The sequence below is a fragment of the Trichocoleus desertorum AS-A10 genome (assembly GCF_039962155.1).
GTDB lineage: Bacteria > Cyanobacteriota > Cyanobacteriia > FACHB-46 > FACHB-46 > Trichocoleus.
In genome coordinates, this window is sequence record NZ_JAMPKN010000016.1 from 1 (window position 1) to 57,671 (window position 57,671).

Sequence of the window (57,671 nt, forward strand, 5' to 3'; positions counted from 1 at the left end):
ACGAACGATCAATCGCTTCAAGCAGTTTCGACGGATTGCCACCCGCTATGAAAAACGGGCAGAGAATTATCTTGCCATGCTCTCCATTGCTGCAATTCTCCTTTGGCTCTAGGTTTTAAAACACGCCCTAGTAAAATTCAGAGTTAAATCTTAGAAATATGTTTCAAAGTAGCTGTGTGACTTAAGGCATGCGCTTTGGTACTAGCTGATGAGCCAACTGAGGCATTAGACCATCAAACCTCAGAAGAAGTAATGACCTTGCCCACAAATCTCAATGAGCAAGGCATCAGGATTGTTATTGTCATTCACGAACCGGATGTGGCTGCCCAAACCCATCGCATCATCCAAGTTAGAGATGGTTTAGTGGTGGATTAAACGTCGTAGATCCGACACTCAGCCGCATCTGGGTTCTGGTCACAGTAGACTTCTAAAGAAGTTTTGCTGGATTTCACTTGACGGTGAGCACGCTCAGCTTGGAGTTCTTCCACAATGTCCCAAGCAACTGCACAATTGGCGGAAGTATTACCAGTTGACTCGCAAGCAGTCCGGGCTTGAGCGATCGCGTCTTGAATGGCTTGCTCTAGAGAAGAGACTTCTAATGTATTAATCATGGTCAACGACAGCCCTTCAAGAGCCCTTGTGTAGAGTAAAAGAGTTAGTTGCGAAGCGTTATGACTGCAACTAACTCTTTTACTCTAGACATCCACAATTAGATCGGCAGGTGAGAAAACCGTAATTCCTGTAGGGATGTTTTCCCCCTGCTTAGGAACTAAGCAAAAGTTATAAGCAAATACTTAATCATTACTCCATTGAGCATGACCAATCAAATCACCCACTGGGTCTCGCAGAAGAAAGTCATTGGCTTCTAGCTCCTGCTCAACTTCTACCCATTCGCGAACTGGAAAATAACGAAATAAGACATAAATAGGTTGATGACGGCTAATCACTCTTCGCTCGACCAAGCAGCGAGCTTCATCTTGAATGACTTCAATAGAGGCGTGAATGGAGCGATTCATCGTAGCCTTATAAAAACCAGCAATTGATGTTTTTGGATGTTTTTTAGGGCAGAACCGCACTCAGTCTGCCCTTCAGATTTAGTGAAGTACAGCTAACGGTTTACGCCGCTTTGGGAGAATTTGTTTCGACGAGGGGCGATCGCGATTTTATGTCAAAGCTATATCCATCCGGGAGGATATGCAGTTTTACACCACAAAGCGCTAGACCCTCATCTTTGAGCAGATTATGTAAGTTTGAGTACACCATGTCTTGTAAATCGACAATAGTAACAGCGCCCGCACCAATCACTGAGAGTTGTCCCCCACTAACGATGATTGCGGTATTTTCATCAATTCCAATACCTAACAGGTGGGGTTGCTCGGCCACGGCTGACAGCAAGCGTCCAAGGCGGCCTCGCTGGGCAAAATGTTGGTCGATTACAGCCTCTGGCATAAAACTGAGGCCATCATCTGTTTCTACAATCTCAATTCGGGGGTGAGTTTCGGCTTCTCCTTCTACAATCATGGCGTCAGACATCATGCTTGCCCCTGCACTGGTGCCCCCAAGAATCAACCCTTGAGCATAGCGTTGATGTAGCAACCGATCTAGTTTTGTACCCTTGATATATTTAGTGATCCGATCCTGTTGCCCGCCCGTAAAAAAGACTCCAGTGGCTTCGCGAATTGCAGACAAGGCTTCAGGAGCTTCAGCCTCCTCGCGGCTGTCTGTATCTACTACACGAACCTGCTCAACACCTAGACGCTCAAATACTTGAATGTAGTTGTCTCCGACTTCTTTGGGTAATTCTGTTGCAACGGTCATTACAACAATCTTGGCTTGACGGCTGCCAGCGCGGCGAACAAATTCGCGCAGAATACTGCAATCTCCCTGCTTATCCTCAGCTCCCCCGATAATTACAAGTTGTCCTTGTTTAACAGCTTGAGCATGAGTTCCCATCTGTACTTGATTGATGTCAATGACCATTTGAGTTAATTCCGTCTAATACTAAAGATTGAATTGAATGAGGTCTACGGCTGGTAAAACTCAGTTGCAAGAAAATATCAAAAGTTCCCCCGCCTGTTTTTGCCGTTTAGAACAAAGACAGATCGAAGAGAGACATTGTTGATTGATATGACAGTGACGAAGGCTAAACCACGATCATTAGGTTTTATCAGCCCACCTGAATAAAAACTTGGCAATCTTTGCCTAGCTTCTAAGGCTGTAATAAGTAGAGTACAGACTAACTAACAGGCTCACGTCTGCCCTATGTCATGATTTCAAATTAAACTGATCTGTATTAGGGTATACAGAAAAATACTGATTAACCATTCTCTATCTTTCTAGAGAATAGGTCAGTGTCTACTGTGTTTGCTAAGGTGGCGCTACTGTCTATAAAAGCCAGTTATCCAGCTCAACAAGTAGGTTTAGTGCAGAAGATAGGCTTATTGCACTTGATAGCTAAGCGATCGCCAAAATTGATGATCTACGCGATCGCTTGCCAAGAATAATTCTTAACTGAAGTTCTTACCTCAGGCAGAGGTTGGCTAGAGAAAAAATCTCGGATCTGCTTAGAATAGAAACATTTGATTATGAACTTTGATTAAATAAAACTAGGTTGCTAAAAATAGGCAGAGCCAAGAAGTTATGAAGATTGAGTAAAAAACCATCTAAGTAGGACTAGGGATCGACAACATTCAAAAAGTATTACTACAATGAAATCAGCATCCATTCAATATGAGGCGTTATTCTTAAGAATTGGAGAAAGCTTTACTGATAGCTTTTCTAAGTCTAGAGCGCATCACTCAATCAAGTCTTAGTCAAGTTATTTGAGAGGGGCTAAGCTTATCAAGCTTACCTGACGCTACAGCGCAAGAATATCCAACATCTGGCCTCTCTTTTTGCTCCCTACTCTCTCTTTGATTCCCTGCAAATTGTAGGACTCAACACCACATTACTCATATTTTTAGTGACCCCTGTAGCTTGATTCAAGCTAGCAGAAGTGGACGCTGCTGAAAAATATAAGCGAGGAAGTTAAGTGACATGCTGAACTTATCCAAGCCGAAGGAGTTTGATTGCCTAGCCAGCTACATCCTAGAAATGGTGACAGCTGTAAAGGTAGACCAACTCAAGCCCTTCTTTGACACCCTGCCACCCGATCCTTATTTAACGGGGAATTACCGCTTTAGGCGTCTCTCTCATTTTCAAATTGCAGGCGATCGCTTGGTTAAATTACCCCATCGACGTTTATTCCAATCGAAAGCTTACAATCCCTTATTGGGCGATGTAGCGAGAGAATATGCCGAGCTGGATGATGCATTAATTGAGCTGGAAGACTTTCAAAAAATCATTTGGGAATTTTTCCAGTTTTGCCAACTTTGCACTCCTCATAAAGAAGTTGCGGTTCATCAAATTAGAACCACAGCTACTTCTCAACAGGTGGGAAATCCGGCTCCAGAAGGGATTCACCGAGACGGGGTTGATTTAGTGGGTATCTTTTCTGTCAATCGCATGCAAATTGAGGGCGGTGAAACACATCTTTACAAAGATAAGCAGGGCAGCCCAGCTTTTACTAAAGTACTCAATCCGGGCGAGCTTCTAGTATTTAGAGACGATCAATATTTTCATTTCACCTCCTCTGTGAGTGCGATCGCCCCTGAAGCTGGCGAGAGAGATGTCTTTGTCTTCACTTGCCCTGGACTCTTTCCACCAGAATAAACCTTCTACCCAAATTAACATTAATGGGGAGACGTTTATGATCGCCCTTGACCTCAACTGGATTCGCTCTCAGTTTCCAGCCTTGACGCAAGAAATCAACGGTCAACCTACTATCTTTTGCGATGGTCCCGGTGGTACTCAAGTCCCAAAGGCGGTGGTGGATGCCATCAGCGACTACTTGCTCACCTCCAACGCCAATGCTCATGGTGCTTTTGCTACGAGCCAGCGGACAGATGCGCTGATTGCCGCCGCTCGTGATGCGGTTGCTGACTTTCTCAACTGTGACAGTGATGAAGTTGTGTTTGGTGCCAACATGACCACTCTCACCTACACCATCAGTCGCGCCATTGGTCGGGCCCTGCAACCCGGAGATGAAATCATTGTCACCGCCCTCGACCACTACGCCAATGTCTGTTCCTGGCAAGCTCTAGCGGAGCAGGGAATTGTGGTTCGCACAGTAGATATTCATCCCGAAGATTGCACCCTGAATTGGGAGGAGTTGACGCGATCGCTAAATGAGCGCACCAAGTTAGTAGCGATCGGCTATGCCTCCAATGCTGTCGGCACCATTAATGATGTTGCTAAAATTGCTCAACTCGCTCACCAAGTCGGCGCTTGGGTGTTTATAGATGCCGTTCACTATGCCCCCCACGGCGCGATCGATGTGCAAGCCTTAGACTGTGATTTTCTCGTCTGCTCAGCTTACAAATTCTTCGGACCTCACCTAGGGATTCTATATGGCAAGCGAGAACATTTAGCACGCCTCCAGCCTTACAAAGTCCTGCCTGCTCCCGATGAGGTGCCGTCTCGTTGGGAAACAGGCACACAAAACTATGAAGGTATGGCAGGTCTGCTTGCTACCCTGGGCTACTTAACTGAACTGGGACATCGAGTTGACCCGTCTGGGCAAAACCGCCGGGCGGCTCTAACTGCCGTTACAGCTGCGATTCACACCCATGAAGCTGAACTGAGCCAAGCATTACTGCGGGGATTACTGGAGGTTCCTGGTTTAACCATCTATGGCATCATCGAGCTAAGCCGCTTGTCGGAACGAACGCCAACTTTCGGTCTCCGTATCAAGGGCTACACCCCCGCCGAACTCGCGACTCAACTGGGCGATCGCGGTATCTTCACCTGGCATGGTCACTTCTATGCCTTAGGCGTAATAGAGCGGCTAGGGCTGGCAGCAAGCGGTGGTTTATTGAGGATTGGTTTGGTGCACTACAACACGATAGATGAGGTCAATCGATTACTACAGGCATTACATGAAATGACCGAACCTGTAGGGGTGGGTTTTGCAAATAGATTATCCTCTCAACATATATCTTAGCTAAACCTATCCCCACCACTATGGAATATTGGCTACGAGGGGTAATGAGGAATGAACAGAATTTTAGTAACTGGGTCGCAAGGGCAACTGGGAAGTGACTTGGTGACAACTCTGCGTCAGATCTATGGAGTAGAACAGGTTGTAGAAAGTGGGCGATCGCAACCTCATTCTGAAACCAATTCCTACTTGTATAAAACCCTAGATGTTACTAACCATCAGCAGCTACAGGCGATCATCGAACAAGAACAAATTCAAACGATCTATCATCTTGCCGGAGTACTCTCAGCCAAAGGCGAACAATACCCAGATCGCTGCTGGGACGTTAATGTCAATGGTTTGAGAAACATTTTAGAAGCTGCAAAAACATATCAGTTAAAAGTCTTTTTTCCTAGCTCGATCGCGGTCTTTGGGCCTCACACCCCTAAACTAGATACCCCTCAAATTACGGTTGAAGATCCCGCTACGATCTACGGGATTACTAAGGTTACAGGGGAATTGCTCTGCCATTACTACGCACACCGCTTTGGCGTTGATGTCCGGAGTTTACGTTTACCAGGCATCATTAGCTACAGCACTCCTCCAGGGGGCGGCACCACAGATTTTGCGGTAGAAATTTTTGCGGCAGCGCTCCAGCATGATACTTACACCTGCTTTGTGCGCCCAGAAACTCGGCTACCCATGATGTATGTGCCAGATGCTATCCGTGCCATTTTAGATTTAATGGCTGCTGATCCAAACTCGATTAAAATTCGCTCCAGCTACAACATTACTGCCGTGAGTTTCTCTGCTGCCGAATTAGTCACTGAAATCCAAAAACATCTTCCTCATTTTAACTGCCACTACGCACCGGATTTTCGTCAAGCGATCGCAGACTCTTGGCCTGCTGTGATTGATGACTCACGCGCAAGAGCCGATTGGGGTTGGAAGCATCAATATGGCTTATCGGCAATCGTGGTGGATATGTTAGAGAAGCTCTCGCAAAGAATAAAAATCACAAGCCAAAAGCCAGCCGTGAGAAGTTGACTTTTTGACTTTTATTAACACTTTTTAATTCGTTTTAATTTGGTCATGTTTACCTCCAAAGCTATTTTTCAAACCCTCCTAGATGAGATCCACCAATCGGGTCTGAGTAAAGAAGAGCGGGTGCTGACAACGCCACAGGGAGCTGAAATTGCAGTTCGAGCTGGCAGGGAAGTACTGAACTTTTGCGCCAATAATTACTTGGGATTGGCTAATCATCCTGATGTCGTCGCAGCGGCGCAGGTGGGAATTGCCAAGTACGGATTTGGCCTCTCCTCTGGGCGCTTTATCTGTGGTACTCAGGTGATTCATAAAGAGCTAGAGAATAGGATTGCAGAATTCTTGGGCACAGAGGATGCGATCCTCTACACCTCCTGTTTTGATGCGAATGGAGGATTATTTGAGACCATTCTTGATGCCGATTCTGCGGTAATCAGCGATGCCCTAAACCATGCCAGCGTTATTGATGGCATTCGACTGTGCAGGGCTAAGCGGTATCGCTATGCGCATAGTGATATGCAGGAATTAGAACAAGTTCTGCAAGAGACTCAGACCGCTAAAATTCGGCTGATTGCCACAGATGGCGTTTTTAGCATGGATGGAGAGATTGCCAAGCTAGAGCAAATTTGCGACTTAGCGGAGAAATATGATGCTTTGGTCATGGTAGATGATAGCCACGGCACCGGAGTTTTGGGAGCCCGGGGACGGGGTTCGATCGAGCATTGTGGTGTAATGGGGCGAGTAGATATTATCACCAGCACCCTTGGGAAAGCCTTAGGAGGTGCTTCTGGTGGTTTTACCGCTGCTCATAAACAGATAGTGGATCTATTGCGGCAACGATCGCGGCCTTATCTATTCTCTAATACCTTGGCTCCTGCCATTACCTACACCAGCATTCGGGTCTTAGATTTGCTCAACGAAACCAGTGAGCTACGCGATCGCCTGATGGAGAATACACGCTACTTTCGGCAGCAGATGAGCGATCGCGGCTTCAACATTAAATCGGGTATCCATCCCATTGTGCCAATCATGCTCTACGAAGCCAAGTTAGCCGAGGATATGGCACACGATCTGCTAGAGGAAGGCATTTATGTAGTTGGGTTTAGCTATCCTGTGGTGCCTCAAGGTCAGGCCCGCATTCGGGTTCAGCTCTCTGCTGCTCATACCCAAGCCCATCTTGAGCACTGTATTGATGCGTTTGCCCGAGTCGGCAAAAAACATGGCGTGATTTAGGTAAATTGGTTATGTCATACTCTACTCGCGATCGCACTGCAAACCAGCCTCAAAGCATTCATGAACCACCCTATGTAGAAGTTGATGGACTGCTTTTCTACAAGGAGGCAGGCAAACAACCTGAGTTTCTAGATGCTGCATTTGCAACCATCTTATTTGGTGAAAGGGTGGTTATAGATCACTTGGTGATGTTGTTCTCCAGCTCCGTAGATCTCACCCAATACGCCAACAACTTAATTCAGTATGGAGCGAAAACCATTGAAGGGCCAGGAATATGGCCACAAGACTTCTGCCCAGGTTTCACCGCTTTCCCGGCTGATCTAACGATGTATTTGCTCTCAGTGCTAATGCCATCCGGCGGCATTCTGGTCCTAGCCGCTCCCCATGCATCTAGTGATCAGCTCGATCGCCTTTTGCAAGAGCGGGGCTTAAATACCGTTCATCATGTTGCCCTGCGTACCAATGATATAAATGCAACAGCCGAAGTGTGGCAGAGCAAAGGCTTTGTACCCTTATCAGTAGCGCCTCAAGATGATGGTTGCCTGTGTCAGTGGTCTCTCAAAAATTCAGCCGGACAGATCATAGAATTAATTCACCGTCGATGTGTAAAGGGAGCCACTTTCTCTTGTCAAAACATCGCTGCCTTACGTCTTACAGAAAAAACCTAACCCCCCACCCCTTCCGTTGCGCCTACTTAAGCTTACCTACCGCTATTTGAATCCGTTCTAACGCCTCATGGATATTCTCTAGAGAATTAGCATAGGAAAGTCTTAAATAGCCATCACCATACTCACCGAAAGCAGTTCCTGAAAGGACAGCAACGCCTGCTTCCTGTAACAGATAATCAGCCAGCACATCAGAAGAGAGGGGCAGTTGCTTGACATTGGGGAATACATAGAACGCACCTGTGGGTCTGCGGCATTGGATTCCGGCGATCGCATTAAGTCCTTCAACAATCACATCTCGCCGTTGTTGGAATTCAGCCATCATTTGCTCCACCGCATCCTGTGGCCCAGTCAAGGCTTCTATTCCAGCGATTTGCGTAAATGAACAGGTGCAAGAATTAGAATTAATCATCAGTTGCACCATCTTTTCCGTGATGGCCTGAGGAGCCACACCATACCCCAAGCGCCAGCCTGTCATCGCATAGGTTTTGGAGTGACCATCCAGCAAAATAGTCCGCGCTTTCATTCCTGGCAAACTTAAAATACTTTGATGCTTCTCGCCATAGACCATGCGGGAATAAACCTCATCAGAGAGCACATAGAAATCATGTTTATTGGCTAGCTCTGCGATCGCGGCCAAATCTTCTACGGCCAACAGCCCGCCTGTAGGATTTTGAGGAGAATTAATAATTAAGAGTTTGGTGCGCTCGGAAATAGCACTAACTAAGTCTTCAATCCGAAAGCGAAAATCTACTTCTTCCCGTAACGGCAAAGGTACAGCTTTAGCGCCAACAAAACTGATTACCGATTCATAAACCGGAAAACCTGGATTGGGATAAATGACCTCATCTCCCGGATTCACCAGGGTCAAAATGGTGAAAAAGATAATCGGTTTGGCTCCAGGTGTGACGACGACTTCATCGGGATGAACTTCCACATCTCTGGTCGCTGCAATATACTCAGCAATTACTTTGCGAAACTCTAATAGACCAGCCGCAGGACCATAGCCCGTATATCCTTCGCGCATGGCTCGGCAGGCGGCTTCACAGATATTGGCAGGAGTCGGGAAATCGGGCTGACCAATCTCCAGATGAATCACATTTTTGCCCTGAGCTTCCAACTTTTTAGCTCTAGCAAGCACCTCAAAAGCGGATTCAGTGCCTAGGTGACTCATACGTTCTGCAAATATTGTCATAATTACCTCACTGTATGAAAAATCAGCTAGCTCCCTAAATCTCCCTCATAAAGGCGTTAGACGGTATTGGTCACGCAGCACCCGTCGCATCACCTTGTTAGAAGCTGTCCGTGGCAAAGCATCTAACATGACCACATCACGAATTTTGAAGAGAGGATTAAGATTCTGGGCGATCGCAGTTTGTAGAGAGGTTTTTAGTTCCTCTCTAGTTTTCGAGCTATTCGGGACAACTACTACATAAATAATCAACTGACTAGGACCACCGCCCGGAGGGTTAATGGCGATCGCCGCTGTCTCACAAATATTCTCAACTCTATTCAGCACTTGCTCAATCTCTGTGGAACTCACCTTAATTCCACCCAAATTCATTGCATCATCTACTCGGCCCTCGGCTCGATAGTAGCCGTTGGGTAAACGTTCTAAGCGATCGCCGTGGCGACGAAGAGGGGTGAAGGGGGAGGGATGAGAAGAACCTCTTTTACTCTTAGCTTCTATAGCCTGGCACAGGACAGGTAAACAAGGTGTATCGGCAAAGTACACTTGATGATGATCCCGATTCAGCAGTTCAGTCGAGAGCCCCATAGACGGAGGAATGATGAATGCTTCGCCTCTCTCTGCTGGCTGTCCTTCTGCGTCCGTAATGACAACATCAAGACCGAGAGCAGGAGTGGTAAAAGTAGCAGGAGCGCAAGGTTGTACTACAGTTCCAGTAATGTATGCTCCACCGATCTCGGTCCCACCGCAGTATTCTATGATGGGTTTGTAGCCTGCCAAAGACATGAGGAACAACATATCTTGTGAATTGGAACACTCACCTGTAGAGCTAAAAGCTTTAATCGTGCTCCAGTCCAGCCCTCTCATACAATTAGTATTTTTCCATGCTGTTACTAAACTAGGCACTACACCCAGCATAGTGACGTGGGCATCTTGAATGAATTTTCCGAACTCTCTGGTCGTTGGGGTGCCGTAGTACAAGGCGATCGCGGCCTGATTAATCAAACTGGCATAGATCAGCCATGGCCCCATCATCCAACCTAGATTGGTCGGCCAAGCCACCACATCTCCAGCATGAATGTCTTGGTGTAGATGTCCATCTACGGCACATTTAATCGGCGTGGTCTGCGTCCAAGGAATGGCCTTGGGTTCACCAGTGGTCCCAGAAGAGAACAAGATATTAGTGTGAGCTGATGCAACCGCAGGTATAGGCTGAAATTGCTGTCGATCACTGAGGAAATTTTGCCAGGACAGATCACCCGATCGCAATTGAGTGTTAGAAGAAGTAGCAAGAACGATCGCTTTTGAAGACTGTGCCTCTATGATTTTGGTATAGAGAGGTAATTGCTTTCCAGCCCGCAGAATCAAGTCTTGCGTGAATACTGCTTTTGCTTGCGCGATCTGTAAGCGGATAGCGATTTCAGGTGCAGCAAAGCTATCCGCGACCGACACCACCACACAACCCGCCTGAACAATCCCCAAATAAATCGCAACTGCTTCTACTGTCATCGGTAAGACAACAGCGATCGCATCTCCTGGCTGGAAACCCAGTTCTACCAAACCATTTGAAATCTGATTCACCAAACTACGCAGTTCGCCATAGGTGAGGGTAGCCAGCGAACCTCCCTCCGGTTGGAAGACAATGGCTGTAGCGCTATTGGGGGCTTGGAAACAACTTTCCACAATATTGAGCCGAGCATTGACCAACCACTGAGGCGATTCAACTCCTTGGGATAAATCTAGAATCTGTGTATAGTTTTGCTGAAAGCGAATTCCCAACCGTCGCATCATGACTTGCCAAAACTCATCTCGATGCTGACAGGACCAAGTATGGAGGCCGACATAGGTGGCGATCGCCTGCTCTCGCATTAAAACCGCAATATTTGTAGATTGAATTTGCTCCAGAGAAGGAGACCAGGCAGGAGGAGGCCCCTGATTTTCATCCCAGTCAGCAAAAGTTTTGGTGTAGAGGAGTTGATGTAACGCCCAAGGGTGCTCAGGTTTCAAAAGATGTTGAGTGAAATATTGCCAACACTCAATCGTTGGTAAAGCAGCAAGCAACTGATTGATCTGAGGCAAAAGTTGAGTAGCAATGTGGTTTTCAAGGCCACAGATCAGGAGTTGCGCCAAGGACAATTGTTTGGCGATCGCAATTCACCCCTTGCAAAAATAGATTTGAATCTAGCTGCCTAATGGGGAGTGATGAAAAGCCTCAAGTCATTTGAGAGGAAATGGAATAAAAATTTAGAGCGTGTATGATGAAGCTTGAAACACTCCTCTGCATCTATGTTAATACACTTATCTGCCTGACCTCTAAAGCTTTACTAAGCTTGATTTCCAAGAGTTAGAGATTGATTACAAACATTTAATATGTTTACAGAAAAGCAGTTGGCACTCAATCTTGATCCCACAGCGATTGCTCAATCACCAAAATTTGGCAATTTAGTTGAGCGAGCAATAGAAATATTGGAGGCAATGTTGTCCAGTGAGCAGCTCTCTGTACAAGAGCGGATGAATCTTGCTGCCAAAATTTTGGAACTAGAACAACAAAAGGTAATCCAACAGACATCTGTAGCAAGTCAGGCAGATTCATGGGCCTTAAATCTCTCTGAGCCTTGGAAACAATGGATCATTGAGAACAAGCTTCGCCAAGTTCCAGACTCTGTTTTAGTTGAGACAATGGTCCGCGAAGGAATTGATGCAGCCCTAGCAACTCAGGCAGTCAGCTATATTGCAACCGAAAAAACCTTTCAAACAGAAAGTGAAACACTGCAACGTCTACGTAAACTAGAGTCTATTCTGACGATTCAACGCCAACTCACACAGCTATCTCCTAACTTTAGTACGATTGAACGGCGCGATCGCATCTCTAGAGAAGAATTTTTAGAAAAATATTACGCAACCAACACACCTGTTATTTTGACAGGCATGATGGCGGACTGGCCTGCCCTTTCCTCGTGGACTCCTGACTTTTTAAAGACGAATTACGGTCAAGCAGAAGTACAAATCCAATTTGGTCGCAGCTCAGACCCCAGCTACGAAATCAATACTAATCAACATAAGCGGGCAATCAAGCTTAGCGAATATGTAGATATGGTGGTTCAGGGTGGAGAAAGTAATAACTACTACATGGTTGCCAACAATGGCAACCTTGAGCGCGAAGACCTCAAAGGTCTGTTCAAGGACTTTATCATGTTTCCGGAACTACTGAACCCTGAAAGCACAAAAGGCACAGTCTTCTTTTGGTTTGGGCCAGCAGGCACCGTTACTCCGTTGCACCACGACCCAATGAACTTGATGATGGCTCAAGTGTATGGACGCAAGCGCTGGCGGCTAATTTCACCCGCTGCCACTCCCTTGGTTTACAACGATATTGGTGTCTTCAGTCGTGTAGATTTGGAGAATATAGATTACGAAAAGTATCCACTCTTTAAAGATGTTCAGATTATTGAAACAGTATTAGAACCTGGAGAGGTAATTTTCGTACCAGTGGGATGGTGGCATCAAGTCAAAGGGCTGGACGTTAGCATCTCGCTGTCATTTACCAATTTCATCTTCCCCAACACATACTCACATCAAAACCCTCATATTACTTCATCGACAGACACATCATCGACAGGCAAAGCGGCTCAAAGTAGTCAGGTAGCGTCAGGGCAAGCAACTTTGCTGGCTCAGCAGTCTAATTTGGTCCTGAATCATGGCCCTCTCACGAATGAGATAGTTGAGAGCCTCAATGCTTCATACCTGGTAGATGAGATCTTTGCCGAGGAACCGTTAATTATTTCGTTTGGTTTTGTCTCTTGGGATGGTCTTCCTCAGTTTGATTTTTACGGCAGAACCAAAAAATTGGCTCAGTTAGCTGTAAACCTATCAACCGAATTTTGGTGCGAGACTTATCCAACAGTTGGTATCAGCGCGGCATCCCAGGACTAGGACACACAGTTAACGAAGTTGTAGATAGCCTGAAACAACTAATTGTTCAAATTGCCCCTAGCAAAGTCATTATGATTGGGCAGTCTATGGGTGGGTATGCCGCCATTATGTTTGGACAACTGTTAGGAGCCGATCAGATCATTACTTTTGGTCCTCTGTCCTGCCTAGACTCCGCTCAAGCGATCGCAATGGGCGATACTCGCTGGCTCTCCATCATGGAAGCCCTAGAGACAAATCCTCCTAGTGTTCGTTATTTTGACTTGCCTACACTCTGCCAGACTTCTCCTCATACTCCAGATATACGTATCTTCTATGGTAAAAAGCCAGATCCAGAAACACCTGGAACTGTGAATTTAGACGATCTGCATGCTAGCCGCTTTAATGCCTTACCAAACTGCACAATTCAAGCATTTGAGGAATCAGGGCATGCAATTGTCAAATATTTGGTAGATCACAAGTTGATGGATAACTTGCTACTCAAGACAATTTTTTAAGCAGGTGGTTATTGCATGTAAAGATCGCTTTCCAAGCCATCCCAAAAGACCGCGATCGCTTCCAGAATCTCTCGACCTCCTTGGAAAAACTTGACTGGATCAAAATCAGAGCTGAAGTAAACAGCTTCAATCTCTTCTAACGTATGTCCTGCATGTTGCGCTTCTACGCGGTTGTGCCAAGTGAAGAAGGCTAACGGTAGTTGAGGATGTCGAGTTTGTTTAATCTTTAGCAAACCATCTTCTAGCTCTTGCCAGAACCCTGCTGCGGCCCAATGCTCCACGGCAAAGCTCGCACCTTCCGCAATTTGGGGGTCGTCGCTGCCGTAGAGCCGAATCAACTCATCACAGAAATGCAGCGTTGCTGGTGTGCCATGCTTACGTTTACCAATATCCGCGAAATTCAGCTCTAAACTGGCTGCAACTGCCACTAACCATTCAAAGTGAGCGGCGCGGAAACGACAAATTCCTCCATCTACTGTGCCTTCTGTTCCGACCAGTTCTGGATCACCTTCTTGCTCTTTTTCTGCCTCAGTTAAAGATGGCTGATTGGCGATCGCTTGCCCAGGCTTACGGTAGATTACGCCTAATTCATTTAAGAGAATTTCACGGCTCGCACGAGACTGTTGGAGTGTCGGAGCATTAATCTCCTTTTGTAGTGCTGCAATTAAAAACTGATTAGAGAAAACCGAGAATTGCTGGATAAAGTGCCGTAACTCAGCATCTGTCGCTTCACCCTGCTGAAACCAACGGGTGTAAGCATTGTTTGTAATAATTCGGTGTTGGAGAAAGTGGCAATCGATTTCAGCCAGAAAAGCTTGAAACTCGGTCACTTGGTCTTGAGTTAGCTGGCCTTGCTGCAAACGTTCTTGTATTCGAGAAGAGATTGCAGGAGTAGGCGAGTTGAGAACTGTAGTCATCATCGAAGTTCTCCTGAGAAGAGAGAGAAAAACTAAAAATCCAGATTAAGCGCTCCAACTGTAGAGATAATTGAGATCCTCTAAGTGCGTAGCCTGAGCAGTCAGCCTGAGGGGGCGGAAGGTGTCAATCATGACAGCTAATTCATCAGTGCGCTCTTTACCAATCGACCCTTCATACATACCGGGATGGGGACCGTGGGGGATGCCGCTAGGATGCACAGTGACAGAAGCTTCTTCGATGCCTCTGCGTGACATAAAGTTACCCGCAGCGTAGTAAAGCACCTCATCCGAATCGACATTGGAGTGATTGTAGGGCGCAGGAATGGCGAGTGGGTGGTAGTCGAACAGACGCGGCACAAAAGAACAAATCACAAACCCAGCCGCCGCAAAGGTTTGATGCACAGGAGGCGGCTGGTGCACCCGTCCGGTAATTGGTTCAAAATCCTCAATATTTAAAGCATAAGGATACAGATGACCATCCCAACCCACCACATCTAGCGGATGATAGTGATAGAGATAATGCGTAATACAACCCTGCGCCTTAATTTGAACTTCAAACTCCCCTGCTTCATCGTGAGCCACTAAGTCTTGGGGTGGGCGAATGTCCCGCTCACAATAAGGCGCATGTTCCAGAAACTGGCCGTACCGATTCAGATACCGCTGAGGTGGTTCGATATGTCCCTGAGCTTCGATCGCCAACATCCGCTGCTCACTCTCTGCATCTGGCAGAATCCGCCACAGTACCCCAGTCGGAATCACCAAATAATCTCCCGGTCGATAAGGCAGCACACCATACTGGCTCTCCAATATCCCTGTACCCTGATGGATAAAGATCACCTCATCTCCGTGAGCAAAGCGGTACCAGTAAGCCATCGGCTCTGTTGGTTGAGCGACAGAAATACAGACATCGGAATTTACTAGTAAAGGAATTCGAGCCGCGATCGCATCTCCACCTGCTGTGACATCTGCGGTGCGTAAATGACGATGCCGCAAGGCACTCGATTCTTCATAAGCAATTTTGGTGTCTTGATGAGATAACACCTTATAAACCTGAGTTGGTGGCCGCAAGTGGTACAACAAAGATTGCACCCCCGAAAACCCTTGGACACTAATCAATTCTTCGTGATAAAGCGAGCCATCCGGTTGACGGAATTGCGTATGCCGTTTATGGGGAATTGCTCCTAGTTTGTAGTAGTAGCTCATAACTTCTCAAAGATTTCCTCTCAGCGCTTGTTCTCGTTCGATCGCTTCAAACAGTGCTTTAAAGTTGCCTTCACCAAATCCTTGGGCTCCGTGGCGCTGAATGATTTCAAAGAATAGGGTGGGGCGGTCTTGGACAGGTTGGGTGAAGATCTGGAGGAGATAGCCTTCCGAATCGCGATCGATCAGAATGCCCAACTGAGCAAGTTGATCAATCGGTTCTTCTAGAGCACCGACACGGGAAGCTAAGTTTTGGTAATAGGTGGGGGGAGTCTGGAGAAACTCAACGCCAGAGCGTTTTAGTTGGGTGACTGTTTCAATAATGTTGTGGGTTGCTAAAGCAATATGCTGAATCCCAGGTCCGTGGTGATATTCTAAGAATTCATCAATCTGTGATTTGCGTTTGCCGTGGGCGGGTTCGTTGATGGGGAGCTTAATTTTGCCTGTGCGATCGCGCATCACTTTCGACATCAAAGCAGAATATTCTGTAGAAATTGCTTGATCATCAAAGTGCATTAATAGCTCAAAGCCCAGCGTATCGGTGAAGAACTGCACCCAGCGATCCATTGCGCCATATTCTACGTTAGCAACCACATGATCAATCGCGGTTAGCCCTGCCCCCACCCGTTGATGCGCCTCCTGCCGTATAGCGAAACCAGGAGCAAATCCTTGGTACTGATTGCGCTCGACAAACTTAAGCAGCGTATCTCCATAGACATGAATAGCGGCGTAGCGGAACACCCCTTGCTCGTCTTGATCCTCCGTCAGTGCGATCGCTTCTCTAGCTCCACGAGATGTTGTTTCCCAGAAGGCTTTCTCTGCATCTGGCACTTCTAGAGCAATCACTGCCACACTATCGCCATGTTTCAGCACACTCTGCGCGATCGCGTGATCTGGATGCAGAGCGCTACTCAAGACCAAACGAATTTCTCCCTGCTCCATGACATAGGAGGTGATGTCGCGGCTTCCGGTACTTAATCCCCGATAGACAGTATTGCTAAAGCCAAAGCAATCAGCATAAAAGAGAGCTGCCTGCTTGGCATTACCCACGTAGAATTCTAGGTGATCAAAGCGTTTAATGGGGCAAATACCATGCATGGGGATTCCTCCTGACCAGCCGCTTCTACCGCAGCGCACCGCTCCCACTCCTCACACCAAAATCCATGACTATTCCAGCTGATAAAAGGCGCTCGACCTTACCTACCTTTATTCACTGGATCTCACTACTTAAATCGGAGATGTTTTCTGTCAATGCAGCGTCAGAATACAGACTCTTCCTGAGAGGGGTTCTGTGGTTTGCAGCTTACTTGCTACTAACCCTATAGTAAGATTATAGATTTTATTTTTGGTCCGTCTCAAGGGTTAATTTTTGACAAGGCAATTAGGTTGAGTACGGACATCTAAACCACCTCGAAGATAATCCGTATTTGAGGTAACTCTAGATGCTGTCATCAGTTAGTACCTTTCTTTCAGCGATCGTAGATTATGCAGGTCTCTTTCCACCCGCTCAGTTGAGCCTAAAAGCAGCAATGGCGAATTATGCTCAATATCACGCTTCTCCTGACGCTTGGATGCTGGGGCGATTCGTCCTACCCGCCTCACACCTAGAAGAATTCATTGCTCTCTTACCTACCTTCCCGTTCGCCCAGTGGCCGCTTAGCATCATTATTTCTCAGGATTTTGAGCCTGTTCTCAGTCGAGTTCAATCTTTAGCGGCTCATAACCCTGTGATCGCCATCCAAGCTCTCGAATTTCCTTCCCTACCACTAACTAAAATCACCGCTCTCGATCTACTGCCACAAGTAGAAACTTTTTTTGAAATTCCTCTGGATCAGGATTTAACTCCTTACTTAGACGTGTTACACCACCAAGGAGCCTCTGCCAAAATTCGGACTGGTGGAATCACTGCGGCTGCCTTTCCCAGTGCAGCACAACTCTATGAATTTATCTTTGCCTGTGCTCAAGCTCAAGTCTCCTTCAAGGCCACTGCGGGTCTCCATCACCCCCTACCTGGCGAGTACCCGTTGACCTACGAACCAGAGAGTGAGGTCACAACGATGCCTGGCTTCTTAAATGTGGCGCTGGCTTCAGCTTTGGTCTACTGGCAAAAGATTACTTCGGAAACTGCTTTAAGCCTGCTGCAAGAACAGTCGGCTGATCAGTTTCTACTAACAGACAGCGCTATTCGTTGGAACCAACATCAGCTGAGCCTGCCAGAACTAGCGATCGCCCGTAAACAGATCTTCCGCTCCTTCGGCTCCTGCTCGTTTGTAGAACCAATTGCTGGACTGCAAGCCATGCAGCTCTTATCAAAACCTGAGCCACAGACAAGACAAGAACTTAGCAACAAAAAGATATAAATCAGCCTATCTTTATCTCTTGGATAAATTCGCGATCGCGGTGATTAATTCAAGGGGGTCGATGGGTTTAGCTAGATGAATCTCAAATCCAGCGGCGATCGCTTGTTGTTGGTTGACTTCACCCGCATAAGCAGTCAGCGCAATCGCAGGCAGACTTCTTTCCAGTTGTGAGGTCAAAGCTTGAACTTCTCGCAATAGAGCATACCCATCCATTTCGGGTAGCCCAATATCGCTGACCAGAACATCGGGTTGGAATTCTAGTAATAGCTCCAATACAGCTCGCGCTGAAGATACTGCAATCACTGTTGCGCCTACATCTTCCAGGACAAAATGAACCAGTTCTAAGTTATCCGGTTCATCGTCTACTACGAGCACTTTGACTCCTTGCAAATTGGAAGATTGATCAACCAGAACTGCCGTGCCAACTCCTTCTGTATCTGTGGTCAGCAAAGGTAGCAGCACCGTAAAACTGGCACCTTGACCTTCTCCGGAACTCGCAGCTTGCACCCTGCCACCATGAATCTCTGTTAAATGTTGAACGATCGCTAATCCCAGACCTAAGCCGCCAAAGTTGCGAGTGGTAGAACTGTCAGCTTGGCGAAAGTAGTCGAATACATGCGGTAGGAACTCTGGGTTAATTCCTTTGCCTGTATCGTTGACTGTGATTTTGGCCTCTAGATCAACATACTCTAAGCAAACTTCAACTTTGCCTCCGGTTGGGGTAAATTTAATCGCATTAGAAAGCAAATTCCAGAGAATCTGTTGCAGGCGAGCCACATCTCCAGCGATAAATTTACCTCGTGGTTCTAAGCGAGTTGTAAGTTGAATATGCTTAGCTTCAGCCGCTAAACGGATATTCTCTAAAGCGGCCTCAATGGTGGGCACTAGGTCAACCGCAGTACTGTTTAAGTGGAGTTTGCCGCGCAAAATGCGGGAAATATCTAATAAGTCTTCGATTAATTGAGTTTGGAGTCTGGCGTTGCGCTCAATCGTTTCTAGAGCGTAGTTCACTTTGTCTGCATCCAATTTACCGCTGCGGAGGATTTGGACCCAGCCTAGAATCGGGTTCAGGGGCGATCGCAACTCGTGAGACAGCACTGCGAGAAACTCATCCTTGAGTTGATTGGCTTCCTCTAGTTCTTTAGCTTGCTGGCGGAACCGTTCTTCTGAAAGCCTCAGTTGTTCTAGCGTTTCTTCGTACTCCCGGCGGAGCCGTTCTTTGTCTAAGCTTTCTTGTACGGCAATAGCCAAGCGATATAATGGCTTGCCCTTTAGCACATAGTCGCTCAAGCCCTGCTTCATGCCTCTGACAGCCACTTCCTCAGAGCCACTATTAGTAAACATGACTACAGGGCAGTGGGGGTAGCAAAGTTTTATACTTTGCAGGATTTCTAAGCCGTTGCTCCAACGCAGTTGGTAGTCAGTCACGACCAAATCAAACTCTCCTGCCTCCAGAGCTTGGGTAAACTCACTTGCTTCGCCAACTTCTTGAACTTGCAAATCGAAAAATGTTTTCTTCAATTCACGAATGGCGAGTAGGCGATCGCCCTGATTATCGTCAATCAGCAAGACACGGAGCATTACAATTTCAGCGGGTGGCGCAGGGTGGACGAGGGAATAGGCGAAAAGCTAAAGATCAGGTTACAGCGTTAGCAGGCAAGCTGGGAATCAACCTTAAGACTGTACTGCTTGTTAAAGAAATCACTCAATATATTTTCTTGTATTAATTGACACTGAATCATATTAGAACTCAGCGGGGGCTGGCAATTCGAGCCAAAAGCGACTGCCTGTACCCAAATCAGACTCCACATTAGTCTGCCCACACATCCGCTCCAACGCACGCCGCAGAACGGCTAATCCAATGCCAGTACCAAGATAAGTTTCTTCGGCATGTAGGCGCTCGAACCCACCAAAAATACGATTGTGGTTTTCGGAAGCGATCCCGATGCCGTTATCTTCCACCCACAGGCACACTTAGTGATCCCGAGGTTTGGTCCATATCCTTACCTGTGGCTATATGCCAGGAGACACAAATTTAATAGGGTATAGCTCGCGCTCTGCAAGCAAGCGATCGCCCTAGTTGTCATTGATAACCACAATATCTATTGGCTGTCCTAATGCGCTCCATCCTTCAAAGGATAATTATTTCTACGAACAAATAATAAATCAAGACTCAGCGGTGCTGCTCTCCTGAGCTGCTTGCAGCTCTAACCAAAAGCGGCTCCCTTGTCCCAAAGCTGACTCAACTCCCACTCGCCCTCTCATACGCTCAGCTCCTTTGCGGACGATCGCCAGCCCTACGCCTGTCCCCGGATAAGCCTGCCTGGTGTGCAATCGCTCAAAGGCTTGAAAAATCCGCTCATGATATTGAGGCGCAATGCCAATACCGTTATCTTCGATCCACAGCCGCACCCATCCAGACCGCAATTCTGCCCAGATGTGAATCTGAGGCTGTCTGTCTTCGGGGACAAATTTCACGGCATTATTCAAGAGATTCAGCAAAGCTTGAATCAAGGTGAGCCGATGGCCTATCACCTCTGGCAGCGGGTGATCTACTGTCACCATTGTGGGTCGGGCTTGCCACTCAGCTGCTATTTTCTCGACTACTGTCGTTACTAGTTCAGTTAGGTTGAGCGGTTGAACGATAATCTCAGCTCGCGACAAGCGCCCATAATCTAGCAAATCGTTGACTAGCTGGTCCGCTTGTTGGGCGGAAGCCGCAATTTCCTGAGCATACCGTTGCCCTATGGCATCCAGGCGATCGCCGTAGTCTTCCAAAAGGGCTTGAGATAAACCTTGCATAGACCGTAGGGGAGCGCGTAAATCGTGGGACACCGAATAGCTAAAAGTCTCTAAGCCATCAATTGCTTCTTCGAGAGCTGTAGTGCGTTCTGCCACTCGTTGTTCTAGTTGATTGGTATAACCTTGAAGTTGGTCTCGCAATCGAGTTTGCTGAATCGCGATCGCCAGTTGACTCGCCACTTCTTGAGCAATTTGTTGATCTTCAGCACTGAAGGCATCCCTTGCCTGAGCCAATAAAATCAAATCTCCTAAAACAGAGTTCTCAACGGTGAGGGCGATCGCTAGAAAGCTATGATATCCAGCGGTCAGGATTTGCTCTAAGCCCACGGAGCGTTGCGGCAAATCTGCTAGGTCTTTGACATACCAAATCGGTTCTCGATCCCATAGCATGGCAATTGGAAAGCGATCGCTAATCGGTAGGATAGTTCCCGCCACATCATTGGCAACTGCTCCAGCTAGGATCTGAAGTTCAGCGGTTTCGATGTCAAACAGAACCACAGCCGACTGGTTGCAAGGCAGCACGTTGCTCAGGTGAGATAGAGCGGAATGGGCGATCGCAGATGGAGCCTCTAGGCTCAGAATTGCTTGGTCAATCTGATGTACAGCTTCTAGTCGTTGAATTGAACGTTGCAGTTTGGCTTCTGCTTGCTTGCGAGTCGTGATATCAAACCGAACCGCGAGATATTGCAGCGGCTTACCTGATTCATCCAAAAACGGCACGATTGTGGTGTCAACCCAATAGCTGGTGCCATCCTTGGCTCGGTTCTTAATCTCTCCCTGCCAAACTTCTCCCTGGGTAATCGTGGACCAGAGCTGCCGAAAGAATTCTTGAGAGTGGTACCCAGAGTTAATCAGGCGATGAGTTTGGCCAATCAATTCAGCTCGGCTAAATTGCGAGATTTGACAAAACTGGTCATTTACCTCTGTGATCACGCCATGACTATCTGTGGTGGCTAAAATTGCGGCTTGATCCAGAGCAAATTTCACATCTGACAGGTCTTTGAGTAGTTGCCGCTGAGCCATCTCCGCTTGGATACGTTCCGTTAGATCCCGCGCTACCCCAATCACACCCACAATGTTTCCTTCAGCATCACGGCAAGGATCTTTGCTTGTGAGAAATATGCGGACCTCGCCTCCTACCAAAAGGGGTTCTTCCGAGGCTTGAGAGATGCCTGTTTCTATCACAGAGCGATCGATCTTTTGCAGCGCGATCGCCTGCTTCAAAGGAATTAACTCTAGATCAGATTTTCCTAAAATTTCTGTCTTTGGCTTACCAAAAACACGTGCTGTTGCCGAGTTGACTAGTTGATATCTTCCCTGAAGATCCTTGACAAACACCGCATCTGCCGTTTCTTCAATCACCCGCTCCAGCAAGTTATAGCTCTCTTGCAAGGCTTCCTCACTACGCCTACGTTCTGTAATGTCGCGAGTGACTTTAGAAAAACCATATAGCTTCTGGTTCTCATCGTAGAGGGCAGTAATCACCACACTCGCCCAAAACAACGAACCATCCTTGCGTCTTCGCCAACCTTCGTCTGTATAGTGTCCTTCCGCAATTGCAACTTGCAACCCATAAGCAGGCTTATTTTGAGCGATCGCTGCTTCTGGATAAAAGATCGAAAAATGATGACCCAAGACTTCTGCGGCCTTATACCCCTTCAGTACTTCTGCACCACTGTTCCAACTGGTAATGTATCCATTAGCATCCAGTCCAAAGATGGCGTAGTCCCGGACTCCCTCTATCAGAAGACGGTATTGCTCCTCACTCTCTTTCAGGATCGCAAAAGCCTTTTCAGCCCTTTGTCTAGCACTTCGTAAAGATTGACTGAGCCAACTAATGAATAGACCCTCAAAGACAAAGATTGAAATTCGGGTTAGGTTAACCGCATCTGTAACCTGTAAGCTGAAATACGGGGGGATAAAGAAATAAGTTCCGAATAACGTGCATAATCCTGTTGCAAGTAGCCCTGCTCGGAACCCGCCGTACCAAGCACTAAACATGACGGGCAAGACGAAAACCAAAAGTGGAGCGTTTTCGCGTAGCAGTGGCGTTAGCAAGAATCGCAATAATAGAGCGAATAGGGTTGCCAACACTGCAACACTATACTCTGATTGCAGCAACTGCTTTGCTCTGGCCATTACCCAAGTTTCCTTAGAGAGTTCGGAGGCGCTTTGCTGCTTTTATGCCTTTCTAAAGAAATTAGCAGAATTGCGATCGCTCTAAACTCATCCTAATCTGACTTCTGTACCTTCAACAGCCTTTCAGGTAGCGATAAGTAGCAATGACACTACTTTAACTAACCGCAGCGCCGCAAGGATTCGCCCATCTCCATCACGGAAGAGCGTTCTGAGCGCTGTTGACTATCAGTTCTCCCTTGAGATTTCTCTCTAGCCAGCGATCGCTTAGGAGCTAGCAAGCGGTCTATCTGTCGCAGCAGTCCTGCTGACTCAACACTTTTGCTGAGGTAAGCATCAGCTTCCAGCCCTAGATCAGAAGTTTGGCTGAGGATATCATCCGTGAAAAAAGATGAGATCAAAATTATCAAAGGTGGATTAGCTACACGCTGCCTCAATCGGCAAATCACATCCGGGCCATCTGTATTGATTTGGTAGCGTCGTGGGGGCATGGAAAAGTCAATCAGGACAAGATCAAATCGCTCTGCTTCTCGTAGAAAGGCATCTGGATCAGTAAAGGTGGACACAGCATAGCCATGCTGGCCGAGCCTAGCTTCTAAGATGAAGCACCAAGCCTCATTATCATCAACGATCGCAATTTGATACATTTGAAACTCGTACTTGCGCCCAGCAAATGTAACACTCCTATGTTTGTTCTACTGCATGTCGGCCCATACGCTCCCTACCTTCCGATAGACTCACTCGCCTGAAGGCCCAAAACTTCAAGTACAGGGTGAGAAATTACCTCTAAAGGTGGGGTTGGTTATGTTTACGGTTACCGAATATTAAGAGCACAGCCATGACGATCGCTCCACCAATCGCAGTGGCCGCTATGGCTGAGTTCGCTAATTGACGCACTGCAATCGCCACAAAGGCCCAGATGAACACCGAGGTAAAGGCAATATCAGCGCGTCGTATGGCCACAAGCGCTCCAATGATTGTCGCAACGACCAACATCGCGACTGTCCAACTAGTGGCACTTAAACCCCAGCGATCCCAGCCAGAACTATACAGCGCTGAGGCTACATTGACGATGGTAGCGACAGAAATCCAGCCTAAGTAAATGCTAAACGGGATATGGGCCAACCATTTGCGATCGCGCGACACTCGTCCGCCATCATGTAGCTGCAAATAAGCTCCAATCAATGGCAGCAGAATCACTAACATTGCCGCCACCGAAGGCCAAAACAGTTGTAGCGTGAAGAGATAAACCCAAGCAATCTGAGCTAAGCAAGCCACAATCAGCAGAGAGCTAGCCCGCCGCAGCGTAGCCTCTTGGCGCTGAGCAGGGCCGAGCTGATAAACCCCATAGGCAATGAGTCCAAGATAAATTAGACCCCAAATTGCAAAGGCGTAGTTAGCCGGGGTAATCTGCACACCCCCCAGAATGGTGTTGGCAACCGCGCCAATGTTTAACCCCGCAATCGGGAAAAAATTCGAGAGTGCGTTGACTAGCAGCGTTGCGACGATGGCCACAAGCGTTGCGATCGCCAAGCTCATGCCTGCGCGCGATCCCGATCTAGATTCTGGCGGCGACACTTTCATAAAACGGCTAAAACATCCTGAATCAGGTCTTCTAAATGCTGCTCACAAAATTGCTCGGCTGCGGCTAAAGACATGCCTCGCTCCAAGGCGTAGGTTTCAAACGCATTGTAAATCATGGCTCTAGCAATGTCCTGTTCTTCTGGACCGATTGCCCAACGCAGCTCAATACATCCTTGAAGAATTAAATTGATGAGTTGCCCCTCTTGTCTCAAATCAGCAATCAATGCGTCTGCCACACTCTCAGAATTAGGCCCACGATTCTGACTCATAGAATTCACAAACGTCTCCTTTCAGTCTAAACAGCACCCATTAAGGTGAGGGCTTAGCCTAGCGGATAGCCAGGTGGGACAGGTTTTCGGAGTATGAGGCGATCGCCCTTCAGTTAGATGTTCATCGTTGCTAAGTGCGCTATTCTGCCCAGAATTGCTGTCGTATTCCTGAATTGCAGCGCGATCGCAGTGTCTTAAAAAGTTGCTTCCCAGAGTTGCCATGAGAACCATCCGCTTACCATCGGGTCAATCAATTCCAGCCTTAGGAATGGGCACTTGGAGGATGGGAGAAGCTGCCAATCAACGTTCCACCGAAGTTGCAGCCTTGCAGCATGGGCTTAATCTCGGTATCAGCCTGATTGATACAGCCGAAATGTACGGGGAAGGCGGTGCTGAAACAGTGATTGCTGAAGCCATTGCTGATCGGCGTTCTTCCGCTTTTTTAGTCAGCAAGGTTTATCCACACAACGCCTCTCGTCAAGACGCGATCGCTGCCTGTGAGCGCAGTTTACGACGGCTCAAAACCGATTATCTTGATCTTTATTTATTGCACTGGCGAGGTTCTGTTTCTCTTTCGGAAACCTTGGAAGCCTTTCAAACCCTGAAGCAGGCAGGCAAAATCCGAGATTACGGTGTCAGCAATTTCGACGTAGCCGATATGAAGCAAGCTGTTGCTTTACCCGGAGGAGAAGCGATCGCCACCAATCAAGTGCTTTACAACTTGATGCGTCGTGGCGTTGAGTGGGACTTGTTACCTTGGTGCCGCCAACAAAGTATCCCGATTATGGCCTACTCACCGGTAGAACAAGGCCGACTGCTCCAGCATCGTACCCTACAGACCATTGCCCAACAAAGAAACGTAACTCCCGCCCAAATCGCGATCGCTTGGTTGCTGCACCAAGAAAATGTGATTGTCATTCCTAAATCCAGCAGTATCGCTCACGTAGAAGAAAATCGAGCCACGCTGGATTTGCAACTCACTCCGGAGGATCTGCAAGCCTTAGATGCGGCTTTTCCAGCCCCAACGAAAAGAGTATCCCTAGAAATGTTGTAAAAATAGAGCAAAAACAAAGGCCCAGGTAGCAATAACCTGAGCCTATACAAATTAAATTTGATGAGCTAGAGAACCTAACCAGACATTAAGTTTGGCAAGTTTAACTCTCTCAATCCTTGAAAACTAATGGGCTTGAGAATCAAGCGACAAAAGTTCAGGGATTAATAACCGCGAGAGAAACTGTCGTTTCTGCGGCCACCGCCACCACCGAAGGAACCACCACCACCACGGTCTTCACGAGGCTTGGCTTTGTTAACCTTCAAATCGCGGCCCATCCACTCAGCTCCGTCCAATGCTTCAATGGCAGCTGCTTCTTCAGCGTCTGCACCCATTTCTACGAAGCCGAAGCCACGCATCCGACCAGTTTCGCGATCGGTGGGAAGCTGAACTCGCTTAACTGAGCCGTATTCAGCAAATACAGCAGTCAAATCTGCTTCTGTAACTTCATAGGACAAATTGCCTACATAAATCGACATAGCTTGTCTCCAAAATCATAGGGGTGTAGAGATTGAGATTTCGGAGAGAAGCTTGCCAATACCAAAGGTGAAAAAACCGTCAATGCTAAAAACAAACGCTGCAACCGATTACTAATTCTCTTCTCAACCATAACACAATAGTTAGGTGGTGTGTTGAGTTATTTCCTGACCAGAAAATCTTAATTTTACTTTCTGGTGGACCACCACACCTAATCGTTTATTTGCCGCCTAGTCCATCATGTCTCTTAGGGTCTTTCTTTTCTTTCTTGGCCCCATCAGACTGGGCTTTCGGTTTTTTAGATTCTTTGTTGCCTTTCTGCTCTTTAGACATAACGCTTCCTTAAACTAGAGTTACTTTTCCGCCGAGATAACTAGCAAATCAGCGATTCACCATCAGCCTGCTCTGTTACCATGCACCCTTGGGTAAGAGCTACGCTTGGCAAGCATCCTCTATCACAGGATTGGCACTTGCAGCTTTAGCTTGTAAATCCACCCAAGCATCTTGATGAAACCGAACCACCCGTGAAATGGAGTTGCGAGAGTGCTCGGACGTAGAGACTGACAAAGTAACGTTACGCTGTCCAGGATCTACGATGTGCTTCACTGTGCAGGTTTGCATCTTGTTGTTGCAATAAGCAACAATGCGATCGCCCACTTGAATTTCTAACGCTTGAATTTTCAATGACCACCAAACCTATGAAGAAACTAGCTTAGCTGGATGGATTCAATGCTACCAACGAGGTGATAGCGATTGAATAATGCTTTTTTAATTAGGGGTAATTTGCAGATTTGCCGCTCTTAAGCAAGTTCTAGGCTCAGAAGGAAACTACGTATCGTGAGTCCTTAGCTTTACTAAGAGTTTCGGTGTTTTTTAATGGTACCACATAAAGGCTTGAAATCTTATCAAAAGCTCTATTTTCTCGTCAATAGCAATTTTGCCCAAAATATTCCTAAGAAGATTTTAATTAAGTCAGCTTCTTGAAAAGAGGTGCGTACATCTTCTCCACAGAGTTGTGCCAGTCTTCCCCTGCAAACAAAAAGCACCCCAACTAGAGGTGCTCAAACAAGTGAAAGATTTCGGTTAACGCCATTACTCGCTTAGTAATGCGATAGGGCGATCGCTCCGCTGAAGTAAGCCCACGTCAGATCTCAGAACGGAGAGAAGATAGCGGCTAAAATTGATTCAGCTTTTTGCTTTTCAGCTAACTCACGAAAATATTCAGAGAAGCAGGAGCTGATCCTCAGGCTACCTGGATCTGCCGAGAACAACTTTCCAGCATTTGCGTGAGCTTAGCTGCGGGAACAGGACGACTGAAGTAGAATCCTTGGCCTTCATGACATCCCCGTTGGCGCAGGTAATCCAACTGTTCCTCAGTTTCTATCCCCTCCGCTGTAATGCTTAACCGCAGGCTTTTTGCCAAGGCAATGATCGCATCACTCACCGCAGCACTGTCTGGATTCGACAGTATATCTTGCACAAAGGAGCGATCGATCTTGAGCAGACTCACCGGAAATTGCTTTAAGTAATTGAGGGAGGAATATCCTGTACCGAAGTCATCTAGAGCCAGCAAGATGCCCAACCCCTGTAATTGTTTTAGGGTATCAATCGATCGCTCTAGCTCCACCATCAACGCGCTTTCAGTCACTTCCAATTCTAGATAGGCTGGCTCTAGCTCCGTCTCTGCTAAAACCTGCCTAATCATGTCCACTAAATTGGGTTGTTCTAGCTGTCGAGCGGACAGGTTGACTGACATTCGCATGGCTGGAAATCCAGCCAACTGCCAAGCTCGGCTCTGGGCACAGGCTGTACGCAACACCCATTCTCCCAGTGGCACAATCAGACCATTGGCTTCAGCAATGGGGATAAACTTAGAGGGGGAAACCAAACCCAGAGTTGGATGCTGCCAACGCACTAGTGCCTCGACCGCTGTCAATTCTCCACTCTCTAAATCAATTAAAGGCTGGTAGTAAACCCGCATTTCCTGGCGCTCTAAAGCACCATACAATTCGTTCTCTAACGCTAAGCGCTCTTGCAACTGAGCGGCTATTTCGGGGCAATAAAATTGGTATTGGCCGCGTCCCTGCTGCTGGGCTCGGTAAAGCGCCATGTGAGACTGCTGTAAAAGTGGCTCGACACCTTGGCGCTCTCCCAGCTCATTGATGGTAATTCCCACACTGGCTGTAATCCGAATCAGCTCGCCTTCTAAAGCGAAAGGTTTTGCTAGCGTGCTCAAGATTAACTGAGAAAGCTTAACCACACTCTCCAAGCAGGGCAAGTCTGTGAGAGCGATCGCAAATTGATCCTCGCTGAGATGGGCCAAAATCTCTGTTGAACTCAGGCAAGTAGTTAAACGTTGAGCCATGGCTCTAAGGAGCAAATTAGCAGTCTCCGGTTGCCAAGCGTGACTCGCGCCCGTAAAGTCATCAATCCCCACTAACAGAACCGCCACCAATCTTGGCTGGTTCGGAACTGGGGACAGAGTTTGATACAGGCGATCGCAGAACAAATCCCGATTGGGCAAGCCAGTCAAGTTATCGTAATGGCGGATGTAGTGAATCAACTCATCTAATTGGTGTAGCGTTTGGGAGGTATTCGCCATTAACGTCCCAGCTTCATCTTCAAAGTCTGTCGGTAGTTCCGGCAAGGTTTTGGTATCGAGATAGTCTTGCAAAACCGTAGAAGTCAAAATGACTGGAATCAAAAGGTGATGTAAGGCATAGAGAGTGGCTGCGGTACCTACCAACGTCGCGACCAAAGCAATGACTAAGACTGGGATTGCCATTTCCCAGGAATAGGAGTGGGAGACAACAAAAGTTAGCAATAACGTGAGAAGAGGAACATGGGTGCCTAAAAATGCCACTGCCATTATTTTGGCGATATAGCTAGTTTTGAGGAATCTAAAACCAGCTAGAAATGAATAGAGATGAAGCTTCTGAGAGAGCAACATAGATCACGAGTGAGACTTAAAAGACAACAGGTGAGTTGTCAAACACCTCGATTGAAAGGTGGTTTTACTTGACAATTCCAGGAAATTAGCCTCGTTGAGGCTGTCTCTTACAGACTTCCCGATATTGCGATCGCCATCTTCCATCATCTAGCGGATAAGGTTGAGCAACTTTGCTGATAGGTACTACCAGCCATTCAACCGATACTGAAACTCATCAATAAAGCTGCAAAGTCCAACAGTTGCGGAGTCTAACTATAATGAATGGAGCGTTCAATCTCGCCTTGGGCCGAGGATATCTGCTCAAAACGGCCACGATTCAAGATGAAACTATTTACTGGGTCGAAAATCTTTACTTCACGAGCGAACCTTACAGTTGCTTAGAAGACCTCGTTTCGTTTTTGCACACCTTGCCACTGCTTCCTCACTCTGAAGACACGCTGACGTGGATTAATCTCGTGAAAGCTTTATCACCTCAAGCGGTTAGCGCGATCGCTAGCTAACTTTCACCATACCTTTAGCCATGCAGATGCAGGACACCAGGCAAACTACAGACTCAAACCTACGGGATTGGCGGGATTCGAACCCGCGGCCTATCGCTTAGGAGGCGATCGCTCTATCCATCTGAGCTACAACCCCAGTTTCAAACATCACGATCATAACAGTTGTGTGAGTGCATGCAAGAGCCTTAACAGCATCACGTAGACTCCCACGTTTCTTCCCAAGGTCCACCTCCCACCTCCAAGCCACAGAGATGGCTTTGCGCCACTAAAATCGGTTGAGAGCGATCGCGTTGCCAGAGGCGTAAGGTCACGTGCCCATGCATCGTGTCACGGCAGAAGAAAATTAAACCTTGTTCTGTAGGGGCGCGCAAAGGAGTCCCTGGTGTATCACAAGTCCCCGTTAGCTCCACTCGATATTGGCCTTGCTCAGCTTGCATCTGCCAGCAACCCCACGGCTTAATCTGCCAAGTTACTTTGCTGTTCCAGGGGACAAACTCGTAGAATTTACCTCGATAGTGAATTCCGATCATGGCGACCGATTCCACCCACCACAACACTCCCCGCCGACCTCCTCCAGCCGTCAGGGCTAGATCTGGTTCATCAGTAAAGCAATTGCAATTGAGCCAAAACCATTTCTGCGGAAATGAACCACCCCAGTTTTTCTCGCTATAGGCAGGCGCATTCGTAAAGTTGTAGCGTTGGCCGTTCCAGTCAATCCAACCTGTGGCCAAACCGTGAGCCATGAGGATTTGCCAGCCAGGTTCAAAAATTTGCAGAGAAGAGAGCCAGCCTGCGGTGGATTGTTGCGGACTGCCGACGTTCCCCCAACCATAAATAGGCTGAATTTTGTATTGCCAGCGAGCTGATGCCCCAGAGCCAGGATCATTCAATACTCCCTGTTGCCAAGTTGCCGTTGCTTGATACCCTTCTTTGACCCAGCGATCGAACTCTGCTGGGGGTAGCAATCTCGGTTGCTTAGTTTCCAAGTCGCTTTGAGAAGTTTGACTATGAGCGGCTTCGCTGGTGTATCGCCAATGCCCCATGCCCAGAGCCTGCTGCCACGCCCAGAATTTCTGGACTTGAGGAAAGCTACGGCAGAGATATTCATCGTTTGGCCCTAAGATCTGTGCCCCGCCACCGCTGGCAGGCGTCCCTCCCTGCGGGTCTTCAATAGAATACATAAAGGCAAAGGTTTGGCCCAGATCGGGTAACGTTACTCGGTAGTACCAGCCTTCAAAAAACCGACGTGGATTACCGTCCCAGTGATAGCCGCTATGAGGCGTTTGAAGGGAGCCAGAGGCTGGTAGTAAAGAGGAGATTAAGGAAGCGATGCAGCTTGATGCTTGCTGAACCAACGGTAATTAGCCCCTAGTAGTGGTTGAGATAGGGTAGTAAAAAGCTACCAGAATTTTCGTCCCCACCCGGATAGAATTTAGCATCGTCCAGTGTTAAGGTAATCTAACGCAAAGTTACAATCGATAAACTTTCTACAGGTCTACTGCAATAGCCATCCACTTCACCCGATTGGGTGAGATAACGGCATGAAGTCGAATTGTGATCGCCTGTGATAACTTGGGCTCATTCATCTTTGCTGCTCTAGCTCGAAAATATTCTTAGTTATTTAGTTTGGTTCACAGAAAAAGCCGTATCTGAAGCTAATTGAATACAAGCATGAAGTCTAGCTCTGTTTTTCTGAGCGGGCTCAACCATCACTATTTCGAGCATCACTCTTTGTAGTGGCTTAAACCATTGTTCGGATTCAAGGCATTCCCTATGAGCGGCAACGATACTCAACAGCAACCTGCTCTCCCAGCTATCTCTGAGGGAGAACTGAACGCTCCTCAACACCCGCAAGAGCCGAGTCAGCCCCCTAACTCAAGCCGCTTTCGACGGTGGTTACTGCCTGTTACAATTGGCCTGCTGCTTCTCGGTGGCATAGGTTGGATCATTTTTAGCCGCTTCATCATGCCCATGTTGATGGCAGGCTCCATGCAGCCACCACCGACTCTAGTGCAATTAGGCACTCCTGAATCAGCCCCAGTAGAAGATAGCTCAGATTATGCGGCTACTTTGGATTCACGGCAGTCTGTGACCCTACAACCGCGTGTGTCAGGCCAAGTCTCAGCTATCTATGTAGAAGCGGGCGATCGCGTTGAAGCAGGTGAGCCACTTTTACAAATTGGTGCGGCTGAGCAACGGGCGCAAGTCGCCAGTCGCAATGCTGCGGTTGATACAGCCGCCGCTGATATTGATTCCGCGCAAGCCGATGTCGCCAGCGCGATCGACACGCTGAAAGCGTTGCAAGAAAAACGAGCCGCTGACCAAGCCAATGTCCAGCTAAATCAACGCGAATACGAACGCTACCAGGAACTCCAGCGGCAAGGAGCGGAAAGCCGACAAATTCTGGATCAGAGACTCAACGCGCTGCAAACGGCTCAAGCAACCGTCCGGCAGACGGAGGCTGACATCCGGGCTCAACAAAGTGCCATCAACAGAGCCAAATCTCAAGTGGTGAGAAGTGAGCGAGCCTTGGAGCAAGCCCAGGCGAATGTAGCCGAAGGGCAGGCGCAACTACAAGACTACGCTATTACCGCTCCTTTTGCAGGCGTTATTGGCAATATCCCAGTCAAGCAGGGTGATGTTGTCAGTGCGGCAACTCCTCTACTGACCCTGACGCAAAACCAGGAACTGGAAGTACAAATTGCCATCCCGCTGGAAAGAGCGCCTAATTTGCGCTTAGGGTTGCCTGTCAAGCTGTTGAGTGATCAAGACCGGGTGTTGCAGACAGGCAAAGTCTCATTTATTTCGCCCAGCGTTGATCCGTCAACTCAGTCAGTACAGGTGAAGGCGCTTTTCGACAACGCCAACAATCAACTCCGGACGTCGCAGTTTGTCCGGGCCAGAGTAATTTGGCAGTCACGCTCTGGAGTTCTGGCTCCCACTACCGCCATTTCTCGGCTAGGCGGCAGAGATTTTATCTTCGTGGCAGCTCCATTTCAAAGCTCAGGTTGTCAAGCGCAGGCACAAGCTAATGCGGCTCCCGGTGGTGCTCCTGGCGGACCCCAGGTGGAGCCTGACCAATTAGTTGCCGTGCAGAAACCCATCAAGTTAGGCAGGATTGTCGGCAACAACCAGGAAGTCGTAGAAGGACTCAGTGCGAGCGATCGCATTGTGACTTCTGGCATCCTGCAATTGCAGAACTGCATGCCGATCGCAGCAGATACTCCACCTGCTAATGCTCCTGCTAGCGCTCCTTAAAACGATACTGTGCCATGTCTTGTAGAAGCGAAGCATTCGGCAGTTCAATTTTAGATTCGTCAAAAAATTCCTGACTGAATCCTTCGTCTCTAGCACTTCTACGGCCGCTTCTACGGGTAGCGAAGTTATGATTCTCTCCATTTCCGACTTCTTTATCAAACGTCCTGTATTCGCTACGGTCTGTTCGATCGTTGTGACCTTGTTAGGCCTTGCCTGTATCCCTACCCTGCCGATCGCCCAGTACCCAGACATTACGCCCCCCCAGGTCAGCGTTACGTCTAACTACATTGGCGCGAATGCGGAGATCGTAGAGTCAACCGTCACCAACATTCTGGAACGGGAGCTCAACGGCGTCTCTGGGGTGAAATACATCAAGTCCACCAGTGCCAATGACGGTACTAGCAGCATTAACTTGACCTTCGACTTGGGTCTAAATCAGGATATTGCTGCGGTTGATGTACAAAACAAGGTTTCAACCGTAGTCTCGCGTCTGCCTGGACCTGTTACCCAGACGGGGGTGCAAGTTTCTAAAGCCAACAACAACTTCTTGCTAGCGATCGGACTTTACTCTGACCGGGACGAGGGCAAAGACGAAGACCTGTACGACGATGTTTATCTCAGCAACTACGCCGACCTCTATGTGGTTGATGCCTTAAAGCGGCTCGAAGGCGTGGGCGGGGTACAGATTTTTGGAGAGCGCAAATATGCTATGCGGCTGTGGCTTGACCCAGAACGGCTAGCTAGTCGCAACTTGACCCCCCAAGATGTAGTGGTGGCGTTACAGCAACAAAACCTCCAAATTGGAGCGGGACAAATTGGTCAGCCTCCTGCTGCTACTGGGCAACAGTATCAATATGCAGTGACAGCCCAAGGACGGCTGAAAGATGCGGAAGAATTCAACGAGCTAGTGATCAAAAGTACGGATGCTGGCACGTTGGTGAAGCTGAGAGACGTGGGCAGAGCGGAATTAGGTGCGGAGAACTACGGTTCGGTATTGCGCTTTACCTCAGACGATCGCGTCACCCATCGGGGGGTAGGACTAGGGATCACCCAGCAGTTCGGCAGTAATGCTCTGGATACAGCGCAAGCAGTCAAAGATGAGATGCAACGGCTGACGGCTAGTTTCCCTCCCGGTTTGCATTACGAAATCGCTTTTGACACCACGACTTTCATTCAAGCAGGGGCGGAAGAGGTAATCGTCTCGCTCTTCCAGGCGATCGCGTTAGTGATTTTAGTCATCTTCCTGTTCTTGCAGAACTGGCGAGCGGCGCTAGTCGTGTCGATCGCGATTCCGGTGGCTTTCATTGGTACGTTTATCTTTGTAAAGCTGCTGAATTTCTCGATCAACACTCTGACCTTGTTCGGTTTAACTCTCGCCACAGGTCTGGTGGTTGATGACGCGATCGTGATTGTAGAAGATATCTCGCGGCGGATTAACGAGGATGGGCTGCGTCCCCTTGAGGCAGCTCTCGCCTCCATGAATGCGCTGTTTGGTGCTGTCATTGCCACATCGCTGGTGTTGATCACAGTGTTCGTGCCCATTGCCTTCTTCCCTGGCACCACAGGGCAACTATATAAGCAGTTTGCGCTCACAATCGCTTTCTCGGTTGTGGTTTCTACTTTCAACGCGATTACGTTTACGCCCACTTTGTCAGCTTTGCTGCTGAAGCAAGGACACACAACGCCAAACAATTGGTTTTTTAATGGCATTAATGGTGCGATCGAGCGGACCCGTCAAAGCTACACTGGAACATTAACAAAAGTTATTCGGCGCAAAAGCATTGTGCTGGCCTTGTTTTCAGCGGGTTTAGTCCTTACCTACTGGATCTACACGATTGTGCCAGCGGGATTTGTACCCGATGAAGACCAAGGCTACTTTATTACACTGGTTCAAGGTCCAGAAGGCGTATCCCTCAGCTATACCGAAGAGGTTTTGGCAAAAGCTGAGGAGATCATGAAGCAGCGCCCCGAAATCAAAAATATTTTTGCGGTAGGAGGATTTAGCTTCAGCGGTGCCACACCCAACAACGGCTTGATTTTCTCCACGCTAAAACCCTGGGCAGAACGTCCTAAAGCAGAACAGTCGGTTAAAGGCATTATTGGCGGCTTCTTTCCGCAGCCATCAGGGCTATTTCCGCAACTGATTGGGATTAAGGAAGCGATCGTGGTGCCGTTTCCCCCGCCTGCTATTCAAGGGATTGGTAATTTTGGGGGATTTGAGTTTCACCTACAAGATCGCACAGGCAGCGACTTCAACACAATTGGGGAAGTGTTAGGTAAATTCATGGGACGGGCAACTACCTATCCCGCTCCTGACAAACCTCAACTAGCGGGGTTGCGGCCTACCTTTAATGCCAACACTCCCCAGATTTCCGTGGAAGTGGATCGGGTGAGAGCTAACCAACTCCAAGTTTCACCGGAAGAAATCTTTAGCACGTTGCAAATCTTCCTCGGCTCCGCCTATGTGAATGACTTCAACCAGTTCCAACGGGCCTACCGAGTCTATGTGCAAGCAGATAGCCGCTTCCGTTCTAATCCGGAAGACATCAAGAAGCTGTATGTGCGATCGCGAGCTGGCAGGATGATTCCTCTCGGCAACTTGGTGCGTGTGAATCAGACAATCGGCCCTTCGATCATTACCCATTACAATCTCTCCCGTTCTGTAGAGATTAACGGCTCAGGATCACCTGGCGTTAGTTCTGGGCAAGCAATCAAGGCGATGGAAGCCGTAGCCAACGAAACCTTGCCCAAGGGGTTCCGGTACGAGTGGTCTGGTCTCTCCTTAGAGGAGATTCAGGCAGGCGGTTCAGCCGTCTTTATTTTCTCTCTAGGCATTATCTTTGTCTTCTTAACCCTGGCGGCTCAGTATGAAAGTTATACCGATCCTCTGATCATCATGCTGACTGTACCATTAGCGGTTTTGGGAGCCTTATTTGCGGTGCTACTGCGCGGCACTGCGAATGATGTCTACACCCAGATCGGGCTAGTCATGCTGATCGGCATGGCGAGTAAAAACGCGGTCTTGATTGTGGAGTTTGCCAACCAACTTTCTGATGAAGGATTGACTTTAACCAAAGCGGTGACGGAAGCTTGCCGAGACCGCTTACGCCCAATCTTGATGACCGCCATTTCAACGGTGATCGGTGCTGTGCCCCTGATCGTTGCTACCGGACCAGGGGCCGCAGCCCGACAATCTTTGGGGACAGCGATCGTGGGCGGAATGTGCGTAGCCACAGTGCTCAGTTTGTTTGTAGTGCCTGTGCTGTACATCGTGATTAAAACCGCTGAATCTCAGCTCCGGCGATCGCGCCAGCCAGCCTTTGTAGGTGTAAACTCAGCGGCTATGGGCAGCGATGGAGATGGCAACGGAGATGGTCATAAGGATGGGCATAGTGACGGTGCAGGTCATCACAGCCGAGAAACTACTGCTAGCCGCTCTACAGATCATCACTAGAGATTAGGGCATACATTAAGAGAGCGATCGCTTTACTCAAATAAGGCGATCGCTCTTGTTTTTACTGAAACTCGAAACTGGATACTACTTTTTGATAAGCCTGACGCATGGGATCTTCCGGGTTGATGTAAGCGCCATGAATATGAATCACATAACGACCATCGGGGCTAGGGAAGAGAACGTTATCTGCTTCATACAGACCTGTGGAAGCGTAAGCTAGCGCATCTTGACCCGCTACCGTAATATTTTTATCTTCGCCTCGGCTCAGATTGGCTTCCTTCCAAGCTGCGAGGGGGCGCTTCTGAGCATTATCAAAAACTGAAATTGTCACGCTCGCCGGATACTCACCTCCCTTCCAAGTGCCAGAGGCGATCGCCTGATAGTCTTCGCTGTCCCAAACTTCTAGCCTTCCCAACAAAGCCTCTTTAGCCTCTGGAGGTTTATTTTCACTGCGATTATCCGGTGTAAAACCTTCCGGATATTGGAAACGAAACCCAAAGCGATCGCTCTGAAAAGTATTTTTTCCTTGAGTGCTAGAGGGAGAAGAAGTAGGCTGAGTGATAGTTGGAGTTGGTGACGGACTCCCAGTATCAGGGTATGGGGCAGGTAGAGGAGCGGGCTGTAAGGGCGTGCAGCCAGCAGCTAAAGATAGGAAGAGGCCAAAAATAGCAAAACGTTTCATAATACGCAAGTTGAGATAGTTGTAGCGATCGCTGCTCTCTTGCTGGGGTAGGCAGGAGACAACTGATAGAAGATACATCCATCTCAAATCGTTTTCCTGAGTTTTAGAAACCCTTGCTGCATAATTTGAGGGGTAACGCCACACGCAGTTTTCTTGCCACTGAAGGATAAGAAGAGACCATGTTATAAACTCTTATTACTCGACTTCTTCAAATCACAGTAATAAACAATGGCACAGCTAGAACGCTTGATCCTTATGGCAGAGGATGAACTCACTCAATACAGCACTGATGCTCGCAAGATAGAAAAACTGCGTCAAAAAATCGGTATCTCTGTTCCTTTAGCAGAGCAGCGGCAGATTAAAGAAACACTGCTGGCAGAGATGCCGACAGATACCTTAAGCCAACTTGTGGAGAAACAGCGTCAGACCGTCGCTCTGCCATTGTGGGGCATTGCTGGACTCGGCTTACTGCTAGGGATATCATTCTCCCAACCTTTCGATTTTGCGATCGTGGCTGCTGCTGGGTTTGCCGCCTTTAAGATTCAACAGTGGGGCTGGAAACTACAAGCTAAGCGCCTCGTGATTCAAACGCTAGAAGACATTGAGGAGAGAATTCAACAAGCTACTGCAAAATGAAACAGAGGGTATAATCTGCGGTGACAAAGCCCGCTCTTGCTTGAACCAATTTCCTACTTTAACCAGTAACTACGATGAATATCCCTGACGGTCCGAAAATACCATCTTGGTTACAAAAACTGCAATATACCTTAGATCCTCTAAGGTTCCTGGAGACAGCAGCAGAACGTTACGGAGATATTTTCAATGCACCTGTTATGGGAAAGGCCAATATCATGCTGCTGGTTAGTCATCCTGCCGCAATCCAACAAATTTTTTCTAGCGATACCAAACAATTCGCCGCTCCGCCTAATCAATTGTTGCGGCCTTTAGTGGGTGAGTATTCCCTACTGGTATTAGAAGGCGATCGCCATCTCCAGGGACGCAAACTGCTCTTGCCTCCATTTCACGGCGATCGCATGCGAGCCTATGGGCAATCAATCATTGAGTTGGCAGATAAAGCCTTTGCTCAATTAGCGCCTGCTCAATCTTTTACTGCCCGCACCCTAGCACAGAACATCTCGATGGATGTGATCTTGAGGGTTGTGTTTGGGCTATCGGAGGGAGAGCGATTCTATGAGCTAAAGCAACGCATCACTACACTGATGGATTTGTTTAAATCTCCGTTGATAGCAGGCTTGCTCTTTTTTCCTAACTTACAAAAAGATTTAGGCTCTCGCAGTCCTTGGGGATATGTGCGGCATGTCCAGCGGCAAATCGACGAACTACTCTACACAGAAATTCAAGCTCGTCGCCAACATCATGATCCTGCTAATTCAGATATTTTGAGCCTCCTTCTTTCCGCTAAGGATGAAGCTGGAGGAGGCATGACTGATGCAGAATTAAAAGATGAATTAATGACTTTGCTGTTGGCAGGCCATGAAACTACAGCCTCTGCGATCGCCTGGACATTCTACTGGGTGCATAAATTTCCTCATGTCCGGGAGAGGATACTTCAGGAGCTAGCCACATTAGGAGATGCGCCTGATCCCACCAGTATTGCTCGGTTGCCCTATCTCACAGCAGTTTGCCAAGAAACTCTCCGGATTTGTCCCATTGCTGTGCTAACAGTGCCCCGAGCAGTGAAGGAACCTGTGGAGCTTATGGGCTATTCATTACAGCCAGGGATTAGGGTTTTTGGTTGCATTTACCTCACCCATCATCGTAAAGATCTGTACCCAGACTCCAAACAATTCAGACCCGAACGCTTCCTAGAGCGCCAGTTTTCCCCCTATGAATTTTTACCCTTTGGAGGAGGTGTCCGACGCTGCATTGGTGAAGCTTTAGCCTGGTTTGAAATGAAATTGGTGTTAGCGACGATCCTACAGCGCTATGAATTAGAGTTGAGCGACCAAAAGCCAGAACGTCCTGTACGCGGAGGCGTCACACTAAGGCCAGAACGGGGAGTTAAGATGGTATTGCGATCGCGCCGCTAGAGAGATAGCATTACCACCCCAAAAACCTACCCCAAAAACAACTTATAGGCAGGATTCTGGCTTTCATCCCAATAGCGATATCCTAAGGTGTCGAGGAAGGCTTGCCACTCTTGCATCTCTTGGGGTGGCACTTGCATCCCCACCACAATCCGCCCGTAGTCTGCACCGTTGTTGCGGTAGTGGAACATGCTGATGTTCCAGTTGGGGCTCATGGAGGTGACAAACTTCATCAAGGCACCGGGACGTTCAGGGAACTCGAAGCGGTAGAGCAGTTCATGATGAGCCAGCGCCGAGTGACCACCCACCATATGGCGGAGGTGGAGTTTAGTTAGCTCATCATCTGTGAGATCAATCGTCTTAAATCCACAGGTCTCAAAACCTTGCGCCATCTTTGCGGCATCAGCCCGATTTTGAATCTGTAAACCGACAAAGATATGCGCTTCCTTTTGGTCAGAAATGCGGTAATTGAACTCGGTGAGGTTGCGACGACCCAGGCACTCACAGAACTTGCGGAGACTTCCTGGCTCCTCTGGGATGTTGACGGCAAAAATCGCTTCTCGGCGTTCCCCAAACTCGGCTCGCTCTGCCACAAATCGCAGGCGATCGAAGTTCATGTTGGCACCGCAAGCGATCGCAATTAACGTTTGTCCTTCAAGTTGTTCTCTTTCTGCATAAGCTTTGGCTCCAGCGATCGCTAAGGCTCCCGCAGGTTCTAGGATCGATCGCGTATCCTCAAACACATCCTTAATTGCCGCACAAGTAGCATCTGTATCCACCAGAATAATGTCATCTACATATTCTTGGCAGAGGCGAAACGTTTCTTCCCCGACTTCGCGCACCGCTACCCCATCAGCAAACAACCCCACCTGAGGCAAGCGCACCCGATGTCCTGCTTTAAGGGATTGGTGCATCGCATCGGCATCCACAGGTTCTACGCCAATGATTTTGATTTCTGGGCGTAGCCGTTTAACATAAGCCGCAATTCCAGAAATTAAGCCACCACCACCGATCGCGACAAAGATGGCATGAATCGGTTGCTGACATTGCCGCAAAATCTCCATGCCAATCGTGCCTTGGCCTGCAATCACATCGGGGTCATCAAAGGGATGAATAAAGGTCAATCCTTTTTCCGCTTCAAGTTGACGGGCATAAGCATAAGCATCATCATAGGTGTCGCCATGCAGCACCACCTCACCGCCCCGCGCTTTGACCGCATCTACCTTGACTTGGGGTGTGGTCACAGGCATAACAATGATGGCACGAGTTCCCAACCGACTCGCACCTAGAGCAACCCCTTGAGCATGGTTCCCTGCTGAAGCTGCAATCACGCCTTGCGCTAACTGGTCGCGGGAAAGATTTGCCATTTTGTTGTAGGCCCCCCGCAGCTTAAACGAAAACACTGACTGCATATCTTCCCGCTTCAGTAGCAACTTATTATTTAGCCGTGCCGATAAATTAGGAGCGTACTCTAGCGGCGATTCTTGGGCGACATCATAAACACGAGCCGTCAGGATTTGTACCAGGTAGTCGCAAAGCATGGGGTCAAAGGGTGAGCAGTGGCAGATAAACGACAATTTTACTCCAGTCTCGCCTTTTGCTGTGCAGGTGGACGATCGCGCTAGTTAGAAAACCTTCCGTAGTTTCCTGCGCTCTAAGTTAAGCTGTTTCATTTACTTTGTCGCCATCTAGCAAGTTCTGGGAAGTCTAGGGTGGAATGCTTAGCTTGCGATCGCTGCTGCCAAAAGCTGTGTCGCATCGAGTAGCGGGTTTTACTGAAAAGGAATTATTAATGGCAGTTATGACCGACCAATACCGATTAGTCACTAGAAGCGATTTTGACGGCCTTGTTTGTGCTGTTTTATTAAAAGAATTAGATTTGATTAACGAAATTAAATTTGTTCATCCCAAAGATATGCAGGATGGCAAGATTGCAATTACCGATAAAGATATCACCACCAATCTACCCTATGTGTCAGGGGTTCATTTAGCGTTCGATCATCACTACAGTGAGATTCTGCGGAATCAAAATCCTGAAGCAGGCTATATTAACAACCCAGAGGCTCCTTCCGCAGCCAGAGTGGTTTACGACTACTTTGGAGGCTTAGAGAAATTTCCCCACATCTCCACCGAAATGATGGAGGCTGTTGATAAAGGAGATTCAGCCCAATTTAATGTCGATGAAGTCTTACATCCTAAGAATTGGGTACTCCTCAACTTTTTGATGGATGCCAGAACAGGGCTGGGAAGATTCAAGGAATTTAACATCTCAAACTACAGTTTGATGATGGAATTAATCGACTACTGCAAAAATCACACCATCGCTGAAATCCTAGAACTACCTGATGTTAAGGAACGAGTTGACCTCTACTTTGAACAAGCATCTCAGTTCAAAGATCAACTTCTGCGTTGTGCCACCGTATATGACAACTTAGTGGTCTTAGACCTGCGGAATGAGGATGTAATCTATGCAGGCAACCGTTTCATGATTTATGCTTTGTTTCCCAACTGCAACATCTCCATTCATCAGATGTGGGGCGTAAAGCAACAGAATACAGTTTTCGCAGTGGGTAAGTCGATTTTTAACAAAAGCTCCAAAACCAATATTGGCGAATTAATGCTGCAATATGGCGGCGGTGGTCATGCCAATGCGGGAACTTGCCAAATCGACAATGCTCAAGCTGAAGCAACCCTAAAGGAATTGATTGCTCGAATTAACACAGATGGCTAAAGAATAGCCAAAACAGTCATGTGAAGCAGTTAGCGCGATCGCTCCCTTCTAATTTCTCTCCAGAACTACCCATGCAATATCCACTTACTCTTACCTTCAAGCTTTGGTCATTGGCACCTCAACTTGCCCTGCAAGACGCGACAGGTGATAATACGGTCTTTTGTATCCGTCAGAAGCTATTCAAACTCAAGGAAGTCATCAATGTTTTTGCTGACCTTCAACGCACTCAACTGAAATATGAGATCAAGGCCGATCGCATCATTGACTTTTCCGCTCGCTACAACTTTGTAGATACCAATGGCAAAACAATGGGTGCGGTTAAGCGGCGTGGGATGAAGTCGCTGTGGCGCGCTCACTATGATATCTATGATGGCGACACCGCTATCTTTACCATTAGTGAGCAGAATCCTTGGGTAAAAGTCATGGATAGCCTATTTGCAGAGATTCCCATCGTAGGCTTATTTACAGGCTATGTGTTTAATCCCGTTTATGCAGTGAATCGGGCCAACGGAAACCCCGTGATGTATTTAGAGAAACGCCCAGCATTTTTATCTCGAATTTTTACAATCAAGCAGGTCGATCAACTCAGCGGTAACGAAGAAGCTCAAGTGCTGCTGAGCCTGGTGATGATGCTTTTGCTGGAGCGGAACCGTGGCTAATTCGGTGCGTAATTGGTTCAGGATGAAGGCAATCGCTCTTTTACATTCGAGAGGGCGATCGCTTTTGCTAAGGCAGCCACTACCTCCGAAAGATAGTCATTATTAAGGTAACTGTTAAGCTAATTCTGTACATCAAAAGGTTAAGTAAGCGATCGCCCATGACTCTCGCATCATCCCAAGTTTTGACTCTGCAAGAGTTTCTCGAACGCTCCTCTATTGAGGAGTCGCCAGCGTGGGAATATATCGGTGGAGTAGCAATTCAGAAACCAATGGGGGGCGGCAAGCATGGTTAATTGATCCCAAGGAGCGCTCAGTCTTGGTTTATCAGCCCGATCGCTTGCCAGGTTTACTATCAGGCGCAGACCTGTTATCAAGTTTAGCGGGGATGGCTTTGAGCTTGTCAGTCGAGCAGGTGTTTGCGTGGCTCCGCCGACGTTAGCCGCAAAACGTTGAGCTTTGGGCCAGTTAGAATTGCTTAAGTCTAAGTATTGTGGCTTAAATTCTCTATTCAAACGTCACGATGGAGAGCGAAACTGTTAAGCTGCAATTTGAGAGACCGGGTTTCTTTGTTGAGAGTTTATAAGTCCCATGCGTAGAACCTACGATTTGCACGTCGTTGAAACGCGTCCCCTATTAAGTCCAGCCTTTATTCATAGCGAATTGCCGATCACTGAAGAAGTGTCTACTTTGGTGGCAGAAACCCGCGATCGCATCCGCAATATTCTACAGGGAGAGGATCAGCGCCTACTCGTCATTGTAGGCCCCTGCTCAATTCATGATGTGGATGCTGCCTACGAATACGGCCAAAAGTTGCTCAAGCTGCGGACAGCGCTACAAGACCAGCTTGAGATTGTGATGCGCGTTTATTTCGAGAAGCCCCGCACCACGATTGGCTGGAAGGGTTTGATTAACGATCCCCATTTGGACGGCAGCTACGACATCAATACGGGTTTGCGGCAGGCGCGGAAGTTGCTCTTAGAGTTGGCTAAATTAGGGTTGCCCGCTGCCACAGAACTGCTCGATCCCATTACTCCGCAGTATTTAGCCGATCTCATTTCTTGGACCGCGATCGGAGCACGCACCACCGAAAGCCAAACCCATCGAGAAATGGCTTCTGGGCTCTCTATGCCTGTCGGCTATAAGAATGGTACCGATGGCAACCTGGGTGCTGCCGTAAATGCAATGCTCGCAGCCAATTCTCCTCATCATTTTCTAGGGATCAGTTCCCAAGGGCTAGCGAGTATTGTCACTACAACAGGCAATCCAGATGGTCACTTAGTGCTACGCGGTGGTAAGCAAGGACCCAACTACGACGCTGCTTACATCGAGAAATCAGCCAAGGAACTGAGCAAATACAAGCTCAACCAGCGCATTATGATTGATTGTAGTCACGGCAACTCTGACAAAGACTACACCCGCCAACCCCTAGTCTCGCAGGACATTGCGGCTCAGGTGAAAGCTGGCTCTCCTCACATTATGGGGATTATGATTGAGAGTCATTTGGTGGCGGGCAGTCAACCCATTCCCGACGATTTGTCTCAACTCACCTACGGTCAGAGCATTACCGATCCCTGTGTGGACCTTGGCACGACTGCGGAAATGCTAGAAAACCTGGCAGAAGCGGTGAGTCGGCAAACCGGAGGAGTTCCAGTCGCCTAGATTGGTCAATTCTGTAACCAATTTTGTAACCGGACTCAGGGGTGGGTTGCAGAAGGCTAGTTTAGGAGAGTAATGAATGACTCTCTTACTTCTGGTGCTTCCAATGATGCGTTTCACTTCAAATTCTTCAGCAGCCAAGCAACCTCAAAAGCTTTTGTCGTTGGCTCTGTTGGGTGCCGTCATGTTTGGTGCTGTTTCTGCACCAGCAGCAGTGGCGCTGCCCCACCCTTCCCAACCCCTGATTGCTCAACTTAAGCAAGCCCAAGCTGCTAAAGCTAAAACTCGTTTGCCCCAGATGGTTGTTCGGCGAGTTAAACAAGATTTAGTTCAACGCTTTGAGTTGCGATCGCGCGACTTAAAAGTAGTCAGCTTTAGCCGAGAAACTTGGGGAGATAGCTGCTTAGGGCTGGCCCAACCCAATGAGCGCTGCGCGATGGCAACGGTAGAAGGTTGGCGAGTTGAAATGACCAATGGTAAAGAGAATTGGGTCTACCGCACTGACCTGAAAGCTCAAGTGATCAGGATAGAAACTCAAGATCCCTCTGCTTTGCCGCCTCAAGTGGTCGATCGCCTGTTCGAGACCATTGCAAAACAAACTCGCGTTCCTGCTTCTAGCTTGCGCGTTTTAGAATCTAAAGCTGCCACCTTTGACGGCTGCATGGGGATTTACGAACCCGGACGAGCTTGCACGAGAATTGCGATTTCTGGTTGGAAAGTGATTGTAGCGGGCGATCGCCAACAGTGGGTCTACCATGTAAGCGAAGATGCTTCCCGCATTGCCCAAAATGCTACAGCTAGCGGCAGTCGAGGTGAAGTCTTTACTTCTTTCATCCCTGAAGGAAACGAACCGCCTACGCCGATTGGTGACAATGTAGTGTTTCGCCTCAGCGTTTCCGGTGGCTTGACTGGAAGCGTAACTGATACTTACCTCACCGCCGACGGGACGCTCTACAGCCAAACTCGTGGTCCTAATTCTCCGACCTCTGGACCCAAGGTGATGAAGCGTTTGTCTCAAGAACAACTGAGTCAGTTCCAACAGGTGCTAGAGCAGCAAAGAGTCCCTAATATGAATGGCTTGAGATTCTTCACCAGTGCTGCTTTTGCTGATTATCCCACCTCAACTGTGCAAGCAATGGGTAGCACCTTTGAATATATCGATATTGACAAGGAAGGTTTGCCTCAAGCTCTGCAAGCCCTGATTCAAGCTTGGGAAAAACTGTAGTGGCTAGCGAGCCAGGATGAAATAGATTAAGGGTGCTAATACCAAGGCTGGTAAGAAGGAAGCGACACGGACTTGGGCAATCTCTAACAAGTTTAAGGAGATGCCCAAGATCATCAGCCCTCCTACTCCTGTTATTAGCAGCACACGGGGATCGGTAGCAGGATCGGGGAGAGACTGAGCTAGTAGACCTGCCGCTAAGGACAAACCACCTTGATAGACCAAAATGATCAAGGTAGAGAAGCCGACACCAATTCCAAAACTGCTGGTGAAGGCGATCGCAGCTAAGCCATCCATTGTGGCTTTCAAGGTCAGCAGAGTGTTATCTCCAGTCAGGCCATTGTTGAGGCTACCGATTAACGTCATGGGGCCGACACAAAACAAGAGGCTAGCGGCGACAAAGCCATCGGTAAAGCCACCTCCCCCTTTAAAGCGTTGCTTCAGCCAGTCTCCCACTGCTGTCAGGCGTTCTTCTAGCTGCCACCACTCGCCTAGCAGCCCACCCAAGGCGATCGCCACTAGCGCTAAGACCACACCATCAATGCGGCCTGCTTGTGTTTTGGTTAAGCTCCCCGCCATCTGAATCCCCACGAACAAGGTGATCAGCCCTAAGCCTTGAGTAATGATGCGCTGCATCCGGATTGGTAGGCGACCTTGCAGCCCTAAGCCTAGTGCGGTACCAGCCAGGACAGTGCCGATATTAATCCAGGTGCCGCTGGTTTTAGCCCAAAAATCAAGTGACATATAGCAATCCTAAGGGGGCTGTGAGAAGGGCATCACAAACCATAGTGGTAATAGATTAAAAGATTACGCCTGGAGGCGATCGCTAGCCAACGCCACAGCTCCCCACAAAGGAGCCTCATCACCTAAAGCCGCAGGCACAATTTCAAAATGAACTTCTGGTAGCGCGGTAGTCTGAGCCGTTTGCCGCACTGTCTCCCACCACTGTGCTCCTGATTTAGTTACCCCCCCACCTAAAATAAAGCGTTGCGGATTCATCAAGTTAGCTACATTGCCAATTCCTATGCCGAGCCCCCAGGCTGCTACTTCCAAAACTTCCCAAGCTAAGTCATCGCCTTGAGCTGTGGCTTCACTCACTACTTGGGCGGTAATCGCGTCTAAGTTTTGGTTGACCAGCGATCGCAGAATTTGGCCTCGGTGGGGTTGGACTGCTAGCTGCTCTCGTGCTGCTTGAGCGATGTAAGGGCCAGAGGCTAAGCGTTCGACACAGCCGCGTTTGCCGCATAGACAAATTGGCCCATCGGGATCAACGACGATATGACCAATTTCTCCCGCCATCCCTTCGGCTCCTGACCAAAGGTGATCGTTGAGAATCCAGCCGCCGCCCACTCCCGTACTGATGGTGATGTAGAACAAACTGTCGCAGCCTTGCCCCGCTCCAAAGCGATGCTCACCTAAGGCAGCGACGTTAGCATCATTGTCCACACTGGCAGGAGCAGCAAATTCTGCTTCTAGCCACTGTTGGAGTGGTACATTTTCCCAGCCTGGGACATGGTGAGAGAGCCGCACTGTTCCGGTTTTGGCATCGACTGGCCCACCAAAGCTGACTCCGATCGCACTCGGCTTAGCACCATGTAGCAGTTCATGAGTCAGCGATCGCATGATCTCCCAATCGGTCTGGGCACTGGGTTCGGTAGGAGAGAGCTGACGGCGGGAATCTCGCCATTGGGTCTCACCCTGACCAATCAGTGCTGCTGCATGTTTCGTGCCGCCAAAATCTAGGGCGAGTAATAAGGACGTTTCTGTCACAGGCTTATGTCTCGACTCAACCAATTTGCTAGGAAGCGATCGCTTTTAATTCTACAGGTTGAATGAGTTTTGCCCTTGCACAACAGAGAATAGAAGGTCTGATTAATGAACTTACTTTGTGGCGTTAAAAATAATGCTGGTCTACGGCTGTAACTTTAGAATTTTAAGCTTAAAGAAATGAAAGCGCGATCGATAGAACGAGTAATGCACTAGTTATTTGAGAGGATGACAGACAGTTCATCGACTACCTCAACTCGGCCTCGGCGAATGGCATGGAGCAGGCGATCGATAGAGCCTAATTCTTCTTCATCGAGAGCTGTCTGAAGCAGAGCGATTCTAATTCCGTGGCGATCGGCGAGAGTGATTTTGCCAGAGTCTTGAGACTGAGCAAATAAGTCAGAGAGGGCAGAAGGTAGTAGACATGCGGTGACTAACATGACATTTCTAAAGGGAGTTTTGCCTACCTTCAATATCACCTAATTAAGCAAACTTTCCAGTGATGCCACCCGCGCTATAGAGGTGATTTTGTAAGGATTCCTCAGTGATGCAGCTCTGCTCTTTCAGTGATTAAAGCTCATTTTTTTAGTGATAGTTATCACAAAAAGAGTAGATGGCAAATTTACCTGGTTTGAAAGATGTTTTGGACCATCGGTTTGTCTACGCTAGCGGCAGCTTGATCGAGTTCTGCAATCTCACCTGCATCCAGTTTCCATCCTAAAGCCCCGATGTTCTGCTGGGCTTGTTCTACGCTTTTTGCGCCAGGAATGGGGATAGTGCCTTTCGCAATACACCAATTGAGGGAAACTTGAGACATGGTTTTGTCACGAGAGGTGGCGATCGCTTGCAAGGAATCTAGTAGGGGTCGGCTGCCCGACAGGAGTTGTTTGAAGAGGAGTCCGCGAATTCCTTGGGGGAAAGGGCCTTGCTCGGAATACTTGCCCGTCAGGATTCCCAGAGCCAGAGGACTATAGGCGATGAGTTTGATGCCCAGCTCATCACAGACATCCTTCAATCCCAACTCTGTAACGGGATAGGTAGACAGCAGCGAGTATTGCACTTGTAAAGTAGCGATAGGAATGCCCCGCTCTGCTAGTCTTTGGTGGACTTGCCGTAGGCGCTTCGGGCCGTAATTCGAGAGGCCTACCGCTTTGACGAGTCCTTGTTCATATAGATCACCCAGACCATCTAAGAGAGACCATTCTTGCCAAGGTGCATAATTCGCCGTAGACCAATGCATTTGCACTAAATCTACATTTCTCCCTAGACGCTGAGCCGAAGCTTGGCCTGCCGACACCATCGCTTGCCGAGTTAAACGCCAGGGATAAGCCGCCAATTTAGTTGCAATACAGATCTCTGCTTGATTGGGGCCGACATACGCTTGGCTAAATTGTCCTAGCAATTGCTCACTACGTCCATTGAATTTGCCTGTACCGTAGGAATCGCCTGTATCAAATAACGTTACACCTTGCTGAACGCACAAGTTAAAGACAGCTTGCAACTGGTCATCCATGCTCTCGTCGTAGCCCCAAAGCAGGCGATTGCCCCAGGCCCAAGTGCCGCATCCCATGAGGGGTAGGGAGAATGGTTGGTTACTCTGCATGGTTGGTAGTCTCAGTTACTAGTTGTCTTAGGTGGAAACAGCCTCCTTTGTTAGTCTAGTCGGCGATCGCCCGATTCTGTCTAGGTTTCTAAGCTGATTAGGGATGCGATCGCAGCGCTATGATCTCTGGGCTTGCTTCACTTTGAGCACTTGCTGAGGCGCTTGCATTTCTGTAAATAGCTGAATGGCACGCTCAAAGTTGGTTTGACTACTCACAATATTGTTCATTTTTTGGTGAGTGAGTCCTAGCTGGAAATAAGCTTCAGCCAAATCACATTTGGCACCAATTTGTTCTAAAAGGGCGATCGCTTCGGCGTGATGATTGAGGGCGATATCAAAAGTAGATTGTTGGCGCTCAATTTCAGCTAAACCATTGAGAGTTTTGGCTTTGGTTTGGGTGTAGCAGCCTGCCTCAGAAAAGGTCAATGCCATCTGGTACATGGCACTTGCTTTCTCGAAATCGCCTAAATTAACATAAGTTTGGCCCAGAATTTGAATGAAGTAAGCAAATCTTCCGCTGTGCTCTGTCAACTGTTCAGTCAGGAGGGGATGGTAGATTGTCTCCGCCAACGTGAGAGATGCACTTGGCATCAAATAAGAATTGACCAAAGCTAGACAGACAGTGGCTTTTTCGGCCCATCGGTGGTGTTCGGTGTTTTGAGCTAGAGCAATTACTTGCTGAAACAAACGGGCGGCATCCACTAACTCCCACAGATCAATTTTGTAAAGACCAATGCTGAGTAGGGAATCGACTTTCAGCATTTTGAAGTAGTAGAGCTGATGTTTTTTGGCTGGAGTTTGAAATGTAGTAGGGAGAGACTGCAAGGCTTGGTGAGCCAGCGTTATCGTTGTTTCTTGGCAAGCGATCGCCTGATGAATTTTGCCCGTAATCCAGTGCAAATCTCCCCAGATGTTGTAGAGTTCGCTGAGGTTGCGATCGGAGCGCACATTGCGAATCACTTGAGTAATCGCAGCGAGTAGCGGTTGCAGTAGCCCCATCCGATATAAGGTGCTACCCAGAGGGAGAAACTGCTGCCACTGATTATTTCTACTTTTGAGAATCACGCTGCCCGCTGCTTCAAAATCATTAATTTTGATGTAGTGATAGTAGGCTTCTAGGGCTTGCAGTGCATCTTTGGTCGTTTCAATGGCAGGGATACTGGCAGTCCAAAACTCTGCTGCTTTGTGGTTCACAGTCACCCATTCATCACTAGCTCGTAGACGGGCGATCGCCTCTGCCCGGATGACGGGATGCAGCCAGTAGCCCCCGTTATGATGTTCGATCAGAGAACGGTTGCGAAGTGAAGCAATAGTTTGTCGCTGCTGCGTCGGTGGGACATCCCACAGTAAACAAAGTAGTGCTGCTGTAGGAATGGTGGGAACATCTTGGTAGCGGTAACAGCCCAAACGGTAAAACAAGCGATACGCTTGGCGGTCTAGAGCTTGCAGACGATTGACTTGGCTGGCGACTAAATCTTTTAAATCGGTGGTCACTAGCAAATCGCCGTCGTTTTCTTGCCAGTAAGCGGCCATATCATGAGCAAAGTCTTCCTGAATCGCGCCACAGAGAATTCCCATTGCCTTGGCATTTCCGCCATAGGCGCGGTGCATCTTCTGAAGCACTGATTTATTGATTGCAATCTCTTGATGCCGAAAGAACTGCTCCCATGCCTCCTGATCTAAGCTGGGAAGCCGATAGTGTAATAGGCTGAGGCTTGATTCACAGAGGCGATCGCGACTGGTAATTAAGGTCAGCGATCGGACTCGGCCATCGGTCAAAATCCGCAATAGCTCAACATAGTTACGATGCGCGGCTAGCAAGCGTCCTTGCAAATCTAGGGCAGGCTCCAAGTTATCGATCAGTACGCCAATGCGCCGATTTTGGAGTTGTCGCTTGAGCCGCCCTAAATTCACGCCAAAGTCTACGCTGGGTTCTTGGCCAAAGTCATGCTGGAGCCATTCCTCTACGACCCGTTCAGCAGAGGTAATATTTTGGGTTTCCTTCGCCATCAACAGTTCTAAAACCACCTCAAATTCCTGGGTTTGTAGATATTGTTGGGCCAGTGTAGTTTTTCCTAAACCGCCTTCTCCCTGAATGACGATCGCCTTGGCTCCTTGACTGGCTAAACGATGGAGGTGAGCGATCGCAGTTGTTCGTCCAACAAAGTTAGTAGGTTCTGTGATTGGAGCTATGCCTGGATGGAATGGGGGAGAAGCCGAGAGAGACTGAGTGCGAGAAATTTGTGACGTGATTGTGGTGGCTTGAAAATATCGAGCTAACGCGGTTCGGCAGTTGGTTTTATTAATCTTTTCACCAAGTTGTTGAGAGAGAAACTTCCATAAGTCGGAACCAACATCCTTGACGTGCCCTTCGGTACAACCGTAGTCAGCGGCGATTTCGAAATACTTATGCCCCTGCCAGACTTTGTGCAAGATGGTTTTCTGCAAATCACTCAGACGTTGCCCAGTTTTGGTCAGAACTAGGGTGTCAACCCATGCCAATACTGCTTCAGCGTCCATTGATAGCCACATCGCAAAGTTGTATTCAGTCTACCCCGTGCCCGGTTTTAGTTTGGCTGAAGATTGAGTTTGACTACAACTACTAAGTTGATTTTTCCGACTTTTCCGACTTTTTTCGATGCTGAAACTCCCGACTCCAACCGACTGACAAAGCATTCTGCGCCTTTATAAGCTACAGGAAAAGAGCTGGTTGAGAGAAATATGGTTGAAACGCTGCAATTGAATTCAACTTCAATAGACTTAGCAGGCCAGTACCACCAAGACCTGAATTACTGGCAGATCCAGCGTCGAATTGATGCTCTGATCAATCACTATCTCTCTGTCGAGCATTTGCGCGATCGCCTAGAAGATCTCCCAGTTCAGTTTAGAACCCCACAGACTCGGCCTTGGCAACCGATTGATTGGCAAGCGATCGACCGTCAGCAAGTAGTTGGAATTGACCTAGATGTGTTTTTGGCGATTCTCAAAGGCGCGATCGACACAGAAGCTCCCATTCGCCAATATACACAAACCAGTCGGCTGTACTTAGAACAGTTGCATCCACAGATGGCTCGGTTTGTGGGTGGTAGCGTAGACGAGCATGGTTCCCTGATAGAGCCAGGTTTGTGGGAAAAGGAGGAGCGACAACATACGCCAGCCCTGATGAAGGTGTACGCCCAACTGACAGGCGAGAAAGTTACACCAGCTCAGCGATCGGTTCGCTCCTATCAATCGTCTGATAACCCCCGCAACGATCTCTATCGACATGGACTCCATCGTATCGCGACCGAGTATGGTGCCACCTGCCTCTATCTTTGGCTAATGGCGCATACGACAGGCCCTCTCCAGTCAGTCCTAGAAGAGTTAGCACGAGATGAGATCAATCACATGACTAAATTCTGGGGCTTTGGAGTTTGGGCATTTCCAGAGTCTTCTTTGCCTCATATTGGTCTCACTCTACTCCGAACAATGCAAGGACGACTTACCTACAGCCAAAACCACAGTAGTTTGGTTGGCACACTACATCGCATGACGAACGTATTGGCTTGGCAATCTTGGTCCTGGAGTAACCGAGTCACGTTTATTTTTACCTGTACTCGAATTTTGCACCGTCTTTATGACTGGAGCAGGAGTTTGACGGCTGCGGAATTGCAAGAGCTGTTTGGTAAGGATGAGGGATGAAAAGAAATACCTGAGGGGTGAGAAATATCTTTTGTTGATGATGAGTAATTGATATAAGCTGAGAATTCAAAATTTACATGGTTACCAAATTTCTTTCGTCTTTACCGACTGATTTAGATCCCCAATGCTTGCCTCGTCATGTGGCAGTGATTATGGATGGGAATGGGCGCTGGGCGACTCAGCGGAGTTGGCCACGGGTTGCGGGGCATCGTCAAGGTGCTAAAACTCTCAAAACGCTATTACGTTGCTGCAAAGACTGGGGCATTGAATCGCTGACTGCCTACGCCTTCTCGACTGAGAATTGGCGGCGATCACCTGAAGAAGTAAATTTCTTGATGCTGCTGTTTAAGCGTTTGTTGCGTCAAGAATTAGCCGAAATGCAGCGAGAGGGCGTACAAATTACTTTTATTGGAGACTTGTCAGGTCTACCAGAAGTTTTGCAGCAGGAAATCTACTATGCAACGCAGGTGACGGCTCACAACCGAGCCATTCAATTTAATGTAGCAGTGAATTATGGTAGTCGGGCGGAAATTGCGCAGGCTTGTCGTCGGGTGGCCGAACAGGTAGAACAGGGAAAACTGTCTGCTGCTAGTGTGAGCGAAGATTTGATTGAGCAATATCTTGATACAGCTGATACTCCCGCTCCGGATCTCTTGATTCGGACTAGCGGAGAGCTACGCCTGAGCAACTTCTTGCTGTGGCAGTTGGCTTATACAGAATTGTATTTCACGGACATCCTTTGGCCCGATTTTGACCGAGCTGCTTTTCATCAAGCTTTATTGGTTTACCAAAACCGCGATCGCCGTTTCGGAACTGTCTCCACGCCACTATCTAATTCTGCGGCTCAGGCTGTCCTGTAGTTGTGCTTTAGGCGATCGCGGCAGGAGATACCAATTGGGCCGCCTGGATAAATTCATCGTGTTTAATTCGGGCCGATCGTTGCAGATATGCCATTGCCTTCAATGCAGCCCAGTGAGCCTCCCAATCCGAGCCAGCACAGCAATCTTCGATCACATAAAAGTGATAGTCGCGATGGTGGGCTTCGGCGGCGGTGTAGTGGACACAAACGTTGGTCATCGTGCCCATCAAGATTAGGGTGTCAACTTTTAAGCCTCGCAAAAGTATTTCTAGGTCAGTACCAAAGAAGCAGCTATAGCGGCGTTTACCAATCGCGAATTCTCCTTCGATGGGGGCGAGTTCCCAGTAATAGTCGGTACTCGGCCAAGTTTCTAAACAGTGAATGGGTTCTGCACCATCGAGTTCTCGGCCAAAGTCCACCATTTCCTTGCGATGGATTTCCTTAAAGTGAATGATGGGCATTTTGGCGGCTCGTGCGGCTGCTAGTACTTGCTTAGCTTTTGGCAAAACCTCGAGTGTACCCACATGTGGCAATCCACCTTCGTCAGTAAACACACCTGTTTGAAAATCAACACAGATTAGCGCTGTGGTTTGGGGATTAAATTGGAAAGACATAGAGTACCTGCAAAAGTGATGATTTAGCCAATACTTTAATGACGGATTTGGTCAGCCCAAGGCGTGAGCTTTTGCGAAAGTGATTTTAAGCCGTAGTCAATCACGACTCCAATCACCCCGATCAGAGCAATGCAGAACAATACTTTTTCTGTTTGCAGGAAGCGTTGGGCTTGAATAATTTTGAAGCCTAAACCATTCTGTGCCGCCACCAGTTCTGCAATCACCAAGAAGTTCCAGGCTCCGGAGATGTTGACGCGGAGAGTATCAAGAACACTAGGGAAGGCAGCAGGAATAATCACTTTGAAGACCACATTCCGCCGAGTTGCACCCAATGTGTAAGCCACATTGATCATCTCATTGGGTATGAATTTCACTGCATCCGCTACCATAATGGCGTTATACAACACCACTCCCAACATGATGATCAAGATTTTGGAAGGCTCTCCCAAGCCCAACCAAATCACGATTAACGGCACAAAGGCAGTCACGGGCATATAACGCACAGTACCAACCAAGGGAGCAAACAAGCTATCCAGGCTGTAGAACGTGCCCATTGCCAATCCCATCGGCACGCCAACGACTGCGGCTGCGAGGAAACCAGCCAAGACACGGCCACTGCTGACTAAGACATCTAACGCTAGATTGTCTTCAGTAAACAGTTTGAGACCAGCTTGAAAGACAAGGGCTGGGGAGGGCAAAAAGATTGGTGACACCCATCCCAAAGAGCTAACCACAGTCCAGAGTAATAGCGGAACGACTAGGGAGATGGCAATGAGGAGCAAAGACAGGGATTTAGGGAATCCTTGACGAATACTCCAAAAAGTCGAAGGCTGCAAATAGTGATATTCACGGGTAGGTTCTGAATTGGCTAGGCTGGATTGAGTCACAGAAATTACCTCCGCTATCGTTAAGACTTGGGCTAAAAGTGGTGTTTAAGAAGACCTGAGTTTAGAAGAACTTTAAATACCGCTGAATTTCCCAATCGGAGACGTGGGTGTGATATTCTTCCCATTCCTGGGATTTAAACTCAATGTAAGACTTGTACATTAATGGCCCCATCACTTTTTCGCTCAGCGGGTCGCTGGCAAAAGCGGCGATCGCCTCCCCTAGATTGCGCGGTAAGAAGCGGATGCCCATCTCCTCCAACTGCTCCAACGAGTAGTTATACATGTTTTCGGTATTGGGTTCCCCTGGATCAACGCCCTCACGAATTCCCTCTAGTCCAGCGGCTAATAGAATGGCTGCTCCTAGGTAGGGATTGCTGGCAATATCAGCGGCACGACATTCCACTCGTCCCCCTGCTAAGGGAATCCGCAACATATTAGTGCGGTTGTTGTTGCCGTAGCAGATGTAGATGGGAGCCCAAGTGAAACCTGACATACTGCCTCTAGCTACCAACCGCTTGTAGCTATTGACCGTGGGGGCAATGACGGCGCAGATAGCAGGAGCATGTTTGAGGATACCTGCAATGAACTGATAGCCGAGTTTGGAGAGCTTACAACCTCGCGCATCGTCAGGCTCATAAAACAGATTCTCTCCTGTCTGGATGTCTGCCAAAGACATATTGTAGTGAGCGCCGCTCCCCGTCCGGTTGACAAAGGGTTTGGGCATGAAAGTGGCGAAAAAGCCATGCTTACGAGCGATCTCTTTTACCATGAGCCGGAAGAAGATAAAACGATCGGCCATTTTGAGGGCATCACAATAAGCGAAATCGGTTTCAAACTGACCATTACCATCTTCGTGGTCGAAAGAATAAACATCCCACCCCAGGCTATTCATAGCCTCGACAATTTCTGTTACCCAGGTGTAGTTATCCAGCAGTCCTTGTAGGTCGTAGCAAGGTTTAGCTAAGGTATCGCGATCGCTCACTGGCACAACTTTGCCATCTTCTCCTTCTTTCAGGAGAAAAAACTCAGTTTCTATTCCTAAGTTGAAGGTAAATCCCATCGCAGCAGCTTCGGCTAGAACTCGCTTGAGGATGCCGCGAGAGCAAGCTTCAAAAGGTTCTCCTTTCAGGTAAAGATCGCTGGCCAACCAAACCAATTCTGAATTCCAGGGCAAGATAGTCGCTGAGTTCGGATCAGGGCGAGCCGATACTTCTTCGTCACTGACATCTTGCGGTACGCCATCCAGGGCAGCTCCTGTGAATAGCTCTGACCCGGACATCATTTGTCCCCAGTGATTCAATGGCACTGATTTGGCCTTGCACATGCCGTGGATATCGACAAAACTAGCCAGGGCATACTTCACGCCTTGATCTTGTAGCGATTCTTTGAGTGCTTGTGATTCTGGAGTTAGGGTTTCAGTCATCTTCTTATCCTTCAAGTTCGGGCGTTACTGAATGGCAGGCGGCATCTCTTCTAGAGGAGTTCCTTCCGTCATGGCTCGTTGCAGTTGGGCGCTTAGCTCTACCACACAGCTTTCTAAGATTTGCTTGCCAAAATTAAAATCTGCTTGGCTAGGGTTTCCCACTGCTCCATGAACACTTTCTTTATTGACGGTGTAGGCGAAGAAGCAACCAGCCGAGCGATCGGGTTCATCTAGCGCCTTATCCATCTGTACCAGATCAGGGCGTAACGCCAACATCATGGAAGTCTCGGCACAGTTGGCATGAAAATTAGCCGCATCCTGGTGATAGAACTGATGAATTTGAGGCGTGATTTCCCAAAGCGATCGCAGGGCAATCCGGAGATCGGGATAGGTGTGCCGCACATTTTCCAGGCCGCAACGCAGCGGTGCCCAGTTGGTGACGTGACCGTTCAGCAAGAGTAAACGCTGGAATCCGGCGCTATAAACCCACTCGGCAATTTCTAAAATTAATTTAGCCAAGGTTTCTGGGCGTAGGGAGATAGTTCCGGGCCATTTTTTGGAATGACCTAGAGAGCAACCGTAAGCTAAAGCAGGTAACACGGGGATGCCCGTTTGAGATGAGACTCCGTGAGCCACGGCGATCGCGGAGAATGTATCTACCCCAACGGGCAAATGCAGACCATGTTGTTCAGTGGCTCCAATTGGGAGGATTACCATGTCGATTCCACTGTCTCGCAATTGGGTAATTTGCTCCCAAGTCAGTTCTTCCCAGAGTATGGGTTGGTTGGTTGCGTTGTCTGAGCGAGTCATGGTCTCACAGTTCCTGGCAGAGACTCGATCGGACATCCCGGTTGTCGGCGGCGCTCTAGATAGTCCTGCATAATTTGGTGATACCGTTCTTGGCCGAAAATAGCGTAGTGGCCCGGATAGACTGTCTGTACAGGCAGCTGTTGCAAGCGTTCGTAGGTGGCTGTGTAGGTGGGGATGTGGCTGCAATGTAGTTCATCTAGTAACTCACCGTCGTAAATCACATCGCCAGAGAACAGCTCTTGAGAGCCAGGATCATACAGAGCAATACAGCCAGCGGAATGTCCGGGTAGATGCAACACTTCTAAGGCGCGATCGCCCAAGTCCAGCACATCCCCTTCTTGCAGAACTCTAGTAGGCTCAGTCTCTCGGAGGGTGTACTGCTCGACTGTAAACCCAGCATGAGGTAGCAGATCGAAATGATCTGGTTGCACCCAACCCTGCTCTGGTAAACACAGCGCCTCATAATCATCACCTCGCCGCAGAGCCTCTGCTTCTG

54 protein-coding genes, 1 tRNA gene and 1 pseudogene (1 of these 56 running past the window's edge) are annotated in these 57,671 nt (G+C 48.3%); 24 read left to right on the forward strand and 32 right to left on the reverse strand.

What is annotated here, in order from left to right; genetic code table 11:
- Positions 1–112: pseudogene (locus tag NDA01_RS19135) on the forward strand (IS5-like element ISMra2 family transposase); the annotation flags it as partial.
- A gap of 140 nt (positions 113–252) precedes the next feature.
- A complete protein-coding gene (locus tag NDA01_RS19140; RefSeq protein ID WP_431193449.1) occupies positions 253–375 on the forward strand; it encodes a hypothetical protein in 123 nt (40 codons plus the stop codon).
- On the opposite strand, the gene NDA01_RS19145 is transcribed toward NDA01_RS19140, so the two are convergent.
- The 3 genes from NDA01_RS19145 to NDA01_RS19155 form a co-directional block, all read right to left on the reverse strand.
- A complete protein-coding gene (locus tag NDA01_RS19145) occupies positions 372–611 on the reverse strand; it encodes a Calvin cycle protein CP12 (protein ID WP_348229193.1) in 240 nt (79 codons plus the stop codon). The two genes, NDA01_RS19140 and NDA01_RS19145, sit on opposite strands and share 4 nt — an antisense overlap.
- A 183-nt stretch (positions 612–794) precedes the next feature.
- A complete protein-coding gene (locus NDA01_RS19150; protein ID WP_190554018.1) occupies positions 795–1,016 on the reverse strand; it encodes a DUF4327 family protein in 222 nt (73 codons plus the stop codon).
- 100 nt (positions 1,017–1,116) lie between these two features.
- On the reverse strand, positions 1,117–1,980 hold the full coding sequence (locus NDA01_RS19155) for a cyanophycinase (RefSeq protein ID WP_348229194.1): 864 nt from the start codon (positions 1,978–1,980) through the stop codon (positions 1,117–1,119).
- A 371-nt stretch (positions 1,981–2,351) separates the two neighbouring features.
- On the opposite strand from NDA01_RS19155, the gene NDA01_RS19160 reads away from it, so the two are divergent.
- The 6 genes from NDA01_RS19160 (at position 2,352) to NDA01_RS19185 (ending at position 7,962) form a co-directional block, all read left to right on the forward strand.
- Entirely contained in the window at positions 2,352–2,504 is a 153-nt protein-coding gene (locus tag NDA01_RS19160) for a hypothetical protein (RefSeq protein ID WP_190557691.1), read from the forward strand.
- Positions 2,505–3,036: 532 nt separating this feature from the next.
- On the forward strand, positions 3,037–3,711 hold the full coding sequence (locus tag NDA01_RS19165) for a 2OG-Fe dioxygenase family protein (protein WP_348229195.1): 675 nt from the start codon (positions 3,037–3,039) through the stop codon (positions 3,709–3,711).
- On the forward strand, positions 3,668–5,041 hold the full coding sequence (locus NDA01_RS19170; protein WP_431193450.1) for a cysteine desulfurase-like protein: 1,374 nt from the start codon (positions 3,668–3,670) through the stop codon (positions 5,039–5,041). Before NDA01_RS19165 ends, NDA01_RS19170 begins: the two co-directional genes overlap by 44 nt.
- 51 nt (positions 5,042–5,092) lie before the next feature.
- Positions 5,093–6,064: an NAD-dependent epimerase/dehydratase family protein gene (locus NDA01_RS19175; protein WP_348229196.1), complete on the forward strand. Its 972-nt coding sequence runs from the start codon at positions 5,093–5,095 to the stop codon at positions 6,062–6,064.
- 45 nt (positions 6,065–6,109) lie between these two features.
- Complete coding sequence (gene kbl / locus NDA01_RS19180) at positions 6,110–7,294, forward strand: glycine C-acetyltransferase (protein WP_348229197.1); 1,185 nt, start codon at positions 6,110–6,112, stop codon at positions 7,292–7,294.
- Between the two features lie 11 nt (positions 7,295–7,305).
- Positions 7,306–7,962, forward strand: coding sequence for a hypothetical protein (locus tag NDA01_RS19185; protein WP_348229198.1), 657 nt, complete (start codon positions 7,306–7,308; stop codon positions 7,960–7,962).
- Positions 7,963–7,984: 22 nt separating this feature from the next.
- On the opposite strand, the gene NDA01_RS19190 is transcribed toward NDA01_RS19185, so the two are convergent.
- Both NDA01_RS19190 and NDA01_RS19195 read right to left on the reverse strand, forming a co-directional pair.
- On the reverse strand, positions 7,985–9,154 hold the full coding sequence (locus NDA01_RS19190) for a pyridoxal phosphate-dependent aminotransferase (RefSeq protein ID WP_348229199.1): 1,170 nt from the start codon (positions 9,152–9,154) through the stop codon (positions 7,985–7,987).
- Between the two features lie 45 nt (positions 9,155–9,199).
- Complete coding sequence (locus NDA01_RS19195) at positions 9,200–11,278, reverse strand: AMP-binding protein (protein WP_431193451.1); 2,079 nt, start codon at positions 11,276–11,278, stop codon at positions 9,200–9,202.
- Positions 11,279–11,518: 240 nt separating this feature from the next.
- Here NDA01_RS19195 and NDA01_RS19200 point away from each other — a divergent pair, with 240 nt between their 5' ends.
- Positions 11,519–13,081, forward strand: a complete 1,563-nt coding sequence (locus NDA01_RS19200) for a cupin-like domain-containing protein (protein WP_348229200.1) — start codon at positions 11,519–11,521, stop codon at positions 13,079–13,081.
- Positions 13,033–13,575, forward strand: a complete 543-nt coding sequence (locus NDA01_RS19205; protein ID WP_348229201.1) for a YqiA/YcfP family alpha/beta fold hydrolase — start codon at positions 13,033–13,035, stop codon at positions 13,573–13,575. Before NDA01_RS19200 ends, NDA01_RS19205 begins: the two co-directional genes overlap by 49 nt.
- Before the next feature lie 8 nt (positions 13,576–13,583).
- Here the strand turns inward: NDA01_RS19205 and NDA01_RS19210 are convergent, their stop codons facing one another.
- Genes NDA01_RS19210 through hppD form a run of 3 tightly spaced genes read right to left on the reverse strand, consistent with a single transcriptional unit; the run spans position 13,584 to position 16,790 of the window.
- Positions 13,584–14,495 (reverse strand): hypothetical protein, encoded by a 912-nt coding sequence (locus tag NDA01_RS19210; RefSeq protein ID WP_348229202.1) that lies wholly within the window; start codon positions 14,493–14,495, stop codon positions 13,584–13,586.
- A 42-nt stretch (positions 14,496–14,537) separates the two neighbouring features.
- Entirely contained in the window at positions 14,538–15,695 is a 1,158-nt protein-coding gene (locus NDA01_RS19215; protein ID WP_348229203.1) for a homogentisate 1,2-dioxygenase, read from the reverse strand.
- 6 nt (positions 15,696–15,701) lie between these two features.
- Positions 15,702–16,790 carry a 4-hydroxyphenylpyruvate dioxygenase gene (hppD, locus tag NDA01_RS19220; RefSeq protein ID WP_348229204.1) on the reverse strand — a complete coding sequence of 363 codons (1,089 nt, stop codon included), beginning with the start codon at positions 16,788–16,790 and terminating at the stop codon, positions 15,702–15,704.
- A 344-nt stretch (positions 16,791–17,134) separates the two neighbouring features.
- Here hppD and NDA01_RS19225 point away from each other — a divergent pair, with 344 nt between their 5' ends.
- Entirely contained in the window at positions 17,135–18,052 is a 918-nt protein-coding gene (locus tag NDA01_RS19225) for a hypothetical protein (protein ID WP_348229205.1), read from the forward strand.
- Positions 18,053–18,064: 12 nt separating this feature from the next.
- Here NDA01_RS19225 and NDA01_RS19230 read toward each other — a convergent pair whose 3' ends face one another.
- From NDA01_RS19230 to NDA01_RS19260, 7 genes are all read right to left on the reverse strand, one after another.
- Positions 18,065–19,633 (reverse strand): ATP-binding response regulator, encoded by a 1,569-nt coding sequence (locus NDA01_RS19230; RefSeq protein WP_348229206.1) that lies wholly within the window; start codon positions 19,631–19,633, stop codon positions 18,065–18,067.
- A 162-nt stretch (positions 19,634–19,795) separates the two neighbouring features.
- Complete coding sequence (locus NDA01_RS19235) at positions 19,796–20,026, reverse strand: ATP-binding protein (protein ID WP_348229207.1); 231 nt, start codon at positions 20,024–20,026, stop codon at positions 19,796–19,798.
- 192 nt (positions 20,027–20,218) lie between these two features.
- Positions 20,219–22,993 carry a PAS domain S-box protein gene (locus tag NDA01_RS19240; protein ID WP_348229208.1) on the reverse strand — a complete coding sequence of 925 codons (2,775 nt, stop codon included), beginning with the start codon at positions 22,991–22,993 and terminating at the stop codon, positions 20,219–20,221.
- 158 nt (positions 22,994–23,151) lie between these two features.
- Positions 23,152–23,637, reverse strand: coding sequence for a response regulator (locus tag NDA01_RS19245; protein WP_348229209.1), 486 nt, complete (start codon positions 23,635–23,637; stop codon positions 23,152–23,154).
- Positions 23,638–23,776: 139 nt separating this feature from the next.
- Positions 23,777–24,574, reverse strand: coding sequence for a tryptophan-rich sensory protein (locus NDA01_RS19250; RefSeq protein ID WP_348229210.1), 798 nt, complete (start codon positions 24,572–24,574; stop codon positions 23,777–23,779).
- Entirely contained in the window at positions 24,571–24,843 is a 273-nt protein-coding gene (locus tag NDA01_RS19255) for a hypothetical protein (RefSeq protein ID WP_206755506.1), read from the reverse strand. Before NDA01_RS19255 ends, NDA01_RS19250 begins: the two co-directional genes overlap by 4 nt.
- Before the next feature lie 21 nt (positions 24,844–24,864).
- Positions 24,865–25,065, reverse strand: coding sequence for a hypothetical protein (locus NDA01_RS19260; protein ID WP_348229211.1), 201 nt, complete (start codon positions 25,063–25,065; stop codon positions 24,865–24,867).
- Between NDA01_RS19260 and NDA01_RS19265 the strand changes: the two genes are divergently transcribed.
- Positions 25,064–25,897, forward strand: a complete 834-nt coding sequence (locus NDA01_RS19265; protein WP_348229212.1) for an aldo/keto reductase — start codon at positions 25,064–25,066, stop codon at positions 25,895–25,897. The two genes, NDA01_RS19260 and NDA01_RS19265, sit on opposite strands and share 2 nt — an antisense overlap.
- 161 nt (positions 25,898–26,058) lie before the next feature.
- On the opposite strand, the gene rbp is transcribed toward NDA01_RS19265, so the two are convergent.
- The 3 genes from rbp to NDA01_RS19280 form a co-directional block, all read right to left on the reverse strand.
- Positions 26,059–26,373 (reverse strand): RNA-binding regulator, encoded by a 315-nt coding sequence (gene rbp, locus NDA01_RS19270; RefSeq protein WP_190554036.1) that lies wholly within the window; start codon positions 26,371–26,373, stop codon positions 26,059–26,061.
- A 430-nt stretch (positions 26,374–26,803) separates the two neighbouring features.
- A complete protein-coding gene (locus NDA01_RS19275; RefSeq protein WP_190437590.1) occupies positions 26,804–27,055 on the reverse strand; it encodes a hypothetical protein in 252 nt (83 codons plus the stop codon).
- A gap of 559 nt (positions 27,056–27,614) precedes the next feature.
- Entirely contained in the window at positions 27,615–29,240 is a 1,626-nt protein-coding gene (locus NDA01_RS19280) for a putative bifunctional diguanylate cyclase/phosphodiesterase (RefSeq protein WP_431193452.1), read from the reverse strand.
- Positions 29,241–29,578: 338 nt separating this feature from the next.
- Here NDA01_RS19280 and NDA01_RS19285 point away from each other — a divergent pair, with 338 nt between their 5' ends.
- A complete protein-coding gene (locus NDA01_RS19285) occupies positions 29,579–29,821 on the forward strand; it encodes a hypothetical protein (protein ID WP_348229214.1) in 243 nt (80 codons plus the stop codon).
- Between the two features lie 62 nt (positions 29,822–29,883).
- Here the strand turns inward: NDA01_RS19285 and NDA01_RS19290 are convergent.
- Both NDA01_RS19290 and NDA01_RS19295 read right to left on the reverse strand, forming a co-directional pair.
- A tRNA-Arg gene (locus NDA01_RS19290) sits at positions 29,884–29,957 on the reverse strand.
- Between the two features lie 58 nt (positions 29,958–30,015).
- Positions 30,016–31,176, reverse strand: a complete 1,161-nt coding sequence (locus NDA01_RS19295; protein WP_431193453.1) for a tocopherol cyclase family protein — start codon at positions 31,174–31,176, stop codon at positions 30,016–30,018.
- A gap of 418 nt (positions 31,177–31,594) precedes the next feature.
- Here NDA01_RS19295 and NDA01_RS19300 point away from each other — a divergent pair, with 418 nt between their 5' ends.
- Together NDA01_RS19300 and NDA01_RS19305 are read left to right on the forward strand one after the other, a co-directional pair.
- Complete coding sequence (locus NDA01_RS19300; RefSeq protein WP_348229215.1) at positions 31,595–33,079, forward strand: efflux RND transporter periplasmic adaptor subunit; 1,485 nt, start codon at positions 31,595–31,597, stop codon at positions 33,077–33,079.
- A gap of 127 nt (positions 33,080–33,206) precedes the next feature.
- The gene (locus tag NDA01_RS19305) at positions 33,207–36,533 is read left to right on the forward strand and encodes an efflux RND transporter permease subunit (RefSeq protein ID WP_348229216.1); all 3,327 of its coding nucleotides are present in this window, start codon (positions 33,207–33,209) and stop codon (positions 36,531–36,533) included.
- A gap of 61 nt (positions 36,534–36,594) precedes the next feature.
- On the opposite strand, the gene NDA01_RS19310 is transcribed toward NDA01_RS19305, so the two are convergent.
- On the reverse strand, positions 36,595–37,293 hold the full coding sequence (locus tag NDA01_RS19310) for a hypothetical protein (protein ID WP_348229217.1): 699 nt from the start codon (positions 37,291–37,293) through the stop codon (positions 36,595–36,597).
- Between the two features lie 150 nt (positions 37,294–37,443).
- Here NDA01_RS19310 and NDA01_RS19315 point away from each other — a divergent pair, with 150 nt between their 5' ends.
- Both NDA01_RS19315 and NDA01_RS19320 read left to right on the forward strand, forming a co-directional pair.
- The gene (locus tag NDA01_RS19315) at positions 37,444–37,851 is read left to right on the forward strand and encodes a hypothetical protein (RefSeq protein WP_348229218.1); all 408 of its coding nucleotides are present in this window, start codon (positions 37,444–37,446) and stop codon (positions 37,849–37,851) included.
- A gap of 74 nt (positions 37,852–37,925) precedes the next feature.
- Positions 37,926–39,266 carry a cytochrome P450 gene (locus tag NDA01_RS19320; protein WP_348229219.1) on the forward strand — a complete coding sequence of 447 codons (1,341 nt, stop codon included), beginning with the start codon at positions 37,926–37,928 and terminating at the stop codon, positions 39,264–39,266.
- A gap of 26 nt (positions 39,267–39,292) precedes the next feature.
- Here the strand turns inward: NDA01_RS19320 and ilvA are convergent, their stop codons facing one another.
- The gene (gene ilvA / locus NDA01_RS19325; protein WP_348229220.1) at positions 39,293–40,804 is read right to left on the reverse strand and encodes a threonine ammonia-lyase, biosynthetic; all 1,512 of its coding nucleotides are present in this window, start codon (positions 40,802–40,804) and stop codon (positions 39,293–39,295) included.
- A gap of 251 nt (positions 40,805–41,055) precedes the next feature.
- On the opposite strand from ilvA, the gene NDA01_RS19330 reads away from it, so the two are divergent.
- The 5 genes from NDA01_RS19330 to NDA01_RS19350 all read left to right on the forward strand — a co-directional run bounded on the left by NDA01_RS19330 (position 41,056) and on the right by NDA01_RS19350 (position 45,534).
- On the forward strand, positions 41,056–41,994 hold the full coding sequence (locus NDA01_RS19330) for an exopolyphosphatase (RefSeq protein WP_348229221.1): 939 nt from the start codon (positions 41,056–41,058) through the stop codon (positions 41,992–41,994).
- A 20-nt stretch (positions 41,995–42,014) separates the two neighbouring features.
- Positions 42,015–42,653, forward strand: coding sequence for an LURP-one-related family protein (locus NDA01_RS19335; protein WP_431193454.1), 639 nt, complete (start codon positions 42,015–42,017; stop codon positions 42,651–42,653).
- A 232-nt stretch (positions 42,654–42,885) separates the two neighbouring features.
- Complete coding sequence (locus NDA01_RS19340; RefSeq protein ID WP_348229222.1) at positions 42,886–43,092, forward strand: Uma2 family endonuclease; 207 nt, start codon at positions 42,886–42,888, stop codon at positions 43,090–43,092.
- Between the two features lie 149 nt (positions 43,093–43,241).
- On the forward strand, positions 43,242–44,312 hold the full coding sequence (locus tag NDA01_RS19345; protein ID WP_190437565.1) for a 3-deoxy-7-phosphoheptulonate synthase: 1,071 nt from the start codon (positions 43,242–43,244) through the stop codon (positions 44,310–44,312).
- A 76-nt stretch (positions 44,313–44,388) separates the two neighbouring features.
- Positions 44,389–45,534 carry a DUF8738 domain-containing protein gene (locus NDA01_RS19350; RefSeq protein ID WP_348229223.1) on the forward strand — a complete coding sequence of 382 codons (1,146 nt, stop codon included), beginning with the start codon at positions 44,389–44,391 and terminating at the stop codon, positions 45,532–45,534.
- A 3-nt stretch (positions 45,535–45,537) separates the two neighbouring features.
- Here the strand turns inward: NDA01_RS19350 and NDA01_RS19355 are convergent, their stop codons facing one another.
- The 5 genes from NDA01_RS19355 to NDA01_RS19375 all read right to left on the reverse strand — a co-directional run bounded on the left by NDA01_RS19355 (position 45,538) and on the right by NDA01_RS19375 (position 51,433).
- Positions 45,538–46,275, reverse strand: a complete 738-nt coding sequence (locus NDA01_RS19355; protein ID WP_348229224.1) for a DUF554 domain-containing protein — start codon at positions 46,273–46,275, stop codon at positions 45,538–45,540.
- A 63-nt stretch (positions 46,276–46,338) separates the two neighbouring features.
- Positions 46,339–47,301: an ROK family protein gene (locus tag NDA01_RS19360; protein ID WP_348229225.1), complete on the reverse strand. Its 963-nt coding sequence runs from the start codon at positions 47,299–47,301 to the stop codon at positions 46,339–46,341.
- A 209-nt stretch (positions 47,302–47,510) separates the two neighbouring features.
- Positions 47,511–47,738 carry a hypothetical protein gene (locus NDA01_RS19365; RefSeq protein WP_190437558.1) on the reverse strand — a complete coding sequence of 76 codons (228 nt, stop codon included), beginning with the start codon at positions 47,736–47,738 and terminating at the stop codon, positions 47,511–47,513.
- Positions 47,739–47,920: 182 nt separating this feature from the next.
- Positions 47,921–48,901, reverse strand: coding sequence for an aldo/keto reductase (locus tag NDA01_RS19370; RefSeq protein WP_348229226.1), 981 nt, complete (start codon positions 48,899–48,901; stop codon positions 47,921–47,923).
- Between the two features lie 117 nt (positions 48,902–49,018).
- Complete coding sequence (locus tag NDA01_RS19375; protein WP_431193455.1) at positions 49,019–51,433, reverse strand: helix-turn-helix domain-containing protein; 2,415 nt, start codon at positions 51,431–51,433, stop codon at positions 49,019–49,021.
- A gap of 189 nt (positions 51,434–51,622) precedes the next feature.
- On the opposite strand from NDA01_RS19375, the gene NDA01_RS19380 reads away from it, so the two are divergent.
- Both NDA01_RS19380 and uppS read left to right on the forward strand, forming a co-directional pair.
- Positions 51,623–52,582 (forward strand): ferritin-like domain-containing protein, encoded by a 960-nt coding sequence (locus tag NDA01_RS19380; protein WP_348229227.1) that lies wholly within the window; start codon positions 51,623–51,625, stop codon positions 52,580–52,582.
- A 77-nt stretch (positions 52,583–52,659) separates the two neighbouring features.
- Positions 52,660–53,442 (forward strand): undecaprenyl pyrophosphate synthase, encoded by a 783-nt coding sequence (gene uppS / locus NDA01_RS19385; RefSeq protein WP_348229228.1) that lies wholly within the window; start codon positions 52,660–52,662, stop codon positions 53,440–53,442.
- A gap of 7 nt (positions 53,443–53,449) precedes the next feature.
- On the opposite strand, the gene NDA01_RS19390 is transcribed toward uppS, so the two are convergent.
- The 5 genes from NDA01_RS19390 to NDA01_RS19410 all read right to left on the reverse strand — a co-directional run.
- Positions 53,450–54,055: a cysteine hydrolase family protein gene (locus NDA01_RS19390; protein ID WP_348229229.1), complete on the reverse strand. Its 606-nt coding sequence runs from the start codon at positions 54,053–54,055 to the stop codon at positions 53,450–53,452.
- Between the two features lie 35 nt (positions 54,056–54,090).
- Positions 54,091–54,942 carry an ABC transporter permease gene (locus tag NDA01_RS19395; RefSeq protein WP_348229230.1) on the reverse strand — a complete coding sequence of 284 codons (852 nt, stop codon included), beginning with the start codon at positions 54,940–54,942 and terminating at the stop codon, positions 54,091–54,093.
- Between the two features lie 61 nt (positions 54,943–55,003).
- Positions 55,004–56,365, reverse strand: a complete 1,362-nt coding sequence (gene glnT, locus NDA01_RS19400; protein ID WP_348229231.1) for a type III glutamate--ammonia ligase — start codon at positions 56,363–56,365, stop codon at positions 55,004–55,006.
- Positions 56,366–56,389: 24 nt separating this feature from the next.
- Positions 56,390–57,175, reverse strand: coding sequence for a creatininase family protein (locus NDA01_RS19405; RefSeq protein WP_348229232.1), 786 nt, complete (start codon positions 57,173–57,175; stop codon positions 56,390–56,392).
- Positions 57,172–57,671, reverse strand: partial view of an MBL fold metallo-hydrolase gene (locus NDA01_RS19410; RefSeq protein ID WP_348229233.1) — the 3' portion only. 283 nt of this gene lie beyond the right edge of the window; the window shows 500 of its 783 coding nt (coding positions 284–783); the start codon falls outside the window, past its right edge; its stop codon occupies positions 57,172–57,174. The genes NDA01_RS19405 and NDA01_RS19410 overlap by 4 nt, the downstream gene beginning before the upstream one ends.

Excerpts from the sequence above, each read along its gene's own strand:
- NDA01_RS19140 (WP_431193449.1), top strand. The coding sequence starts at position 253 with ATGACCTTGCCCACAAATCTCAATGAGCAAGGCATCAGGATTGTTATT.
- NDA01_RS19145 (WP_348229193.1), bottom strand. The coding sequence starts at position 611 with ATGATTAATACATTAGAAGTCTCTTCTCTAGAGCAAGCCATTCAAGAC.
- NDA01_RS19150 (WP_190554018.1), bottom strand. The coding sequence starts at position 1,016 with ATGAATCGCTCCATTCACGCCTCTATTGAAGTCATTCAAGATGAAGCT.
- NDA01_RS19155 (WP_348229194.1), bottom strand. The coding sequence starts at position 1,980 with ATGGTCATTGACATCAATCAAGTACAGATGGGAACTCATGCTCAAGCT.
- NDA01_RS19165 (WP_348229195.1), top strand. The coding sequence starts at position 3,037 with ATGCTGAACTTATCCAAGCCGAAGGAGTTTGATTGCCTAGCCAGCTAC.
- NDA01_RS19170 (WP_431193450.1), top strand. The coding sequence starts at position 3,668 with ATGTCTTTGTCTTCACTTGCCCTGGACTCTTTCCACCAGAATAAACCT.
- NDA01_RS19175 (WP_348229196.1), top strand. The coding sequence starts at position 5,093 with ATGAACAGAATTTTAGTAACTGGGTCGCAAGGGCAACTGGGAAGTGAC.
- kbl (WP_348229197.1), top strand. The coding sequence starts at position 6,110 with ATGTTTACCTCCAAAGCTATTTTTCAAACCCTCCTAGATGAGATCCAC.
- NDA01_RS19185 (WP_348229198.1), top strand. The coding sequence starts at position 7,306 with ATGTCATACTCTACTCGCGATCGCACTGCAAACCAGCCTCAAAGCATT.
- NDA01_RS19190 (WP_348229199.1), bottom strand. The coding sequence starts at position 9,154 with ATGACAATATTTGCAGAACGTATGAGTCACCTAGGCACTGAATCCGCT.
- NDA01_RS19200 (WP_348229200.1), top strand. The coding sequence starts at position 11,519 with ATGTTTACAGAAAAGCAGTTGGCACTCAATCTTGATCCCACAGCGATT.
- NDA01_RS19210 (WP_348229202.1), bottom strand. The coding sequence starts at position 14,495 with ATGATGACTACAGTTCTCAACTCGCCTACTCCTGCAATCTCTTCTCGA.
- NDA01_RS19215 (WP_348229203.1), bottom strand. The coding sequence starts at position 15,695 with ATGAGCTACTACTACAAACTAGGAGCAATTCCCCATAAACGGCATACG.
- hppD (WP_348229204.1), bottom strand. The coding sequence starts at position 16,790 with ATGCATGGTATTTGCCCCATTAAACGCTTTGATCACCTAGAATTCTAC.
- NDA01_RS19225 (WP_348229205.1), top strand. The coding sequence starts at position 17,135 with ATGCTGTCATCAGTTAGTACCTTTCTTTCAGCGATCGTAGATTATGCA.
- NDA01_RS19230 (WP_348229206.1), bottom strand. The coding sequence starts at position 19,633 with ATGCTCCGTGTCTTGCTGATTGACGATAATCAGGGCGATCGCCTACTC.
- NDA01_RS19240 (WP_348229208.1), bottom strand. The coding sequence starts at position 22,993 with ATGGCCAGAGCAAAGCAGTTGCTGCAATCAGAGTATAGTGTTGCAGTG.
- NDA01_RS19245 (WP_348229209.1), bottom strand. The coding sequence starts at position 23,637 with ATGTATCAAATTGCGATCGTTGATGATAATGAGGCTTGGTGCTTCATC.
- NDA01_RS19250 (WP_348229210.1), bottom strand. The coding sequence starts at position 24,574 with ATGAAAGTGTCGCCGCCAGAATCTAGATCGGGATCGCGCGCAGGCATG.
- NDA01_RS19255 (WP_206755506.1), bottom strand. The coding sequence starts at position 24,843 with ATGAGTCAGAATCGTGGGCCTAATTCTGAGAGTGTGGCAGACGCATTG.
- NDA01_RS19265 (WP_348229212.1), top strand. The coding sequence starts at position 25,064 with ATGAGAACCATCCGCTTACCATCGGGTCAATCAATTCCAGCCTTAGGA.
- NDA01_RS19260 (WP_348229211.1), bottom strand. The coding sequence starts at position 25,065 with ATGGCAACTCTGGGAAGCAACTTTTTAAGACACTGCGATCGCGCTGCA.
- rbp (WP_190554036.1), bottom strand. The coding sequence starts at position 26,373 with ATGTCGATTTATGTAGGCAATTTGTCCTATGAAGTTACAGAAGCAGAT.
- NDA01_RS19280 (WP_431193452.1), bottom strand. The coding sequence starts at position 29,240 with ATGGCAGTGGCATTTTTAGGCACCCATGTTCCTCTTCTCACGTTATTG.
- NDA01_RS19285 (WP_348229214.1), top strand. The coding sequence starts at position 29,579 with ATGAATGGAGCGTTCAATCTCGCCTTGGGCCGAGGATATCTGCTCAAA.
- NDA01_RS19300 (WP_348229215.1), top strand. The coding sequence starts at position 31,595 with ATGAGCGGCAACGATACTCAACAGCAACCTGCTCTCCCAGCTATCTCT.
- NDA01_RS19305 (WP_348229216.1), top strand. The coding sequence starts at position 33,207 with ATGATTCTCTCCATTTCCGACTTCTTTATCAAACGTCCTGTATTCGCT.
- NDA01_RS19310 (WP_348229217.1), bottom strand. The coding sequence starts at position 37,293 with ATGTATCTTCTATCAGTTGTCTCCTGCCTACCCCAGCAAGAGAGCAGC.
- NDA01_RS19315 (WP_348229218.1), top strand. The coding sequence starts at position 37,444 with ATGGCACAGCTAGAACGCTTGATCCTTATGGCAGAGGATGAACTCACT.
- NDA01_RS19320 (WP_348229219.1), top strand. The coding sequence starts at position 37,926 with ATGAATATCCCTGACGGTCCGAAAATACCATCTTGGTTACAAAAACTG.
- ilvA (WP_348229220.1), bottom strand. The coding sequence starts at position 40,804 with ATGCTTTGCGACTACCTGGTACAAATCCTGACGGCTCGTGTTTATGAT.
- NDA01_RS19330 (WP_348229221.1), top strand. The coding sequence starts at position 41,056 with ATGGCAGTTATGACCGACCAATACCGATTAGTCACTAGAAGCGATTTT.
- NDA01_RS19345 (WP_190437565.1), top strand. The coding sequence starts at position 43,242 with ATGCGTAGAACCTACGATTTGCACGTCGTTGAAACGCGTCCCCTATTA.
- NDA01_RS19350 (WP_348229223.1), top strand. The coding sequence starts at position 44,389 with ATGACTCTCTTACTTCTGGTGCTTCCAATGATGCGTTTCACTTCAAAT.
- NDA01_RS19355 (WP_348229224.1), bottom strand. The coding sequence starts at position 46,275 with ATGTCACTTGATTTTTGGGCTAAAACCAGCGGCACCTGGATTAATATC.
- NDA01_RS19365 (WP_190437558.1), bottom strand. The coding sequence starts at position 47,738 with ATGTTAGTCACCGCATGTCTACTACCTTCTGCCCTCTCTGACTTATTT.
- NDA01_RS19370 (WP_348229226.1), bottom strand. The coding sequence starts at position 48,901 with ATGCAGAGTAACCAACCATTCTCCCTACCCCTCATGGGATGCGGCACT.
- NDA01_RS19375 (WP_431193455.1), bottom strand. The coding sequence starts at position 51,433 with ATGTGGCTATCAATGGACGCTGAAGCAGTATTGGCATGGGTTGACACC.
- NDA01_RS19380 (WP_348229227.1), top strand. The coding sequence starts at position 51,623 with ATGGTTGAAACGCTGCAATTGAATTCAACTTCAATAGACTTAGCAGGC.
- uppS (WP_348229228.1), top strand. The coding sequence starts at position 52,660 with ATGGTTACCAAATTTCTTTCGTCTTTACCGACTGATTTAGATCCCCAA.
- NDA01_RS19390 (WP_348229229.1), bottom strand. The coding sequence starts at position 54,055 with ATGTCTTTCCAATTTAATCCCCAAACCACAGCGCTAATCTGTGTTGAT.
- glnT (WP_348229231.1), bottom strand. The coding sequence starts at position 56,365 with ATGACTGAAACCCTAACTCCAGAATCACAAGCACTCAAAGAATCGCTA.
- NDA01_RS19405 (WP_348229232.1), bottom strand. The coding sequence starts at position 57,175 with ATGACTCGCTCAGACAACGCAACCAACCAACCCATACTCTGGGAAGAA.